We start from the raw sequence: 42,689 nt of genomic DNA, 5'->3' as shown, positions 1-42,689 counted from the left end.
CATCAATCGATCGGATATTGACAAACAGGCGGCGCGACAACGCGCGCCGCAACGGGTGTGGGCATCAACCCCGCCAGAGCTGCACCCGCCATCGCCAGGCCGCGTCGAAAGCGCGGTTGACGGCTTGTTTCGATCGATTTGAAGTCATCTTCGCGGTCATCTCAGGTACCGACGCCATAGCCGTAGTTGTTTGCGAGGGCCTGTTGCCGTTTCGTGCGAGCGCCGCGTTGGAGACCGCAAATCGCGTCCGGCAAGGCGCGAGTCGCCGATCGTGGCGTGCCACGATCAAGGCTAGCAATGCCGCCGGGCGCCCATAGCCAATTTTTTTTGGGCGGCCCAACCCTTCGGGACAAGCGCCCAACGATTGACGACACGACGGCAATCCAGCGTTCTAGCACGCTTGCGCAGAATGATCTGCGCGGCGCGCACTACGCCTCGTCTTGCCGCAAAACAGCGCTTGGCGCGGACTCGAACGAAACGGCAACACGCCCTTGTGTCTTGCCGAAGCTGACTGAAATTTCCCGGCTTGCCAAATCCCGATGGCGGAACAGCGGCGTGCGAGGCCCAGGTAACGAATCATCCGCGTGTTGTGGGTATGCCGGGTTGGCCCTCAACGGAGGCCCGGTGTCGGGGAACCGCGCTCCGGCAATCCTTGCATCGACATGGATAATACTAAAGTCAGATGGAATATCAAATGAAAAAAGCGGCTCAATGGTTGGGCCCTAATCAATGTTTTGATCGCCCTGTAAACATCGGCAAAGCCGAGGTATAGCCTGGATCCGTACCGAGCCCTGGCCTGATGGGAGTGATTGAGATACAGAACACGGATGCAGGGGGCGCATGCCGTTACAGCCGGCCAAGCGCAGTCTGCAACCGGGAGACGGAAAAAGACTCTTGCGTTCGAGTGTGATCGACATCGGATCGATTGAATTCAAAAGCCGCCGAGCGGCTTGAGCGTAAGCCGCGCAGAGGCCGGATCGATAGCTGTTCGAGGTTCGTTCATGGCAGTGGTCAAGCTCGAAAATGTCTGCAAGTACTTCGGCAGCACGCCGGCCGTGCAGGACTTCAATCTCGAATCGTGCGAGGGGGAGTTCGTGGTATTGGTCGGCCCGTCCGGCTGCGGCAAGTCCACCACCCTGCGCATGATCGCCGGCCTCGAGGATATGGACAGCGGGACGCTGAGTTTCGACGGTCGCCCCATGCAGGACGTGCCGGTTCAGGATCGCGAAATCGCCATGGTTTTCCAGAGCTATGCGCTCTATCCCCATCGCAATGTATTCGACAACCTCGCATTCGCCCTCAAATTGCGGCGTTTTCCGAAGACGGAAATCGAGCGGCGAGTCCGGGCCGCCGCGCAGACGCTGGACATCGAACCCTTGTTGGCGCGCAAACCACGGGAGCTGTCCGGCGGACAGCGCCAGCGCGTTGCGCTGGGCCGGGCCATCGTGCGCGAGCCCGAGGTTTTCCTCATGGACGAGCCGTTGTCCAATCTGGATGCCAAGCTGCGGGTGAGCATGCGCGCGGAGATCGCCAAGCTGCATCGCCGCATCGGTGTCACCACTTTCTACGTCACCCACGACCAGGTCGAGGCCATGACCATGGGCGATCGTATCGTGGTCATGAACGGTGGTGTGATCCAGCAGATTGCCACGCCGCTGGCGCTCTACGACGAACCGGTCAACAGTTATGTCGCGGGCTTCATCGGCAACCCGCCCATGAACTTTCTGTCGGCCGAAGTTGGCGAAGACGCGACACGAATTCATGGCCCCGGATTCGATTTCCAGCTCGAGGCCTGTTTGCAGCAGCAACTCGTGTCGCTCGGCGGTCGCGATGTGACGATCGGATTCCGGCCGGAACACCTGAAACCGCAGCCGGTCGATGCACGGTCGGTGATGGGGACCATCCAAGGCACGATCGAGCTGGTGGAGCAGATGGGCTCGACCACAGATATTCGATTCGTGGTCGATGGGCACCCGCTGATCGCGGAATTGCCCCGCGATCAAACGCTCCGGGCCAAGCAACCCATCGAACTCGCTCTGCTGGCCGGGCGACTGCATGTGTTCGATCAAGCGACCGGCAAGCGCCTGAATGCCGCCGGATCACAAAACCAGGCCGACTCGATCCGCTCAATGCAGCCGAACGGCGAGTTGGCCTCTGTCGGATCCGCCGTGGGCGGCCGACCCGACTAACGCAAAGGCTGCTCACGTCCCCTCGGCGTTCAGGCCCGGCCTGACTCGAAGATCGAAACCAGGAGAAGGCGATGAAAAGCGAAAAAACAGCCGGCCTATGGACCCGGCGCCGTTTTGTACAGGGCGGCCTCGCGGGCATGGGCGCGCTGGCGGTCGCGCCGTTGGTCCTGCCCAAATACGCGTTTGCCGACGCGATGCCGGATCCGGACAAGGTGCTGGATTCCATCAAACCCGGCAATTACGTGCCGAAGAAGTACCTCGAGCAGTTCGGGCTGGGCCCCGATTCAGTGCTCTGGGATCCGAAGAAAGACTGGATTCGAACGGCCGACTGGGAGTCGATTCGTTCGAAGTTTTCCGGCCAGACCGTGCGCTTTGCTGTAGGCGCCGCCGACGCGGATTCGGTGCAGGCGACGTTGAAGCCGTTTCAGCAGCTGTCCGGCATCAAGGTCGAGGTCATCTCGATTCCGGACGCATCGTTCTATACCAAGGCGGTATCCGCCTTCGTTTCCGGTTCGGCCCGCTTCGATGCACTGGAGTATTTCTCGCCGTGGCTGGGCGATTTCAGCGCGCCGGGCTTTCTGCATGAACTCGGCGATTATGTCGATAAGTACAAACTGCCGTACCAGGATTTCGCCGATACCTACTGGCAGAACTACGCGCTGTATTCGGACAAGGGCATCTTCGGGATTCCCTACGATTGCGACTTCAAGATGTTCATGGTCCGGAACAAGCAATTCAAGCAATACGTGGGGCATTCGGCGTCGCCCAAGGATACGGTCAAGACCTGGGGCGACGTGGTGCATTTCGCCAAGACCCTCAACAAAGCCGAGGCCCATATGAATGGCATCGGCTACATGGGCGGCCGCGGGTTCTGGAGCACCTACACCTGGGAGCATATCGCGGCTCAGTACGGGCTCGATCTGCTGGATTCCGACTGGAAGCCGCAGATCGTCAGTGATGCCGGGGTCAAGGCGGTGGAAGTGCTCGTCGAGCTGAAAAAATACGCGCCGCAAGGGATCGAGAACTGGGGCTGGGCAGACGATCGCGCGGCCTGGCTCGGTGGCCAGTTGGCGATGAACATGGCATGGCAGGACCAGGCCAACCAGGCCACTCGCCCCGACCAGTCGCGGATCGTCGGCGATGAGCCGGTTGCGTTGTATGAGCCGCGCGGCACCGGGGCCGATGCCCGCTTCGCACCGCCGAATCTGGCCGGATCGACGGCTTCGATCGCGGCCAATGCACGCAATCCAGAAGCTGCGTTCGTGATGCTGGCGTTCTTCACCACGGCCTCGCTGCAGGCCATGAACGGCGCCTCCGCGAACGGCGTGTCGCCGGGATTCATGTCGGTGATCCACAATGAGAACTTCCAGAAGATCATGCCGCCGGCCAAGATCTGGGGCGATTCGCTGCCCTACGCCTGGGCCGAGCCGCGCATCCCGGGCATGTACCAGCTTGAAACCTCGTTGGGCCTTGAACTGAACAAGGCTATTGCCGGCGACGTCAAACCGAAAGAGGCGTTGCAGACAGCGTCCAAGCGCTGGGAAGAAATTCTGCGGCGCAAGGGGTTCTATGGCGGCAAGCCACCGGTCGACTACAGCGTGATACACGACCGGATGTGGCTGGGCCGCGGCAAGCAAGCGCCGGTCTAGGCATGTCGTCCGTGCCGGTATCCACGGCTGCAGTACAGCCAGCCCGCGCCGCTTCCCGGCGGCGCGGGCACGATCCGCGTTGGCTGCCTTATGCGCTGGTCGCCCCGGCGGTGGCGTATCTGCTGGGCATCACGCTCTATCCGTTCATCTACGCGCTGTACAAGAGTTTCTACCAATCGTCGTTCACCATGCCGGGCATGGATACGTTCGTAGGCCTCGGCAACTACGCGGATCTATTCCGAAACGGCGATTTCCTCGCCAGTGTCGTCAATACCGTCATTATTTCCGGCTCGTCGGTGATGGCCGAGTTCGTGCTCGCGCTGGGGCTCGCGGCGCTGGTCTATCGCGATCCGTGGGTCAAGGGCTGGCGGATGATATTTCTCGCCCCGATGCTGTTCATGCCCTCGGCCGTGTCGTTCATGTGGAAGCTGCTGTTCGTGCCCGGGGCCAGCGTGGTCAACGATTTGATCGGCAGCACGGGGGTATTGCCGGATGCATTGAACTGGGTCGGCAATCCCGCCCTGGCGCGGCTGTCGCTGGTGGTGGCCGACGTCTGGGAATGGACGCCGTTTCTGTTTCTCATCTTCGTCGGTGCGCTACAGGCCCAGAACAGCGATCTGGAAGAGGCGGCGAAAGTGGACGGGGCGCGCAGCTGGCAGGTGTTCTGGCAGATCAGCCTGCCGTTGCTGCGGCCGATCATAGCGATCGCGCTCGTGCTGCGCGGCATCGACGCCGTGACGATGTTCACCAAGGTGTATGTGATGACCCAGGGCGCGCCGGCTGGCGATACCGAAACCGTGAGTTATTTCATCTATCGGGTCGGCTTCAACCAGTTCGATGCCGGCACCGCGGCGGCCGCTTCCGTGCTGGTCCTGATGGTCACGATCGGCGCCGCGCAGTATGCCGTGAGCCGGTACTTCCGGCCGGCCATGGAGTAGACGATGGCTTCATCTCGTCGTATGGCACGGCATTCGAGCCGTATCGGCCGCTATCTGCTGCTGGCGTGCTGGGCGTTCTTCTGCCTGCTGCCGATCCTCTGGCTGGTCACGATCAGCCTGCGCGGGCGAACCGAGACCATGGTCAACCCGCCGATCTACTGGCCGCATTTCACGCTCGATGCCTGGCGGGACACCTTCGATAACTGGCCGATGTGGGCGTATCTGCGCAATACCTTCGTGGCCGCGATCGGCAGTGTATTGCTCGATCTGCTGCTGGCGATTCCGGCGGCCTACAGCCTCGCGCGTTTTCAGTACCGGGGCCGGGACCAGATCGGCTTCTATATCCTGAGTACGCGCATGATCGTGCCAGCCGCCGTGGCGCTGCCGATATACATTCTATTCAAGAACATACATCTCCTGGACAACCCTGTGGCGCTGATGCTGATCTATGCCGCGATCAATCTCTCGATCGTGACCTGGGTCATCCGCAGTTACATGATCGAAGTGCCGCGCGAAATCGAGGAAGCGGCGCGCGTCGACGGCGCCCATTCGATCGGCATCCTGCTGCGCATCACGCTGCCGCTGTCCATATCCGGCGTGGTCACCGCGTCCATCCTGGCGCTCATATTCGCCGTCAACGAGTTCCTGTTCACGCTGCTGATTTCGTATACGGAAAAAGCGCAGACGTTGTCGGTCGGGCTGGCCATGTTCACGGGCGGCTCGAAAGGGATCATCTACAACGATATTGCCGTCGTCGCGTTGGTCACGTTTGTGCCGATGTTCATTCTGACACTGCTCATTCAGCGGCATCTGTCACGCGGGCTGACCATGGGGGCATTGAAGAATTAGACATCGCGAAAGCCCCGCTTGCCGGCGGCGTCTCGTGTTTCCGGGGTTGGTTTCGAAAGCGGCCAACTTAGAAACACGGCGGATCGCTGAAAAGAAGTTGACAGCGGAAAAAGCGGCGATGATACTAATGATAATTAGGATATCAAAAGTATATATTCAGTTGGCGGAAAGCATCGTCGTTGTCGCGGATCGAAACCGAAGGGATCGCAGCGCCAAGGCGCGGCGGGGGTCATCGGGCCCCACCGGCGGGCCTGCAGGAGCACGTCAATGAATGACAACCATAGTCTTCTGGCCGATTTGAAGCGTCGGGAGCGTGACGGCAAACCCATTACCATCGGTCTGGTCGGCACCGGCGAAATGGGTACGGATATCGTCACCCAGGTGAGTCTGATGCCCGGCATCCGTATCGGCGCGATCGTCGAACTGGAGCTGGCCGCGGCACGCAAGGCGATCGCGGTCGCGGGATTGGCCGACGGCGTCGGGCGCGAAGCCGACGATACGGCCACGGTGCCGAAGATCATTGCCGCCGGTGGCATTGCGCTGACTTCGAATCATCTCGACGTATGCGATTGCGAGGCGATCGATGTGCTCATCGATGCCACGGGATCGCCTTCATTCGGGGCGCGCCTTGCCATCGACGCGTTCGATCATGGCAAGCATCTGGTCCTCATGAACGTGGAAACCGACGTCACCATCGGCCCGCTGTTGCAGCGCCGGGCCGATGAAGCCGGGGTGGTCTATACGCTCGGTGCCGGTGACGAACCCAGTGCCACGATGGAACTGGTGCGCTTCGTGCAGACCCTGGGCTATCCGATCGTTGCGGCGGGTAAGGGCAAGAACAACAAGTTCGATCGATACGCCGTGCCGCGGGATTACGAAGAAGAGGCGGCGCGCCGCAACATGAACCCGCGCATGCTCGTCGAGTTCGTCGACGGCTCCAAGACCATGATCGAGATGGCCGCGCTGGCCAATGCCACCGGACTCGTGCCCGACGTGCCCGGCATGCATGGCGTCGATGCCGGGCTGGCCGAGTTGCCCAGCCTGCTGTGTCCGCGCGAGGACGGCGGTCTGCTGTCGCAGCGCGGCGTGGTGGATTTCTCGGTTGGCCGGGGTGTGGCGCCCGGTGTGTTCGTGATCGTCGAAACACGGCATCCGCGGATCCGTGAACGCCTCGAGGATCTGCATGTGGGCCAGGGCTGGTATCACCTGTTCCATCGACCCTATCACCTGACCAGCCTCGAAGTGCCGCTGTCGGCGGCCGAAGCGGTGCTTTACCACAAGGCCGCCATGCAGCCGTTACCCCAGCGCCATGCCGAGGCCACCGCGGTGGCCAAGCGCGATCTGGCGCCGGGCGAAACGCTCGATGCGATCGGCGGTTATGCCTATTTCGGCACGATCCTCTCGGCCGCGGACGCCCGCGAGCACCGCGCCGTGCCACTGGGGCTGTGCGAGGGCGCCCGCGTGACGCAACCAATCAAGGCCGATGAATATCTGACCTACGCCAACTGCAGGCCCGATGCCGATCAGCCGATCGTGCGTCTCCGGCACGAGCAGGACGAACTGCTCGCCCCCATCGCGAACTGACGACAGGATTGTTGATCATGGCGACCCGGAAAAAAAACGCGTCCGCAAACACCGCGCCCACGCTGTCGGCGTTGCCGGCCGAGCGTCAACTGGCGCTGCTGGCGCAGATGCAGCTGATTCGTGCCTTCGATGAGAAAGTGGACAAGTTGTATGCCAAGGGAGCCATGCACGGCACGGCGCACTTCTGCGTGGGGCAGGAGGCTTGCGCGGTCGGCACGCTGGCTCACCGCCAGGAGGGCGACGTGATCACCGGCACGCATCGAGGCCACGGTCACGCGATTGCCTTTGGCCTGGATCCGTACCGCATGGCGGCGGAACTGCTGGGCAAGGCCACCGGCTACTGCGGCGGCAAGGGCGGCAGCATGCATATCGCCGACGTCCAGGCCGGCATGCTGGGGGCCAATGGCATCGTGGGCGGCAGCATGGGCATCGCCTGCGGGGCGGCGTTCGCCTTCAAACAGCGGGCCCAGGATCATGTCGCGGTCTGTTTTTTCGGCGACGGCGCGGTCCAGGAAGGCATTTTCAACGAAACACTGAATCTGGCCTCGGTGTGGCAACTGCCGGTGCTGTTCGTGTGCGAGAACAATCAGTACGCCATGTCGCTTTCGGCTGAAAAGGCCACCGCCGGCGGCAGTATCGCGAACCGTGCGGCCAGCTACGGCATGCCGGCCGAAGCCGTGGACGGCATGGACCTGGAAGCGGTGTACACGGCGGGCGCACGCTTGATGAACGGCTGTCGCGGCGCCGGGCCGGCCCTGATCGAGACCATCACCTATCGCTATCTCGGCCATTCCAAAAGCGATGCCAATCGCTATCGCACGCGCGAGGAAATCGCCGAGTGGCGCGCCAACGATCCCATCGAACGCTATATCCGAACGCTGACCGAGCGCGGTCTGCTGGACGACGAGCGCAGCCAGGCCTTGGCGGAGGCCGCCGCGGACCAGGTCGAGCAGGCGTTCGGCCGCGCCGAGCGCGATCCGGAACCCGAGCTGTCGAGCGCGCTGGAGGATGTCTATGCCTGAGGATGTCACCTTCCGCGAAGCGATGACGGCCGTGCTGCGGGAAACGCTGGCCACCAACGACGAAGCGTTTCTGCTCGGCGAGGATGTCGGCGTCTATGGCGGGGCCTTCGGCGTCAGCCGCGGCCTGGTCGAAGAGTTCGGCACCGAGCGCGTGCTCGACACGCCGTTGTCCGAAGCCGGCTTTACCGGTCTGGCGATCGGCGCGGCGGTCATGGGCATGCGGCCGATAGTCGAGATCCAGTTCTCGGATTTCATCACCCACTGCATGGACCAGTTGGTGAATCAGGCCGCCAAACTGCGTTACATGTTCGGCGGGGCGGCGTCGGTACCATTGGTCTTGCGTACGCCCGGCGGGGCGGGCACCGGCGCGGCGGCCCAGCACAGCCAATCGCTGGAAGCCTGGTTCGTGCACGTGCCCGGTCTGCGGGTAGTGATGCCGTCCACCCCGGCGGATGCGCAGGGGCTGTTCCGCGCCGCCATGGCCGATCCCAATCCGGTACTGTTCTATGAACACAAACTGCTCTACAACACCAAGGGCAGCCTGCCGGATCAGCCGGAAACCTATGAAATCGGTCGGGCACGCTGTACCCGCGAAGGCGGCGACGTAACCCTGGTCGCCGCGGGCCTGATGCACAACTACGCCCTCGAGGCGGCCGAAACGCTGGCCGGGCAGAACATCGATGCCGAGGTGATCAATCTGCTGAGCCTGGCGCCGATGGACAGCGATCGCGTATGCGAGTCGGTACGCAAGACCGGGCGTTTAGTGGTGGTCGAGGAAGATGTACGCACCGGCGGCTGGGGCGGCGAACTGGTGACGCGAGTCACCGAGGGCCCGGCGTTCTACGCCCTGGACCGGGCGCCCGCGCGCGTGGCCTGCGCGGATACGCCGATCCCCTACAACAAGCGTCTCGAAGCCTCGATCCGGCCATCGCCGGAGCGCATCGTCGAGGCCGTGACCCAGGTTCTGGCCAGCGACCCGGGACGGTACGTCTGATGGCCGTGCTGGTCGAAGTGCCGCATATCGGCATGGATCTGGCCGAGGTTACCGTGGTCGAATGGCTGGTGGCCGAGGGCGACCATGTCGCTAAGGGCGATCCGATCCTGACGATCGAAACCGATAAGACCAACCACGATCTGGAGGCCGAGGTTGCCGGCATCATCCGCCGCTTGCGCGGCAAAGCGGGCGATGTGATTGCCGTGGGCGAGCCGCTGGCCTGGATCGTGTCGGAAGACGAGCCGGCACCGGCGTTGCCGGATGTGGCGGCCGATAAGGCCGAGCCGCCCGTATCGGTCGAGGCGCCGGTGTCTGTAGATTCAGACTCGCGTGTCGAGCCGATGGGCGATTCGGACGCCGCCGACCGCGAGCCGGCGCCCGAGTCCGCAGCGGCGGGTGTTGGAGCTGGGCGTGGCCTTGCCTCGCCGGCTGCACGACGCGAGGCGGCCGCTCAGGGCCTGGATATCCGCGATGTGGCGGGCAGCGGCCCCGATGGTGTGGTCTACCAGGCGGATGTTCGTGCCGCCGCCGGCCGGCCCGGCGATATGCCGGTTCGCGAGCGTGCATCGGACGAGTCCGCTGCGGGCGAAATTGTGGCCCTGAGCCGCGTCCAGCAACTGACCGGCGAACGCACCCAGCGCAGTTTTCGCGATATCCCGCATTTCTATCTGGAGCGGGAACTGGAGATCGATGCGCTGCTCGACCTGCGCACCGAACTGGCGGCGCGGATCGAGCACAAGCCGAGCCTGGGTTGCCTGCTGTGTTTCGCCATTGCCCGCACGCTGACCGAGCACCCCCGGCTCAACGGTCGCCTGATCGGCACCGATCGACTCGAGCTCCGGCGCCAGGTTCATCTGGGTGTGGCGGTTGCCGGCAAGGACGGGCTGGTCGTTCCCGTGATTCGCGATGCCGGCCGGATAGCGTTCAAGACATTCGCTGAACGCTATCGCGGGCTAACCCGGCGGGCCGTGGCTCGTGAGTTGGCTGGCGACGAGATGACCGGCGGCACGTTCACCGTATCCAATCTCGGCATGTTCGGCATCGACCGTTTCAACGCCATTATCAACGCACCGCAGTCCGCGATCATCGCTATAGGCCGGCGTCGTACCGTGCCGGCGTGGGCGAATGGCGAATGGAAGCCGAAGACGGTGGTTTCGGCCACGCTGTCGGTCGATCATCGGGCCGCGGACGGTGTCGACGGCGCGCGCTTTCTGGCCGATCTGGCCGAGCGCAGCCGGCATTGGTCATTGCTGTTGTAAGCGTGGCCGGAAGCCCGCGCTGTCATCGGCAACGGCCCCTAACGCTCGGGTGACGGCTGGCGCGGGTTATGTCTCCAGCGCCGAGGCGGCGTTGCCATGCGGTTTCTGCAGCGGCCAGCTGTTCATGATCTTGAGCGTGTGCTCGTACGATCGGACGCCGGCCTGAGAGCCCAGGCCGGTGGCGTTGAGGGCCGACGTCGCCTGCGCAAAACGGACCGTGTCCTGGGCGTCGAGACCGTGGCAGAGGCCGGTGGCAAAACCGGCGTTAAATACATCGCCGCAACCACAGGTGCACACCACCTCGACTCCGAATGGCGGCTGATGGAAGCGCGTGCCGTCGGCATGGTGATAATAGGCGCCTTCCGCGCCCATCGTCAGCGTTACGCAGCCGATGCCGCGATCCAGGAAAAACGCAGCGATCTCTTTGTGCTGTTGCTTGCCGGACAGGGCGGCCGCTTCCTCGATCGATGGCAGAAAATAATCCGTGTAGGGCATCAGCCCCTCGATCAAATCCAGATCCTCGGGCCGGCTCGCAAATACGTCCAGCAGGGTGATGCAGCCGCGACGTTTGGCTTCCTTGAGCAGGGCGACATTCGGCGCACCGTCCATGCGATCCATGAGGCCGACCCCGCCGAGCAGCAGCACCCGGCAATCCAGGACCTGGTCGCGCATGGCCGCGGTGACTTCGAAATGGGCGGTGGCCCCTTTCATGTGCAGCGCCGGGCGCTCGCCGTTGGGGCGCGTGGTGACGATCGAAGAGGAGGTGCCGACGCCGGGGCAGCGCTGCATGGTGGCGGTATCGACGCCGAAATGTGCCAGTCGCTGAAGTACCCAGTCGCCCATCAGATCGTTGCCGACCCCACCCACGGCCAGCGTCTTCAAGCCGTAGCGGCTGGCTGCGATGACCGCGCTCCCGGCCGCGCCCGATACGGCCAGGGTGATCTCGTCGATAAAGTAGGTGCCGCCGCCGGGCGGCAACGCCGATACCGGCCGACCCAGGCAATCGAAGGTGATAAACCCCATCGAGGTCAGGTCATATCGCATGATGACGTTACTCCTCAGTCGACACCTCAGGCCTGGATGCGTCGCTTGCACCCGAGCGAAACAATGCCCGGGTTATTCTTTTGTTATTTTGTTTATCAATAGTAAATGAAGTTTCTTCGGGCGTGTCAATACGACGATAATTCCGGCGCGGGTACGTGCAGCGAAAACCATGTGGCATCGCTCGGGCGCGCAACGCGGCCGATGGGCGCCGGCGAAGATTGCGATTCGATGCCTTTCAAGCCTTGCACAGCAGTTCGGCGGTCTCCTCATCGGTGACCAATACGTTCGCATATTGCGCCCGCAGCACCGCGCTGATGATTTCGGTCTTGGCTTGGCCTCCCGAAGCCAGCACCACGCGTTCGATATTGCGCAGATCGGCGGGGTGGGCGGCCACCACGCGCGAATTCAGGTCACAATCGACAACGTTGCCATCGGCATCGAGATAGTGCCCGAGCAGATCACCCACCGCGCGATGGGCCTTCAGATCGGCCAGATCGTCTTCGCTGACCAATTCCAGACGATGCAGCGTGGCTTGCGTATCCATCTGACCGACGCTGCAGAGCGCAATATCGGCGGACCGTACGCGTGAGAACACTTCCTGCAGCACGAGCTGATTCACGAACAGATCGCGCGTCTTGGCGTCATCGGTATAAACCGGCGCCGCCATGTAATAACAATGGGCGGACAGCATATCCGCCAGGCGTGTCGCGGTCTCGTAGGCGCTGATTTCGGCGTAGCGCGTGAGTCCGCCCAACATCGAGGCAATCGATGAATTACGAAGGTTTTGACGCTCAACGCCCTTGAGGCTGTGCCATAACGTCTCGCCCCAGCCAATCGCGATCTGCAGGTCGTGATTGAGCTGATCGCTCAGATAGAAACCCGCTTGCAGACCGATCGTGCGGGCGAGATTTTCGGGGTGGGCAGGCGCGGGCGTGACCACCGCGTCCAGGAGGCCGAATTTGGAGATCAGCTGCCCGGCAAGCCGTGTGCAGCTGCTGATATCCGAGTCCAGCCGGATCTGGATCAGGCCCTCGGCCCGGCAGGTCGCCAGAATCTGGTTAACCAGCGGCCGGCTCAACCCGACCCGCTTGGCCACTTCGTTCTGGGTCAACCCTTCGATGTAGTAGAACCAGGCGACGCGGATGCGTTGATCTTCACGGCTCATTGCGCCAGACCGGCGTCGACCGATCGAAGTGCGGGCGCGGCCTTTGTTGTCTTTCAAAGTGTGTGTCCTCGTCTCGCGGCTTGCAGGCAAACGGCCTCTGCGTCCAGATCGAAAGCCAGGCGGTTGCCTCGCTTACTATCCTTGGCCGATCGCCTGCTTCATCTGGCCGATGACGCGAGCGTAATCGTCCTGACCGAAGATGGCCGAGCCGGCGACGAAGGTATCGGCGCCGGCCTCGGCGATTTCGCCGATATTGTCGATCTTCACGCCGCCATCGACCTCGATGCGGATCTCGCGATCGGTGCCGGCGACCACCGTGTCGATGATATCGCGCGCCTCGGCGATCTTGCCCAGCGATTCGCGGATGAACGATTGGCCGCCGAAACCGGGATTCACCGACATGATCTGGATGATGTCGATCTTGTCGAGCACGTATTTCAGCCATTCCAGTGAGGTGGCCGGGTTGAACACCAGCCCGGTCTTGCAGCCGAGATCGCGCGCGAGTGCGAGGCTGCGATCGACGTGGCGCGTGGCCTCGGGGTGGAAAGTGATCGAGGCCGCCCCGGCGTCGGCGAAACCGCGGATCAGGTCGTCCACCGGTTCGCACATCAGATGCACGTCGATCGGCACATCCGGATGCGAGCGCGCCAGGCGCCTGGCCAGCGCCGCACACACCGGCGGGCCGAAGGTGAGATTCGGCACGTAGTGGTTGTCCATCACGTCGAAGTGGATCCAGTCGGCGCCGGCGGCGATGACGGCTTCGCATTCGTCGCCGAGTGCGGCCATGTCGGCGGACAGGATCGAGGGCGCGATCAGGGGGGAGAAAGGGGATCGAGTCATCGGTATTGCGCGGGAAACCCCGGCATTCATGCCGGGGCGGGATAGCACGCCGCCGTTAGGCGGCCACCCGGCCCGCATCCTCCTGCGTTTTGCGAAATGAATAGCCATACCCGTCGCCGCGCTGGATCAGCGTGCAGTGGCGATGGGACAGGCCCTGTACAACGCCATCGGGCGTTTGGATATTGAAACGGCCCGTGGCTCGGACGGCCACGCGGCCCCGGTGGGTGCCCGCTTTCTTGCCGTGGGGCACCACCGCCTTAACCCGGTCGCCGGTCTGAAAACCGTGGATCTGTTTCCGGCGGGTCAGATAACCGCGCGGGAACCCATGACGATTCAGGCGGGTTCGCTGGTAGCTGCCGCGACCCGCGGCGGTGATGCACAGCACCGGCTGTTGCCAGCCCCGGACGCGGGTGACGGTGCCCACGCACAGCGCATCGAGGCAATGGGCCTTGGGGATGCCCAGCCGGGCCCGGTTGTACTTGGTGCGCCCGCCGCTGGCGACTTCGACATCAAAGCCGAGAGCGATCAGGCGGCTCCGCAGTGCCCAGCGCGTGGCATTGACGGCCGCGGCATCCGCCAGGGGCGCCTTGGCCTGGGACAGTATCCGATCCGCACGGTCCGGATCGGCGGCCAGAAAGTCCTGAATGGGGCAATTGCCCTTGGCGTGGTTGCACGGCCCACAGGCGATGGTCAGATTCGAGACCCGATCGCTGCCGCCGCGGCTTTTGGGCTGGATGTGCTCGACTTGCAGCGGCACGCCGGCGGTATCGCAGTAGGCGCACTGGCGTCCCCACTTCTCCAGCAGGTATTCGCGGACTTCATAGCCGAACAGTTCGCCCTGCTGGTATGCCACGCCGGCCACCTCGGGGTTGTGGAGCTGGTGAGTATCGAAACGCACCAGCTCCTGGCTTAATGCCCTGACCGGCAGCCACCGGGTCAGCCGGTCCACCCAGGCCACCGTCGTATCGACGCGGTGCTGAAGGGAGGGCGGCAGCCACCCGTCCCGGCGCCGGCGATTGTTGAATCGTGCGGGCCGGTACCGCCGATTTGAGCGCCGGCGCCGCCGCTGTGCCCGCCGTTTCGTCAGGTTGTTTCGGATCGTCCGACCGCGGTGCGTTATCTCGGCCAGGAACAGGGGCTGGTCGGGTTTGTTCGCCGGTTCGCGAACGACCGCCACGCCCGTGGTCTTCGAGCCCGGGTCGAGCTTGACCCGCACGTCCTGGAACGCCGAGCCCTCGGCCGTGCGGTCCTTGAGCCGGATCACGAACGGCACGGTGCGGTAGACCACCGCCCGGCCGCGATCCAGCAGCAAACGCGCCCGTTTCTCTGAGCACGGCATGAGCGGCTGCTTTCGTTTGTCCAATACCATGACTGCCATAACAGTCTCCTTGTAAAAGTGCCCTTACGGGCCTTGTCACGCGGCGATGCCAAGCCGGACATCACCGTCTCCCCTCGACCGCTTATCCCGGGGTTGCTTGGATACTCGCACTGGCTTCGACCCCATCGGCCTGTTTAACGCGTACCCCGCAGTGCGTGGGACTGAGGAAGCATCCCACGGTGCCTATATACCGACCGAAGTCGGCTTCCCGGGTAAGGTTTTGTGTTGTTTAACGCATGGCTTGTGCTCCAACACAGGTCTGGTCAACTCCGGAGCATCAAGCTCCGCCCTTCAGGGCGGGGTAGTTGACGACAATAGGCCCGCTTGATAACCGTGGATTGCACCTGCTGGCTTCGGTACGCTCTGTCATGGCGGCTCGCGCGTCAAGACCGCGGCGCCGTCCTCTCCCCCCGCGCTCCGTAGGGTGCCGCCCATGGCGGGCGCCCGGGCGCATGCCGAACAAGGAATCCGAATGGCCTATCTCATCGCGCTGCATTCGCTGGCCGCCACCATCTGGGTGGGCGGGTTGTTCTTTCTGGTCGGTGTGCTGCGGCCGGCGGCCTCGTCGGTGCCGCTGGGCGAGCGGTTGCCATTGTTGTCGATCGCGCTTGGCCGTTTTTTTCTGTGGGTCTGGATCGCGATCTTCACGCTGTTGGTCACCGGCTATGCGATGACGGGGCTGCTCGGCGGCATCGCCGTGGTGCCACCTTATATCAACGTGATGCAGGCGCTGGCCTGGGTCATGATCGCGCTGTATGCGCATATGTTCTTCGCGCCCTGGAAGCGGGTACGGGCGGCACTGGCGGCCGGTGCGCTGGCCGATGCCGGCCGGGCCATGAATCAGTTGCGCCTGCTTGCCACCGCGAGCCTGTGGCTCGGGCTGCTGATCATCGCGATCGCCACCGGCGGCAGCTACGGGTTGCTGTAGCGGGCGCCTCGGGCGCGCGACGCGGCTGTTAAACTACGCGTCCGTGCAGCCCAGCCATCGATCGTCATGCCCGAAACGCTTTTTGAATCCGAACTGCACAGCCTGCCGCTGCTCATGCGCGGCAAGGTGCGCGATGTCTACGCCGTCGGTGTCGATTATCTGTTGATCGTAGCCACCGACCGGTTGTCGGCCTTCGATGTGGTGTTGCCCGATCCGATTCCGGGCAAGGGCGCGGTGCTCACCGAGCTGACCCATTTCTGGTTCGATCGCTTCGCCGGGACGGTGGCCGACCAGCGTGTCGACATGCCGCTCGAGCGGGTTCTCGACGACGCCGAAATCGCCCAGGTCGCCGGCCGGGCGATGCTGGTGCGGCGGCTCGACGCGCTGCCGATCGAAGCGGTCGTGCGCGGTTACGTGATCGGCTCGGGCTGGAAGGATTACCAGGCCACCGGCGCGATCTCCGGCATCGCGCTGCCCGAGGGCCTGGCTCAGGCCGAGAAACTGGCCGAGCCCATCTTCACCCCGGCGACCAAGGCCGAGGCCGGCGATCATGACGAAACCATCTCCTTCGAGCGTACCGCCGAGATCATCGGCCCCGAGCGCGCGGCCGAGATCCGTGATGTCGCGGTCGGGCTGTATCGTTCGGCGGCCGACTATGCCGCCGAGCGCGGCATCATCATTGCCGACACCAAGTTCGAGTTCGGTGTCGATCAGACTGATCAGCTCGTTTTGATCGACGAAGTGCTCACCCCCGATTCCTCGCGCTTCTGGCCGGCCGACCAATATGCCACCGGCATGAGCCCGCCCAGTTTCGACAAGCAGTACGTGCGTGACTATCTGGAAACGCTGGACTGGGACAAGACGGCGCCCGCCCCGCGCCTGCCGGCCGATGTGATTGCCAACACGGCGGCCAAGTACGCCGAAGCGCGCGACCGGCTGATCGGCGGCTGAGCTCCGGCATGACGCTGCGCCGGATGCATCGCGATGATGCACTCGGCGCGTGGCGTGGCTTGGCCGGGTCAGTCTTGGCCCGGTGCCGGACAGGCGTTGCCGCAGTGGGCCAGCGTATGCGCGAGCCACTGGCGAATATCGCGATCCAGCTGTGTATCGGCTTGCGTCAACGCGGCGACGCCGCCGACGGCGTTCGCATTCGACGCCGGTGCGGTGGTCTGGAAGCGCTTCTGCGCGATCACTGCGCCGTTGTCGGCACGCAGCAGCGTGGCGGTGGCGCCGATCCGGCCCTGGCTGGCCGTGCGCGACGAGAAGTGCTGCGAGAAATCCGACAGTTCGACCTGAAGCGCGAGATTGGCCTGGCCCGAAGCGTTGGCGAGCACGGCGGCGAACAGCCCGGACGCCGATAGCGCATCCCCCAGATTGTCACCCACCAGCCGGGCCGGTGTGTCGGCCCACTCGGAACGGGTATAGGCGGCAAGCTGGGCGTTGTTGGCGTAGTCCAGCCGGTACAGCATGCGTTTGGAATTCAGCCAGTCCGGTGCGCTGACCGGGCGCAGGTCCAGCGTATACCCGGTCGATGGCGTGCTGGCGCTCGTCGGTTCCGACGAGCCCGCGTCCAGGGTATAGCTCGTCGGATAGTGGTCGCCGCCACTGAGTACGCTGCAGCCGGTCAGGCCGAGTGCGGCGCCGGCGCCCGCCAGCGCAAGTGCGAGTACGGCCAGACGTTGTGACAAGCGAGTGTGTGACGTCATGTCGGATCCCTTCATTGACCGCCCGGGGCGTTGAAACCGGGCTCACCGGGGCCCGGACGGCGGGCCGGCGGACCGGTGAGTACGCTCTGGGGCTTGGACGACAGTTCGGCGCCGAGTTTCTGGATCTGGCGCGCCGTGTCCTGCATCTGGCGTGTGAGCGCATCGACGTGCGGCAGCACCTGATTGTTCAGGTTACGCATCACGTCCTGGCTCGACTGGCCGACGTTCCGGGCCGACTGAGCGGCCTTGCCCGCTTTCTGGATCGCCGGGATCGCCTTGTGGGTCAGTTGGTCGACGCTGTCGACCGTATGCCGCAGTTGCTCGGTCAGTTGCGGCAACTGGGCCAGCGTCGGCTGCAGGCTCTTTTCGGCTTCGGTGAGCTGGTGTGTCGCCTGATTGAGCTGCGCCAGGGTCTGGCTGATGTGTTTCGCGTTCTTGCCGCCGGTCAGGCTCTGGACCTGGTCGAGGATTTGGGTGACCTTTTTCAGATCGGCCTGGCCCCGGCTCTTGAGCCGGCCGAGCAGCCCCTTGTGCAATGGCAGATGGGGCGGGTTGCCGGACACTGCCGGCGCCGACGGATCCGGTGTGCTCAATGTGAGCGTGGACATCCCGGTAATGCCCTGCGTGGCCAGTTTGGCGTAGCTGGACTGCGTCAGCGGCACCGAATCGCGCACCTTGAACACGATGCGGACCTTGTTGGCGTCGTGTGGATCGAAACCCACGCTTTCGATATGCCCGACCTTGAGCCCTTTGAACTTGACCGGCGATTGGGCGCTGACGCCGCCCACCGACTGGGTGGTCTCGATCACGATCGTGCGGTGTGCGTTGCCACCGGTGGACAGCCAGAAGAAAAAGCCCACCGCGCCGCCCCCGAAAACCAGGATGAAAATCACGGCGGCGACGATATGCGAACGGTATTCCATCTCAGCTCTCGGCTGCCCCGACGGCAGTGTCGTCGGCAAAAAAACGTTCGATGAACGGATGCGAAACGCGACGCACCTCGTCCAGCGTTCCCACGGTCAGGATACGGCCCTGGTCCAGAATCGCCACCCGGTCGGCTACGGAGGCCAGCGTCGATCGGTCGTGGGTGACGATCAGTCCGGACAGGCCCATATCCTTGTGCAGATGTTTGTAGAGTTGATGGAAATCGGTCGCCGAGGCCGGGTCCAGGCCTGCGGTCGGCTCATCGAGAAACAACAGCTCGGGGTCGAGCGCGAGCGCCCGGGCCAGGGCCGCACGCTTGATCATGCCGCCGGAGAGGGCGTCGGGCATCTGGTTGCCGACGTCGGGATCGAGACCGACGGCCGCCAGCTTGAGGCTGACCAGGTCGTTGATCATGGACTCGGGCATGTGCAGTCCGTCGCGGCGCAGCTCCCGCATCGGGAACGCGATATTGGCGAACACCGGCAACGAGCTGAACAGCGCCCCCTGCTGGAACAGCACGCCCCAGTGGCGGGAAAGCTGGCGCATGCGGGACTGATCCAGGCGCCGCAGGGGTACGCCCAGCACGTCGACCCGGCCTTCGTCGGGCTCGTTGAGGCCGATCAGATGCCGCAGCGTCAGCGACTTGCCGCTGCCGCTGCCGCCGATCACGGCCAGCGTCTCGCCCTGTTCCACGCGCAGATCCAGCCCGCGCAGAATCCAGCGCTGGCCGATCTTCGCCCCCAGGCCGGCCACCTCGACCGCGGGCCGTGACTGTGCCTGCCGATCGGCCGTCATATCAGGCCCAGCTTGGCGAGAATGGCGCCGCTCAGGGCGTCGATGATCAAGATCAGCGCCAGGCCGACCACCACCGAGCGCGTGGTCTGGGCGCTCAGGCTGTCGGTATTGGCACGGGCGGTAAGTCCGAAATAGCTGCCCACCAACGCGATGATCAGACCGAACAAGGCGCCTTTGCCCAGTCCCAGCCAGAAGTTGTATATCTGCACCGACTCCGGCAGACGGGCGATGAACAATGCGAACGGCACGCCCAGATCGAACTGCGCCGTGGTGGCACCGCCCATGATCTCGGCGCCGTCGGTCCAGACCACCAGCAACGGCATGGTGATCATCATGGCGATCACGCGCGAGGTGACCAGACGCAGCCGCGGGGAGCCGCCGAATGTCTTGAGCGCGTCGAGTTCCTCGGTCAGGTGCATGCCGGCGATACCGGCGGTGATCGACGAACCGGCGCGGCCGGCCTGGATAAGGGCGGCGATCACCGGGCCGAGCTCGCGCAGCACGGCCAGGCCCATCAGTCCGATGATGCGCTGGTTGGCGCCGAAGCTCGACAGCGTGACGCCGATCTGCAGGCTCATCACCACGCCGATCACATAGCCGGTGACCCCCAGCAGCACGACGGACGAAACCCCGGAGCGGTAGATCGCGGCGCTAATCTCGCGCGCCGGGATCAGGCGCCAGCGCACGGAAATGGTGGCGATATCGGCCATTACGCCGATCAGCAGGGCGATCATGCCGCCCACATGCCGCCCGACGGCGATCAGATCGCCGCCGAGACGATCGAGCAGATCGAGCAGGGACAGACGACTTTCGCGCGGCGGCACCTCGGGTGCGCCGGCCAGCCGCTCGAAGCGCTGCCGGTGCGGATCGCGGCATTTGAGTTCGGCCGGCTCGCGCTTGCCCCAGGCCTGCCAGAGCAGCCAGGCGCCGGCGCTGTCCAGCGCGCTGATCTCGCTCAAATCCCAGGTCATATCCCGGGGCGAATCCAGGGCATCGAGCTCATCGGCCACCCGCCGCCGGTGGTCGCTGGCGGTGAACAGCCGCCAGGACCCGGTCAGGCGCACGCAGCGGCGTTCCGCGTCGTCCTCGACTTGCAGGCTCGGCGTTGATTCGCCGTTGGGCGGCGCCATGCCGCTCATCGCGCGGGGCAGGCCGTACGCGGGTCCGGCGGAACGGCGAACACAATGGGGGCCAGGGGCATGGTGAGGACAGTGGCGACTCGAAACATGGCGACAAAACTAGCGCAGAGTGGGCACGGCTCGCATCCGTATTGCGCCGGGGCTCGCTTCATCGCACGCCGCATTTGCCGATCAGGAACCGCTGGACGCCGCTGGCTGGTCGCCCAGCGCCGAATCCAGAATATTGATCACGGCGTTGTAGTTGGTGCTTTGATGATGCAGCGCCTCGAACACGGCATAGCCGTACGGTTTGATGTGGTGCGGCCCGCCGCGCTGGTGCAGGTCGGCGCCGTGGTCGAGCATGAAATGAACCATCTTGGGATCGTTGCGTTTGATGGCGAACAGCAACGGCGTGAGATGTTTCGAATCGGCCCGCGGATCGACCGCATTCACCTTGCCGCCATGCTTGAGATAGGCCTTGGCGCAACCATAGGCATCGGCCAGCGCGCCCTCGTGCTGAAAGATCTGGACCAGGCCGCCGGCCTGCGTGATGGCGTGGATATCGGCCTTGTCGTGGCCGCTGGCGCAGTAGCGCTCGGCGGGCGATTCGGCCGGCTTTTGCGTCGCGGCCGCGGCTTTTGCGTTCGGTGCCGGCTTGTTCGCCGCGCTGTTGCCTGACGCATTCGCGGCCGGCGCGGAGGTCGATGCCGCCGGGGCCTGGCCGGTCGAGGGCTGGTTTGGCGCCGGAGCGTGCCGCAGCGCGCCGGTGCGGTAAATGGCCGCACCGATGATCGCGATCGCGATGACGACGATCGCCGCGATACCGCCTCTTTTCACCAGGATCTCCTTGTTACCGGGAATCGTGCGGTTGACCGAACAGCGCGTCGAGCTTGTCCTCGAAAGCGTGGTAGCCGAGATGTTCGTAGAGCTCGTCACGGGTCTGCATGCTGTGCAGCGCCGGCTTCTGCGTGCCGTGTTCGCGAATCGTGCGATATACATCGAGGGCGGCATTGGCCATCGCGCGCGAGGCCGAGAGCGGGTACAGAACCATCGCCACGCCCTGAGCCGCCAGTTGGTCGGTGGTGTAGAGCTCGGTGGCACCGAATTCGGTGATATTGGCCAGCACCGGCACGCCCAGCTCGGTGAAGCGGGCATACATCGCCAGATCCGTCATCGCCTCGGCGAAGATATAGTCGGCGCCGGCCTCCACGCAGGCCGCGGCGCGTTCCACCGCGGCATCCAGGCCTTCCACGGCGAGCGCATCGGTACGCGCCATGATCTTCATCTGGTCGCGGGCGTCCACCGCGGCCTTGATGCGATCGACCATTTCGCCCTGCGAGACGATTTCCTTGCCCGGCCGGTGGCCGCAGCGCTTGGCCGCGACCTGGTCCTCGATATGCACGGCCGCCGCCCCGGCACCTTCCATGAGCCTGATCGAGCGCGCGATGTTGAACGCGCTGCCCCAGCCGGTATCGACATCCACCAGCAGCGGCGTGTCGGTCGCATAGGTGATCCGCCGCACATCCTCGAGCACGTCGTTCATCGTGGTCATGCCGAGATCCGGCAGGCCGTACGACCAGTTGGCCACGCCGCCCCCGGACAGATAGATTGCGTTGAAGCCGGAATGCGCGGCGAGCATCGCCGCGTAGGCATTGATCGCGCCCACGATCTGCAGCGGCTGTTCCTTGTCGAGGGCGGCGGCAAAGCGTTGCGGTGCGTTCATGGCGACGATGTCAGTGTGGGATGTCGCCGGTCAGCTTAACGCAGGGGTCGTGTGTTGTGGCCGGGTGAGGCGCATTTCGTTGTCATTTACAGATGGGGGCGCGGTGCGAGACGGCGGCGCGCACCGCGCCCGTTGTGGTGTATGGATTTGATCTGCGAGGCTTGTCAGCGGCTGGTTTCGCGCTGATGTGCGACGCATCAATTTGCGTCCGAGTAGCGGCCTTGCGATTCGCGGTTGTAAGTCTGGATCTCGGGGCTGAGTTTGGATATTGGGGTTGGTTGATTCCCGGTTTCGCACTGATGTGCGAGTCACTTTCGTTTGCTTGTCCAAACGAAAGTAACCAAAGGAAAGGACACCCTACCTTGCGCCGATGCTTCGCATCGGTGCCCTGCGCGGCTCCGGCCGAAAGCGGACCGCCGGAAACTCGCCGCGCTGCGCGCGACTCAGACATCCGGCGGTCTTTTTCGCTTTCGGCCTCCACTGCTCGGCGCTGCGCTCAAGGGCACCCGAATACAGGCACGGTCCGCGAGGTTTGGCGTTCGCGGCTGTATTTCCTCCCGTCTGAGGCGACGGAGACGCACAGCGGCGACGGGTGTCCGGCGCACTGCGCCGGTGCGGCAAGATGTTTGAGGGCCGCCAAAGCGGCCCGAGTTTTTGCCGCATCCCGTCGCCGCGAGCATCGGAGTGAACCGGCGTAGCCGGCGCCGAGGCGGGTGCCTTTTGTTTTGGCTTGTTAACGAGAGCAAGCCGAAAAGTGGCTCGCACATCAGTGCGAAACCGAGGCGAAACAAGCCTTTTGGTCCGGATCGATACGCCAAGCTCAGACGGCGCCCCCCAAAAGACTCAAGCACCAAATCCCGACTGGAATGGAAAGCCCGTTTTACGGATCAATCAGTTGGCGTGTGAGCGGGCGGAGCCCGCTGGCAACGTCTCAGGTCAACCACCGCACCGCAAACCGAATGAACCAACGGGTAAAGGCGTTGTAAGGCGGCCGGAACAGGAACGCCAGCGAGAAGCGGTCGCGCAGTACGCTGCGTTCGTGCGAGAAGGCCAGGTAGCCATAGTGGCCGTGGCTGTTGCCGATGCCGGAGTTGTTCACGCCGCCGAAGGGCAGTTGGCCGTGCAGGAAATGCATCATCGCCTGGTTCACGCAGGAGCCGCCGGCACTGGTGCGCGACAGTACCGTTTCGATGACGTAGTTGTCGGTGGCGTAGATATACAGCGCCAATGGCTTCGGCCGTGCGTTGATGGCCGCGATGGGCTGTTCGATATCGCTGTAGGTGAGAATCGGCAGCAGCGGGCCGAAGATCTCTTCCTGCATGATGCGGGCGTTTTCGTCGACCCGGGTGAGCAGGGTGGGGGCCAGGAAACGATCGTCGTTGGCCGGCACCGTGCCCACCGGCAGCTCGGCGCCGCGTTCGATGGCGTCGTCGAGCAGGCCGCGCACGCGCTCGTAGTGTTTGTCGTTGACGATACGGCAGTAGTCGCCGTTGTCGGCCAGCTTTTCACGCGCGCCGTAGAGCGAATCCAGTGCGTCGCGGCAGGCGGCGATGAATTCGTCGCGGATGGCTTCGTGCACGTAGACATAGTCCGGCGCGATGCAGGTCTGGCCGTTGTTGGCGAACTTGCCCCAGACCAGCGTCGTGGCGGCGGTCTTGATCCTGGCGGAGCGGTCGACGATGACCGGCGACTTGCCGCCCAGTTCGAGCGTGACCGATGTCAGATGCCTGGCCGCCGCGCCCATCACGATGCGGCCGACCGCCGGCGAGCCGGTGAAAAAGATATGGTCGAACGGCAGTTCCAGCAGCCGCTGCGACGTCTCGACCGCGCCCTGGACGACCGCGACTTCATCCTCGTCGAACAGTTCGGCCAGGAACTCGGCCAGAAAAGCCGCACAGTGCGGTGTCATCTCGGAGGGCTTGAGAATCACCGTATTGCCGGCGGCGATCGCCGAGACCAGCGGGCCGAGCGACAGATTGATCGGGTAGTTCCAGGGCGAGATGATCAGGCATACGCCGCGCGGCTCGGTGCGCACCTCGGCCCGGGTGCCGAACATGAGCAGGGTGGGGCGCTTGTGCTTCGGCCGCATCCAGGATTTGAGCTTTTGCATCGCGTGATGCGCTTCGGCCACCACCGGCAGGATCTCGGTGACTTCCACCTCGGCGGCCGGCTTGGCGAAATCCGCATGGCAGGCGGCGTGGATCGCCTCGCGCTTTGCGAACATCAACGCGCGCAGGCGCGCGAGCTTGGCGATGCGCTCGGCAGCGTTGGATGTCCGCAGCACCAGCGCCCTGGCTTGTTGTGCTTCGAACAGCCGCTGGATACGACCGGCATCGGTATCGGCCACGGTGTCGGCAGTCGGGATTGGCTGCGCCGCGCTGTTCATAGGCTCCTCCCGGCGCGATGGCGCCGCTTTCGTATTTTTGTACCCGTCTGCGCGACAACTGTCGAACAGGGCCGCGTTCGTCGATGCGGCCGGCGGCGGCGTGCGGCGAGTTGACGCGGTGACCTCTGCATCATAAATTACATTGAGTGATGTAAATAATACATTGATGAGTGACGTCCGGTTCGTCGGCATGGCTGTCGAGCCGGCGCTTTGTCTGATGCGACGGGGCTTGTCTGCAACGTGGGCCGTACACAAGGCCCCAGGAGGCGCGTCATGAGCGATGCACAGATCAGCCTTGCCGAAGCCCGGGCCTACGACAGAAAACGCTGGCTGTGGCCGATGGGGTTCGGCATCGTCATGCTGGTCGTCGCGGTCACGCTGGCGGGTTGGCTGAGTGGTTTGACGGTGCTGATGTTTGCCGGACCCATCATGGTCTACGGCATCGTGCCGTTGCTCGATTTCACCATCGGCAAGGACAGCACCAATCCGCCCGAGCGCGTGCTGGACGTGCTCGAAAACGATCCGTTCTATCGTTACTCGACGTATATCTACGTGCTGGTGCAGCTGGTGCTGTTTGTCGGCGTGTGCGTCATCGTGGGCACGCAGCCGCTCACGATCGGGCAGTGGCTGGGGTTCGTCTCGACCATCGGCATGCTGTCGGGCATTTCCATCAACACGGCCCATGAACTCGGACACAAAAACACGGTGATCGAGAGCTGGCTGGCCAGGATTGCACTCGCGCCGGTGGCCTACGGCCATTTTTATGTCGAGCACAACTTCGGCCACCACAGCCGCGTGGCCACACCGGAAGACCCGGCCAGTGCGCGCATGGGCGAATCGTTCTGGCGATTCCTGCCGCGCACCGTGCTCGGCAGCGCGCGTTCGGCCTGGCATATCGAGAAGCGCCGGCTGGCGCGCAAGGGGCTTTCGACGTGGTCGCCGCGCAACGAAGTGCTGCAGTCCTGGGGCATGACGGCCGTGCTCTGGATCGCGATGATGGCGGCATTCGGCATTCAGCTGTTGCCGTTTCTGATCGTGCAGGCCGTGCTCGGCGCCTCGCTGCTGGAGGCCGTCAACTACTGCGAGCACTACGGCCTGCTGCGCCAGAAGGACGCCAACGGGCGCTACCAGCGCTGCCGGCCGGAGCATTCCTGGAACAACGACCACATCGTGACCAACATCTTCCTGTTCCATCTGCAGCGGCATTCCGATCATCACGCCCATCCGACCCGGCGCTATCAGTCGTTGCGGCATTTCGACGAGGCCCCTGAGCTGCCCACGGGGTATGCCGGCATGATCGTGCTCGCCTATGTGCCGTGGCTCTGGTATCGCGTCATGGATCCGCGCGTGGCCAGTCATTACGGCGGCGACATTCGGCGGGCCAATCTCGATCCGCGCCATCGCGACCGGCTCCTGGCCCGGTATCCGCCGCCGCTGGCGTCGCCGTGACGACGGCCTGCATCGCCGCCGCGGCGGTGTTTTGGTAGCCTTGAGCGTAGTTTCAAAGGGCGCTGCCTCCCGGCAGCGCCCGTTTTTTGATCACCATGGTCTAGCGAGAGCGAGCAATGAAGAAGTGGCAATGCATCGTCTGCGGATTCGAATACGACGAAGCCGAGGGCATTCCGGACGAGGGAATCGCGCCCGGCACCAAGTGGGAAGACATCCCCGACGACTGGACCTGCCCCGATTGCGGTGCGCCCAAGGACGACTTCGAAATGATGGAAGTCGACTGACGCATCGCGCGATGCGTCGCGTGAGCGCTGCGCGCCGGCCCGCGGCGCCGACGACACACGCGATTCCACGGGCTGTTGGCCCCACCGGGCGCCCGGCGCCTGGCGGGGCGCGCCGGCCCTGAACGTCAAAGAGGCACGAGCGCATGGACCCGATCATCATCATCGGCACCGGACTGGCCGGCTACAGCGTGGCCCGGGAATTCCGCAAGCACGATACCGCCACGCCGGTGGTTCTCATCACCCGCGACGATGGGGCGAGCTACTACAAGCCCGATATCTCCGAGGCCCATGCCAAGGACAAGGGGGCGCCCGAACTGGTGCAGAAGACGGTCGAGGAAATGGCCGCGATGCTCGATGTTACCGTGCGTACCCATGAACAGGTCGAGGCCATCGACCGCGAGGCGCATCAGGTGCAACTGGCCAGCGAGACGCTGACCTATTCCAGGCTGGTGCTGGCCTGGGGCGCCGATCCGATCGTGCTGAACCTGGCCGGCGATGCGGCGGACCGCGTCCACAAGGTCAATAACCTGATGGATTATCGCGCGTTTCGCGACAATCTGGAGGCGGGCTCGCACGTGGCGATTCTCGGCGCCGGGTTGATCGGCTGTGAGTTCGCCAACGACCTCATCCAGTACGGTTACAAGGTCTCGGTGGCCGATCCGGCCGACTGGCCGCTCGCCCAGCTCGTGCCGGAAGCCGCGGGCGAGGCGGTCAGGACCGCGCTGGCCCACGCCGGGGTCGATTGGCATCTGGGGCACGCGGCCACCGGTGTGCATCAGGGGGACGACGATCGCTACCATGTCGTGCTCGACGACGATTCGCAGATCAATGCCGATGTCGTGCTCTCGGCGGTCGGCCTCAGGGCCGGCACCGCGCTGGCCGAGGCGGCCGGGCTCGAGGTCGACCGCGGCATCGTGGTGGATCGCACGCTGGTCACCTCGGATCCCGATATCTACGCGCTCGGCGACTGCGCCGAGGTCGACGGCCACTGGCGGCCTTACGTCGGCCCGCTCATGCAGTGCGCGCGCGTCCTCGGCAAGACGTTGGCCGCGGGCGCGGACGACGAGCCCGGGCGGGTCAAGTATCCGACGTTGCCGATCATCATCAAGACCCACGTCTGCCCGGTGATCGTTTACCCGCCGGTCGACCCGCACGGCGAATGGCAGATCGAGCGTGATGGCACGGCGGTGGAGGGGCGCTTTGTCGACGGCGACGGTCGGCTGCAGGGTTTCGTGCTCACCGGTGAGGCCACGCAAAAACGCCGCGACTACATCAAGGAAGCCCCGTCGCTGCTGGACTGATCGCCGCGCCGCCGTATAGGGCGCACCGTGATCGGGTGGATGGCGCGCCCGCCAGTGCCGGCTCGAAGCAGCGCCTGCCGCCCGGGGTTTGATCTACCGCCGGGCGCGCCGCGCCCCGAGCCAGAACCAGATGACGACGATCAGGAAGGCGGCCGCGCACAGATACGACAACGGCTTGAGATAATGCTCGATCGCGCCCCAGTGCGCGCCGAATTCGTAGCCGGCCACGGCCAGCGCCAGATTCCACGGCAGTGAGCCGAGCAGGGAATACAGCAGGAAGCGGCCCAGCGGCATCTCGCCGATACCGGCCGGCAGCGAGATGAAGGTCCGGAAGGCCGGCAGCAGGCGGGTCACGAACACCGTGACCTCACCGTAGTGCGCGAACCAGTCTTCGGCGCGCTCCAGATGTCGTTCGTTGAGCCATATATAGCGGCCGTAGCGCCGGATCAGCGGCCGGCCGCCCCGGCGGCCCACGACATAGGCGATCCAGCTGCCCGCCACATTGCCGAGGGTGGCCGCCGCGACCACGCCCCACAGCGACAGCGCGCCCTGGAATGCGAGAAATCCCGCGGCCGGCACCACGAGTTCGCTCGGGATCGGGATACAGGCGGATTCCAGCGCGCTCAACACGAAGACGGCCAGCAGACCGTAGTGTTGGACGAAGGCGGTCAGGGCATCAGACACAAATATTCTCCGGGATGAGCGCTCAGGAAACGGCGGCCGCCATCGGGGCAGGGCTCTTCGTGCGCCCTGCCAGCGTAGCCAGAATGCGCCCGGCCAGGCGCGCGCCCTTGATATTGCCGGCCATCGGCCCGAGCTGCAGGCTGGCCGGGCGCCCGGCGACGTGCAGGCCGGGTGCTACCGCCAGCTCGCGGTCGAGATGCAGATGGCCGGCGGCATCGGTGGCCAGATCGAAATCCGCGACCGCCCGGCCCAGCACGCTGTCGGCATCGGGCCGATGGACGAAGCCGGTGGCCAGGATCACGCGCTCGGCATCGATGATGCGGCCGCCGGCCAGCACCACGCCGGCTGCACACAGCCGTGCCGGTTCGCCCTGTCGCCAGGCGAGCGCGCCGCTGGCCAGCGCCGAGGTGATGGCGCTGTAAATATCCGGCGGCAGCGTGCCGGGCTGCCGTGCCTGGGCGAGCAATGCCGTGCGCTGGGCCCACGAGGCCTCGGCGAACGGTGCCAGGCAGCGCGGGCCGGCATAGCACGGGTCGGAATCGAAATCCGCGCGCACCGGCGGCTGGCGCGTGAGCCAGCACACGCGATGCCCGGCGCCGATGGCCCGCAGGGCGAGCTGGGCGCCGGTGATGCCGCCCCCCACGATTACCGTGGCCCGGCCGGGGGCGCCGAGCGCGAAATGCGGATCGAAGACATGTTCGGCCGCTTCGAGCCCGGCCGGGCGATACGGGCGGTTCGGGCCGGTTGCCAGCACGACGCGTCGGGCCGTCGGGGCGGCGTGGTCGAGTTCGACCCGCCAGGCCCCGTGTTCGCGGCTCAGGCGCCGCGCGCGGCGCGGTATATGCCGCGGTGTGCCCAGTTCGGCCCGGGCATGGGCGTCGAACAGGGCCAGTGACGGGCGGCGATAGTAGCCGAGTGCGTGGGCTTCGTCGTAGCCGCGCGCGGCGGCGAAACGCCGCAGGCTGTCGGCTCGCGCGCCGAGATGATGCGCGTTGGAAGAGCGCAGGTAGCGCATGCCACAGGCCGCGGCCCGGGCCCGCCAGGCGGCCATCGCCGGCATCGGATCGACCACGGCGAGCCGGGCCGCGGGGGCGGCCCGGGCGATCGAGGCGGCGATGAAGCGGCCGTGCGGGCCGCCGCCGATGACGAGCCAGTCGTAATCGGTCGGGGCGCGCGGGTGGCCTTGTACGATCGTGGTCATATGTCCGGTTCGACCGGCCTTGCAATGGCCCTGATCCTATCATTCGGCCGCGAACAAAACCGAGATGCTGGCCCCAAGCGATTGCGTGCGCTCGCTTCGGCGCGCTGGCGGGCGCCGGTCCGGCACGGCGGTTTCGCGGGCGGTCGGGGCGGACTGTTAATAAGAATCAGAACGGCTCAAACACCGGTAAAAAAGCTGTGTTAAAACGCCGGCCTGTGGGGCGAGCCGCATCCCGGCTTGCTGTTTGGAACCCGGCGCACGAGAGGGAACATGACGAGTCATCGCCACCAGCGGCATCATGAACATCACAACAGTCATCGGCTGGGATGGCTGCGCGCCTCGGTACTCGGCGCGAACGACGGCATCGTATCGGTGTCCAGTCTGGTGCTTGGCGTGGCCGCCGGCCAGGCGGACGCCAAGAGCGTGATGCTGGCCGGCATTGCCGGGCTGGTGGCCGGTGCGTTGTCGATGGCGGCCGGCGAATATGTCTCGGTCAGTTCGCAGTCCGACACCGAGCGCGCCGACCTGGCGATGGAGCAGCGCGAGATCGAAGCGCATCCGGAGGCCGAGCACGCCGAGCTCAAGGGGATTTACATCGAACGCGGTCTCGACGAGCCACTGGCCGCGCAGGTGGCCAGCGCGCTGATGGCCCACGACGCGCTGGGCGCGCATGCCCGCGACGAACTGGGTCTGTCGGACAATACCGCGGCGCGCCCGCTGCAGGCGGCGCTGGCATCGGCGGCGTCGTTTGTCGTGGGCGCCGCGGTGCCATTGATCGTGGTGCTCGTCGTCAGCCGCGCGGCGGTTCTGCCGGCGGTCTCGATCAGCGTGCTGCTGGCCTTGATGGTGCTGGGCGCATTGTCGGCCCGGGCCGGCGGCGCGCCCATGTTCAAGTCGGTGGCGCGGGTGACGCTCTGGGGCGCGATCGCGATGGGCGTGACCTCGGTCGCGGGTCTGCTGTTCGGGGTGGCCGTATAGGGCGGCAACCCCGATCGACGCAACCCCGCATGGCGCGAAAAAGCGCCGGAATAGGGCGCTGAATCGGCTTGTTAGCCCAGGGCGCGCAACTGCTTCGCCGTCAACAACCAGCGCAGGGTGCCGGTGCCGCCGTCGGGCGCGCCGGGGAATTCCAGCAAGGCTGCGCTGGCCTTCTTGAAGGCCAGCAGCCGGTCGCGCCGGCGCGTCAGGCTCCAGGATACCCAGGTCGCCAGATCCGGCTCGTGGCCCACCAGCATCACGCGGTGCTCGCCGAAATGGGTGTGCAGCCAGTCGTCCAGCGCTTCCATGTCCACCGGCGGGGCGAGCACCTCGGCCTCGTCCACCGGCGGGTCGTCCAGATAGCCGGCCAGGATCTCGGCGGTCTGGCGCGCGCGCAGCAACGGGCTGGTCAGGATGGCGTCGATGGGCATATCGGCCAGCGCCGCGCGCAGGCCGGCGGCGGCCGCGCGCGTGCGCCGCTCGCCATGCGCGGTGAGCGGGCGCTCGTCGTCGGACAATCCCATGCTGTGGGCTTCGTCGCGATCCAGGGCAATGCCGTGGCGAATCACAATCACGTCCATGCCGGTATTGTCGCCTGTCTCGGTGTCGTCGTCATTACGGACCGCGCAAGGCCGCGGGGAATTTGGCCGAAGCTATCGAAAACGGCTTCGATCACAACAAAAACAATCGTCATCTTTTCCGACAGTCGCAAGCGCTTGGCGGTCAAGGCATGCCGTGGCGTGGCGGCTTTCGGGGGGCGGTGCGGGCCGGGCGTGCGCCGGGCCGTGAAGACACAAGGCCGCGCCGAGGCCGGGGCGTGTCGGCGAATCGTTAACCAGCGCGGCAAAGCCTTGTTTACCGGCGCATCGCGGCATTTATCCCACGATTTATCCACAGCGTTGTGCACGGCTTGTTCACCGCAACTACACAACATGTAGTGATTTGGGGCCCCAAAACGGGTTCTTGACCACAGTATCTAGTGGGGTATCTTGTTTGTCCAACGACGCGGTTTCCGGCTGTCCACCGCGTCGAGGGCAAGACTCTTTCACGGCGCGTTGCGGCGCAACGCAGCCAACCAGCGCGGAGACGACATGGCACAGGCAGAGATTTCCGAGCGCGGCGAAGCGCGCCAGCAGCACGGCGAGACCGCGGGCGGGCAGAGCTACGGCGCGGCCATCGAGGCCACCAAGCCCGGCGCTTACAAAGTGATTCGGCGCAATGGCAAGGTCACGCCGTTCGATGCCTCCAAGATCGAGCTCGCCGTGACCAAGGCGTTCATCGACGTGGAAGGCCAGCAGGGCGCGGCCTCCTCGCGCATCCGCCAGACCGTCAAGGACATCACCGAACAGGTGGTCCAGGGGGTGACCCGCAGCCTGCCGGGCGGCGGCGCGGTGCACATCGAGGACATCCAGGATTACGTCGAGCTGGCGCTGATGCGCTTCGGCGAGCACAAGGTGGCGCGTTCCTACGTGCTCTATCGCGAGGAGCGCGCCCGCGAGCGAGCGGCCAAGCAGGCCGAAACGGGCGCGATCGACGCCCCGGCCGCCGCCCGCGAGATCCAGGTCACCTTCAACAACGGGGCCACCGCCGAACTCGATCGCGATCGCCTGACGCGCGTGATCACTGAGGCCTGCGAAGGCATCGACGGCGTCACCGCCGACACCGTGCTGGCCGATACGCTGAAAAACGCCTACGACGGCATCACCGAAGACGAGCTGTCCACCGCGCTGATCCTGTCCGCGCGCCAGCGCCTGGAAGCCGAGCCCAACTATGGCTCGGTGGCCGCGCGCCTGCTGATGGACAAGCTGCGCCACGAAGCGCTGACCTTCCTGGCCGAAGGCGAGGTGGTGTATGCCACCCACGCCGAGATGCGCGAAGGCTATACCGCCTATTTCAAGGACTTCATTGCCCGCGGCGTGCATCACGAACTGCTCGACCCGCGGCTGGGCGAGTACGACCTGGACATGCTCGGCAACGCGCTGATTGCCGATCGCGATCTCGAGTTCACCTATCTCGGCCTGCAGACGCTCTACGACCGCTACTTCATCCATTACGATTCCAAGCGCTTCGAGCTGCCGCAGGCGTTTTTCATGCGCGTGGCGATGGGCCTGGCGATCAACGAGATTGAGCGCGAAGAAAAAGCGATCGAGTTCTACAAGCTGCTGTCGAGCTTCGACTTCATGTCGTCCACGCCGACGCTGTTCAACTCCGGCACCCTGCGCCCGCAGCTGTCCTCCTGCTACCTGACGTCGGTCGACGACGATCTGCACGGCATCTACGAAGCCGTGCAGGACAACGCGCTGCTGTCCAAATTCGCCGGCGGCCTGGGCAACGACTGGACCAACGTCCGCGCCATGGGCGCCCACATCAAGGGCACCAACGGCAAGAGCCAGGGCGTTGTGCCGTTCCTGAAGGTGGTCAACGACACGGCTGTGGCCGTGAATCAGGGCGGGAAACGGAAGGGTGCGGTCTGTGCCTATCTGGAAACCTGGCACAAGGACATCGAGGAATTCCTCGACCTGCGCAAGAACACCGGCGACGATCGCCGCCGCTGCCACGACATGAACACCGCGAACTGGATCCCGGATCTGTTCGTCAAGCGTGTGCTGAACGACCAAAACTGGACGCTGTTCTCGCCCGACGACGTGCCCGAGCTGCACGATCTGACCGGCAAGGCGTTCGAGCAGGCCTACGCCGGCTATGAAGCCAAGGCCGAGGCCGGCGAGATCACCAACACCAAGACGCTTCCGGCCGTCACCCTGTGGCGCAAGATGCTGTCCATGCTGTTCGAAACGGGCCACCCGTGGTTCACCTTCAAGGACCCGTGCAACCTTAGATCCCCGCAGCAGCACAAGGGCGTGGTACACAGCTCCAACCTGTGCACCGAGATCACGCTCAACACCTCGCCGGGCAAGGAAATCGCGGTCTGCAACCTGGGTTCGGTGAACCTGCCGCAGCATATCGAGCCAGATGCAAACGGCAATCCTCAGCTGAATACCGAGAAGCTCGAGCGCACCATCAACACCGCGATGCGCATGCTCGACAACGTCATCGAGTACAACTACTACAGCGTCAAGACCGCGCGCGATTCCAACCTGCGGCATCGCCCGGTCGGCATGGGCCTGATGGGCTTCCAGGACGCGCTGTACAAGCTAAAAGTGCCGTACGAGTCGGAAGAGGCCGTCGAGTTCGCCGATCGCTCCATGGAGCAGATCAGCTACTACGCCATCCAGGCTTCCACCAACCTGGCCGAAGAGCGCGGCGCCTACAGCTCGTTCAAGGGCAGCCTGTGGGATCAGGGCATCCTGCCGATCGATTCCATCCAGCTGCTGCGCGAGAACCGCGGCGAGGCCCCAAGCGGAGAACTATACCTGGACCAGGACGAGAGCCAGACGCTGGATTGGGAAACCCTGCGCACCCGCATCCAGCAGGTCGGCATGCGCAACTCCAACTGCATGGCCATCGCCCCGACGGCGACCATCGCCAACATCACGGGTGTTTCTCAGTCGATCGAGCCGACGTACCAGAACCTGTACGTCAAATCGAACCTGTCGGGCGAGTTCACCGTGGCCAATCCGTACCTGGTCGAAGACCTCAAGAGCCTCGGCCTGTGGGACGCGGTGATGGCCAACGACCTCAAGTACTACGACGGCTCCGTGCAGGCGATCGACCGTATCCCGGACGAGCTCAAGGTGCTCTACAAATGCGCCTTCGAGATCGACCCGCGCTGGCTGGTGGAATCCGGCTCGCGGCGCCAGAAGTGGCTGGATCAGGCCCAGAGCCTGAACCTCTACATGGCCGAACCGTCCGGCCGCAAGCTCGATGAACTGTACAAGCTGGCGTGGAAGAAGGGCCTGAAGACCACTTACTACCTGCGCACCATGGGTGCCACGCATACCGAGAAATCCACCATCAGCGATCATCGGCTGAACGCGGTGGCCAACGCGGGCAAGGGTTCCGGCGGTGGCCATGGCGGCTCCGGCGCCGCAAACGGCGGCTCGGCAGCCAACGGCAGCGGAATTTCGGCCCATGGCAACGGCAGTGCGCGCGCCTCGGCGAGTACCGCGCCAGCCCCGGCCGCTGCACCCACCGCGCCCATGGCTTGTGCCATCGACGATCCGGATTGCGAGGCCTGCCAGTAAAGCCAGAGCAAAGGTAAAGACATTCGTCCGCAGATCAACGCAGATTCACGCAGATGAAAGACAAAGCGACAAGCCGTTCTTGTTATTTGCGTGCTTCGCGTTCATTTGCGGACGTTTTTCTCGCCCGCGCTGACCGCCTGAAACAGAACAACGCTTTTTAACGAAGCAAAGCAACCAGGAACACACCATGCTCGACTTCGAAGACACCCCGCGCCAGGGTATTCCGAACCGCGACGCGCACAAGGCCGGTTCCACGTCCAACCCGAACCCGGCCGGCGCCAGCCCGGATCCGTTCGCGCTCGAGCGTGAAACCGAAGCCCCGCAGCCGGGCCACGCCGATGGCGTCACCGGCCTGGAACAGGTCGAGCTCGGCGGCAACCGCGTGTCCGTCGACGAAAAGCAGATCATCAACTGCCGCGCCGACGTCAATCAGCTCGTGCCCTTCAAGTACACCTGGGCCTGGGACAAATACCTCAACGCCTGCGCCAACCACTGGATGCCGCAGGAAGTGAACATGGCGGCGGACATCGCCACCTGGAACGACCCGAACGGCCTGACCGAAGACGAACGCCTGATCCTCAAGCGCGGCTTCGGCTTCTTCTCGTCTTCCGAGTCGCTGGTGGCCAACAACATCGTGCTGGGCATCTTCCGGCACCTCACCAACCCCGAGTGCCGCCAGTACCTGCTGCGCCAGGCGTTCGAGGAAGCCGTGCACGGCCACTGCTTCCAGTACATCGTGGAAAGCCTCAACCTCGACGAGGGCGAGATCTACAACATGTATCGCGAGCTGCCCAGCGTGCACAACAAGGCCGCCTGGGCCCTGAAGTACACCCAGAGCCTGTCCGACCCGAACTTCAAGACCGGCACCCCCGAGAACGACCAGAAATTCCTGCGCGATCTGATCGCCTTCTACTGCGTGTTCGAAGGCATCTGGTTCTATGCCGGCTTCGTGCAGTTCCTGTCCTTCGGCCGCCGCAACAAGATGACGGGCACCGCCGAGCAGGTGCAATACATCATGCGTGATGAGTCCATGCACCTGAACTTCGGCATCGACGTCATCAACCAGATCAAGATCGAAAACCCGCACCTCTGGTCCGAGGCCTTTCAGGAAGAAGCCCGCACCATGATCGACGAGGCCATGCACCTCGAGATCGAATCCGCCCACGACACCATGCCCCGCGGCGTGCTCGGCCTGAACGCCAGCATGTTCGACGAGTACATGAAGTTCATCGCCAACCGCCGCTGCTCCCAGATCGGTCTGGCTGAGCTGTATCCCGGCGCGGAAAATCCGTTCCCGTGGATGAGCGAGATGATGGATTTGAATAAGGAGAAGAACTTCTTTGAGACTCGGGTGATTGAGTATCAGACGGGTGGGGCGTTGAGCTGGGACTAATAGAGGATCGACGTCGAACAGCACTATATGTATGCTCCCACCCTTAGCCTAAAGGGTGGCGAGTTATGCTTTCTAATCGCCGAAAGGAGATCAATTCACTCGCAACGCATTTACGTGCGGAACTTAACCTATCGACTCCCGTGGATTTGAAAGAGGCTGTCGAAAAGTTAGGAGGAGAGATAGAGAGTTTCGACGAGCGCTTTGGGGGTAATGCTGAAGCCTATGTGCGAAAGCGCGGCGAGTCTTTTGCAATAGCCATTAAAACACCACATGAGAAGCGCGAACGTTTTTCTATTGCTCACGAGCTCGGTCATTTATTTCTTCATCTCGGCTATCTGGTCGACGATGAGCTATGGGAAAGTGCCGCGCAGGGGTATATAGACTCTGTGCATCATCGAATGGGGTACGGCGAAGAAGAGTTTGAAGCTCACGAATTCGCCGGTGCATTTTTAATGCCTGCTTCCGAGTTTAGAGAAGTCGCGGAAAAAAATCGAAACGGGCGAAAATACGATTTGACTAAGATTGCTGGCCATTTTGATGTTTCTAATATGGCAGCAAAAACCCGTGGTAGATGGCTTCGGTTATTTAGTTGGGACTAGATGGCTCCAGAGAAAGAACTAAAAAATAGTCTAGATTTAGAGGATTTTCGGCTAAAAAGCTCTTCAGTTAGCGATCAGAAACCGGTCGCATACTTGTTTTTCTCATTAGATGTGGTCGATTCGACGCGACTTAAAACTGAAGAAAAAAACTGGATCCGATTAATAACTTATTTCTTTGAAGCCGCTACCGATTATGCGTCGGATGGCGGTTTTTTTGTATGGAAGCACCGAGGCGATGAAATATTATTTTTCAAGCCGCTGCATAAGAATATTAATATCATCGACGAGATAGCTTCAGGCGAAGATGTTGCTCGAAGGCTAAATGATGACTTCCGTGCCGAACATCATAGTATAAAACACGACAGGGTTCTTCATGACCCGATTTCTATTAAGGCCACTATGTGGTGTGACTTAATAGAGAATTCCCCGAAGGGCAGCATCGACGAGGCAGAAGGCGCGTTACAGAATATTGCTGACAAAAATAGATCCGTAAAGCTGTATCTTACTCAGCGCAATGACACTTCTGACCATGCCGCAGTTGAATTTTTAGGGCGCGGGATCGACGCGGGCTTTCGAGCGGCTCAATACGCTCACCCTCTTTGCGTCACCCTGACAATTGAGCTTGCCTATTTGGCTTTGCGTGGAGGGCTTGATGCCCAAAAGCTGCGCGTTGTTGGTTTTAAGCATTTAAAAGGGGTATCTGATCAGCCGATGCCGATCATCTGGTATTCAGATGATTGGAGTGTGTTGAGCGATGCGTTTGACGTGAAATCTGATTCTCGGAAAAGTTCGGAAGAGTCCTCGGCGATCAGAATGCCTCATCCTCTTACCGCCGAGCTTTGTCAAAAGCATATTTTCTCTTTCGGTTTAAAAGATAAAGTAGCCGATATTGAAGTTGAAATAGAAGATGCTAATGAGTTTGATCAAGAAGCGTTAGCTGAGGGCCCTGCGGCGAATCAGAAATTAGCGGAAGTTCACTGCGTAGCTGTTTGTTTTAATACGGCTGGTGAGGTTCTGATTGGCAAGAGGCCCAAAAAGAAGAATAGCCCGCTCTCCGAAAAGTGGGAGTTCGGCTGCGCACAATTAAGAGATCATTATTCATTTGAGCAAGCCATCCAGTTTGATTATCTTCATGACTACGGAGTTAAAGTCGAGGAAGTCTATCCAAACCCTGTGACTACCTTTGTAGTTGAAGGCTCCGATTTGAATGGCGTTATTTTCATTGCTCGCGTTAACGGGAGGCCTAAGCCGCACTCTAACAAGCACCAATCTTGCTTCTGGTCGCGTCCCGATTTCATCCAGTTTTCAGCTTCCGACTGCGTGCCGAATTTTTATCAAACTTTGTGTCGAGCAGTCGACATGTACCGGTCTTGGGTAGTATCCGATGAGTAATGAAGACAGATGTCGAGACGATTTATGGGAAATGGTACGTCGTACAGATTCGTACATTCTTGCAAGCAACTGGCGCACAGCGTTTTTTCTCACATATGTATTTGCTTTGCTAACTGTGCTTTATAAGTCCGGTGTTTGGAGTATTGATGCAAATAGCTTGTGCCTTAAGTCGTTGATTTCGGCTTTTACAGCATATTATGTGTTTTGCGTTGCTTTCGTTATTTATTTTTCGCTAAATGCATCTACTCCTAACCTCGGCAATTCCGGTATAAAAAACATCTATAATATGCCTTTGATGGGGGATCTTGATAAAAAAGTTTTTTTAGATCAATACTCGGATTTTAAGGCTCAAGAAAGCTCCGATCAAAATCTAAAGCTCGCTGAGCAATACCATGATCTTGCAGTAGTCGCTGTGCAAAAGTTTAGTAATCACGGCATTGCATCGTTTGGTGCCAAATATTTGATGCCTAGTGCAGCAGCACTGCTATTGGGGCTAAAAATATACGTGCTGTATTTCCACTAAACCGGGAGCCTTCACATCAACGCAAAGAGCACGGTATGAAAAAGCTTAAGAACGAAAAGGAGCTCGTCAAGAAAGCACTCGCGTTAGGCGTGGCGTATGGCGAGGAGCGCGGCGTCGTTGAATTCGAGCCCACCGATTCCGCGACCGATAAGTTGGAATACATCTACCGATTGCTGGTGCACGACGGCGTTATTCAGCCTTTGCCGGAAGAGCAGGTATCGCAGAAAGCGATCCAGCATCGGCTGGCGATGTGGGCGGCCAGGCAATAAGGCGAATACGGGCGGCGAACCCAGTGTTGCCGGATTCGGCGCTATTGCAGAAAAACTTCTGCCCGATGACGCGCGAGGAAAGCGGGGCTCGGCGGGAATCTCTCGGGCCGCGAAATTTCGCGGCCTTCATATGCGGCCACGGCCTGATACCAGAAATCGCCGGCTGCGTGCTCAACCGTCGGCGACACCGCGATGGTCCAATCCGCGCGGATCGTGATCAGGCCGATATCGAATGCACGGTCGTGCAGCGATGATAGGCAAAGTCCGTTGGCTGGGTTGAGTCGTTGGCCGGGCGCCTCGCGCCAGGGCACGATACGGAACTCGGGGTCAGGTCTTGCCTTTTGCCCGAACCCGAGTAGTGTGACCCCATGGCCAGACCCTTAAGACTCGAATTCGCCAGCGCGCTGTATCACGCCACCTCGCGTGGTGATCGCCGGGAAGCTATTTACGAAGACGATGAGGATTGCGTCGCCGTCTTGAACGTGCTGGCAAGCGTAGCGCGGCGCGTCAACTGGCTGCGGGAGCTGTGGGGTCAGGTCTTGCGTTTTGCGTGTAGCTCGGGGTTTAATTCGATTAGAGCGGATCAGGGTCGGGGGATAAATGCTCATCCAACTTGGTGTGGTGTTTTTTGCACTCGCTATCATATCGCCACCGTTTATTATTTTGGCGGCGCAGATTCGATGGGATGAGTTTCGTTCGAGGCGAACCGGCCGCCGCCATCCGGTGACGCGGGGTATGCTTCGCCCGCCCGGTCACGCCCTTTCGGAAAAGCGCCGATATTTAGCAATGGATGCCGTGTACTCCATGGCACTTGGTCCGACGGTCGGGTTTATTGCCTTCGCTTCTGCATTTGGTGTGCCATATTTTAGCGGTAAGTCGGTTTCAAGCTTCTTAGTTGCCCTAGCCGTTGTCGCGACCATTTGCACGTCGGTATGGGCGGGCATTAGATTACGTAGCTTGTTTAATGAGTTGCAGGCCTTGAGGCTTGGTTGGGAAGGCGAAGTCGCGACCGCTGAAGAACTCAATAAGCTCATGACAGACGGTTTCGAAGTTTTTCACGATCTTCCCTGCGAACGATTCAACATTGATCACGTAATTGTGGGGCCTACAGGTGTGTTTGCCGTCGAGACTAAAACGCGCTCTAAGCAAAAACGTTCCGAAGACGCGCAAAACGATTACACCGCGACCTTCGATGGCAAAACTCTTGACTTCGCGGGGTGGCGAGATCGTCGGTGCCTCGAGCAGGCAAAGCGACAGGCCAAGTGGTTAAGCGATTGGCTGACCAAAGCAACGGGCGAACCGACGGTAGCGACTCCTGCCATCGCGATCCCTGGTTGGCAGGTCAACAGATTGAAGGGGTCAAATAAGCAGCCGATCCGTGTATTTAATCCGCGCGAAGCGAAAAGCTTGGTGCGAAATCCTACATCGCAGCCGCTCGATCGCGCGGGCGTGAAGCGAATCGCGTATCAACTTGATCAGAGATGCAGGAAAGACCTTGAGCATAGACAGGTCGAGCACTGATAAGGGGGCGGCTTGTACAGACAGGTCTTCCCCTTTGCCGAGCGAGTGGTTAGTACCCCATGGCCAGACCCTTAAGACTCGAGTTCGCCGGCGCGCTCTATCACGTCACCTCGCGTGGTGATCGCCGGGAAGCTATTTACGAGGACGACGAGGATCGCGTCGCCTTCTTGAACGTGCTGGCGAGCGTAGCGCGGCGCTTCAACTGGCTTGTTCACGCCTATTGCTTGATGAGCAATCACTATCATCTGCTGATCGAAACGCCGGACGGCAACCTCGCCCAAGGCATGCGCCAGCTCAACGGGGTATATACCCAGTACAGCAATCGTCGCCATCGCCGGGTTGGGCATCTGTTCCAAGGCCGCTATAAGGCGATATTGGTGCAGAAGGAGCCGTATCTTCTCGAGGTGGCGCGCTATATCGTCTTGAACCCCGTCCGCGCCGGCATGGTGCGGAGTGCCGGCGACTGGCCCTGGAGCAGTTACCGAGCGACTGCCGGCCGCGAGGCCATCCCGGAATGGCTGACCACGGAATGGGTTCTGTCGGCATTCCGCACGCAGGTGCGCGAGGCGCAGCTGGCGTATCGCCGCTTTGTCAGCGAAGGGCGTGGCCTGCCGCCGCCTTGGGATTCATTGGCGAATCAGGTGTTTTTGGGGGACGATTCGTTCGTCGACGCCATGCGCGCCCGCATCGAGCCCTCGAATCGGCAGCTGGGCGAGGTGCCGAGGGCCCAGCGTGCCGGTCGGGCTCGCCCGATTGGCGACTACGAAAAGGAGGCCGGCTCGCGTGATGCGGCGATCGCCGCCGCTTATGCCTCGGGTGGCTACACCATGCAAGAGATCGGCCAGCATTTCGGGCTGCATTATTCGCGGATCAGCCGCATTATCAAGCGGTTCGAGAACTAGGCATTGATGGGCATAATGCCAGTGTCGATGTGCCGGGAGCCCGTGTCCAGACGATCGGTGCGAAGCATGGGTGGAGCAGGCGGTGCGGCGGTGGTAGGCCGAAATCGACAGCGGGAATTCGGCGACCACCAGGACAACAAGTCGGTCTATTAAATACGGCGGTGCCACACAGTGACGTACGTCGCGTATCGTCGATACATCAACGCAAAGAGCAAGGTATGAAAAAGCTCAAGAACGAAAAGGAACTCGTCAAGAAAGCACTCGCGTTAGGCGTGGCGTATGGCGAGGAGCGCGGCGTCGTTGAATTCGAGCCTACCGATTCCGCGACCGATAAGTTGGAATACATCTACCGATTGCTCGTGCACGACGGCGTTATTCAGCCTTTGCCGGAAGAGCAGGTGTCGCAGAAAGCGATCCAGCATCGGCTGGCGATGTGGGCGGCCAGGCAATAAGGCGAATACGGAGTGATACGGGGTCAAGTCTACTCATTCTCTAAAATGCGACCACGAAACAAATGACGTGTGCATAGACTTGCCCTCTGGCGACCGACCCCAAGCTCTCCCGGGTGCTTCAGGGATGCTCTGTCGTGGATGAAACGGGCGGTATGTCGCGCGCCGCTTAGCCCATCAAGTCGCTCGCATCCTGCCCACTCCAAGTTTGGGGCGATGATTTGTCAATTCTCAGACTTTCCGCCTCTATTGCCGCTTGTACTGCCGGGCGTTTCGCAATTCGCTCCAGATAAGTCGAAAGTCGAGGGTAGGGAGCAAGGTTGATCTCAAACAGGCTCGACCAACGCGCAATCGTGAACAGGTAGATGTCGCATAAGGAGAATTGGTCGCCGACCAGATAGCTGCTTTCCGCGAGATGAGCATCGATGTAATTGAATCGCGCATATATTTTCTGCGTGGCGACCCGTTGGGCATCCGATCCGTATTCAGGATGGAAAAGCCATGGGCTGAACATCTTGTGCAACTCAGAACTAATGAAGGCCAGCCACTCCTCTTGTTTGAAAAAATCAAAACTGGTCAGCGGAGCGATGAGGTTTTGTTCCTCGCTCAGCAAGGCGAGGTATTGCATGATGGCTATGCCTTCCGTGAGTAGCATGCCGTTGTCCAGCTCCAATGCTGGGACATACCCTTTCGGGTTGATTTTCAGGTAGTCGGTGCCGGCTTCGGTCTGGTGATTTTTGATATCAACACGTTGCGATTCCATGTCGATGCCCATTTCATGGGCAACAATTCTGGGACCGAGAGAGCATGTGCCGGGTGCGTAATACAGTTTCATGGTGGCTCCGCGAGTGGGTTAGTGGCGAACGGCTTGGACGTTGCTGAGAAACCGCGATAGCGATCAGAGCAGCAGGTTTCGGAGATCGGTGAGCCGCTGGGCGATATGGTTTGTGATCCGCGCCGCCTTGGCGCCGTCGATCACGCGGTGATCGTAGGAGAACGACAGCGGCAGAATCAGCCGGGGTTCGAACTCGGACCCGTTCCAGACCGGCTGCCAGCTGTGCTTGGACACGCCCAGAATGCCGACCTCGGGCGAGTTGACGATCGGCGTGAA

Annotated in this window: 42 protein-coding genes; 24 read left to right on the top strand and 18 right to left on the bottom strand. The window is 62.7% G+C overall.

Translation table 11 applies throughout. The annotated features are described in order from the left end of the window. The 9 genes from ACS8YF_RS15725 to ACS8YF_RS15685 form a co-directional block, all read left to right on the top strand. Positions 1 to 317 (top strand): hypothetical protein (locus tag ACS8YF_RS15725; protein WP_440851096.1); only part of this gene is annotated, 317 nt, incomplete at its 5' end. 684 nt (positions 318 to 1,001) lie between these two features. Beyond that, complete coding sequence (locus tag ACS8YF_RS15720; protein ID WP_440851095.1) at positions 1,002 to 2,189, top strand: ABC transporter ATP-binding protein; 1,188 nt, start codon at positions 1,002 to 1,004, stop codon at positions 2,187 to 2,189. Positions 2,190 to 2,260: 71 nt separating this feature from the next. After that, complete coding sequence (locus tag ACS8YF_RS15715) at positions 2,261 to 3,838, top strand: ABC transporter substrate-binding protein (protein WP_440851094.1); 1,578 nt, start codon at positions 2,261 to 2,263, stop codon at positions 3,836 to 3,838. A 2-nt stretch (positions 3,839 to 3,840) separates the two neighbouring features. Then, a complete protein-coding gene (locus tag ACS8YF_RS15710; RefSeq protein ID WP_440851093.1) occupies positions 3,841 to 4,776 on the top strand; it encodes a carbohydrate ABC transporter permease in 936 nt (311 codons plus the stop codon). Between the two features lie 3 nt (positions 4,777 to 4,779). Beyond that, complete coding sequence (locus ACS8YF_RS15705) at positions 4,780 to 5,625, top strand: carbohydrate ABC transporter permease (RefSeq protein ID WP_440851092.1); 846 nt, start codon at positions 4,780 to 4,782, stop codon at positions 5,623 to 5,625. 267 nt (positions 5,626 to 5,892) lie between these two features. Continuing rightward, positions 5,893 to 7,209 carry an NAD(P)H-dependent oxidoreductase gene (locus ACS8YF_RS15700; RefSeq protein ID WP_440851091.1) on the top strand — a complete coding sequence of 439 codons (1,317 nt, stop codon included), beginning with the start codon at positions 5,893 to 5,895 and terminating at the stop codon, positions 7,207 to 7,209. A 17-nt stretch (positions 7,210 to 7,226) separates the two neighbouring features. After that, positions 7,227 to 8,231, top strand: a complete 1,005-nt coding sequence (locus ACS8YF_RS15695) for a thiamine pyrophosphate-dependent dehydrogenase E1 component subunit alpha (RefSeq protein WP_440851090.1) — start codon at positions 7,227 to 7,229, stop codon at positions 8,229 to 8,231. Continuing rightward, on the top strand, positions 8,224 to 9,225 hold the full coding sequence (locus tag ACS8YF_RS15690) for an alpha-ketoacid dehydrogenase subunit beta (protein WP_440851089.1): 1,002 nt from the start codon (positions 8,224 to 8,226) through the stop codon (positions 9,223 to 9,225). Before ACS8YF_RS15695 ends, ACS8YF_RS15690 begins: the two co-directional genes overlap by 8 nt. Next, positions 9,225 to 10,484: a dihydrolipoamide acetyltransferase family protein gene (locus ACS8YF_RS15685; RefSeq protein ID WP_440851088.1), complete on the top strand. Its 1,260-nt coding sequence runs from the start codon at positions 9,225 to 9,227 to the stop codon at positions 10,482 to 10,484. Before ACS8YF_RS15690 ends, ACS8YF_RS15685 begins: the two co-directional genes overlap by 1 nt. A 66-nt stretch (positions 10,485 to 10,550) precedes the next feature. On the opposite strand, the gene ACS8YF_RS15680 is transcribed toward ACS8YF_RS15685, so the two are convergent. The 4 genes from ACS8YF_RS15680 to iscB all read right to left on the bottom strand — a co-directional run bounded on the left by ACS8YF_RS15680 (position 10,551) and on the right by iscB (position 14,911). Further along, positions 10,551 to 11,528 carry a carbohydrate kinase family protein gene (locus tag ACS8YF_RS15680; protein ID WP_440851087.1) on the bottom strand — a complete coding sequence of 326 codons (978 nt, stop codon included), beginning with the start codon at positions 11,526 to 11,528 and terminating at the stop codon, positions 10,551 to 10,553. A 235-nt stretch (positions 11,529 to 11,763) separates the two neighbouring features. Next, positions 11,764 to 12,693 carry a sugar-binding transcriptional regulator gene (locus ACS8YF_RS15675; RefSeq protein WP_440851086.1) on the bottom strand — a complete coding sequence of 310 codons (930 nt, stop codon included), beginning with the start codon at positions 12,691 to 12,693 and terminating at the stop codon, positions 11,764 to 11,766. A 135-nt stretch (positions 12,694 to 12,828) separates the two neighbouring features. Further along, positions 12,829 to 13,533: a ribulose-phosphate 3-epimerase gene (gene rpe, locus ACS8YF_RS15670; protein WP_440851085.1), complete on the bottom strand. Its 705-nt coding sequence runs from the start codon at positions 13,531 to 13,533 to the stop codon at positions 12,829 to 12,831. A gap of 55 nt (positions 13,534 to 13,588) precedes the next feature. Continuing rightward, positions 13,589 to 14,911, bottom strand: coding sequence for an RNA-guided endonuclease IscB (gene iscB / locus ACS8YF_RS15665; protein WP_440851084.1), 1,323 nt, complete (start codon positions 14,909 to 14,911; stop codon positions 13,589 to 13,591). 472 nt (positions 14,912 to 15,383) lie between these two features. Here iscB and ACS8YF_RS15660 point away from each other — a divergent pair, with 472 nt between their 5' ends. Beyond that, a complete protein-coding gene (locus ACS8YF_RS15660) occupies positions 15,384 to 15,839 on the top strand; it encodes a CopD family protein (protein WP_440851083.1) in 456 nt (151 codons plus the stop codon). A gap of 66 nt (positions 15,840 to 15,905) precedes the next feature. After that, the gene (locus tag ACS8YF_RS15655; protein WP_440851082.1) at positions 15,906 to 16,790 is read left to right on the top strand and encodes a phosphoribosylaminoimidazolesuccinocarboxamide synthase; all 885 of its coding nucleotides are present in this window, start codon (positions 15,906 to 15,908) and stop codon (positions 16,788 to 16,790) included. Positions 16,791 to 16,858: 68 nt separating this feature from the next. Here ACS8YF_RS15655 and ACS8YF_RS15650 read toward each other — a convergent pair whose 3' ends face one another. From ACS8YF_RS15650 to ACS8YF_RS15620, 7 genes are all read right to left on the bottom strand, one after another. Continuing rightward, entirely contained in the window at positions 16,859 to 17,545 is a 687-nt protein-coding gene (locus tag ACS8YF_RS15650; RefSeq protein ID WP_440851081.1) for an ABC-type transport auxiliary lipoprotein family protein, read from the bottom strand. Positions 17,546 to 17,556: 11 nt separating this feature from the next. Continuing rightward, positions 17,557 to 18,468: an MlaD family protein gene (locus tag ACS8YF_RS15645; RefSeq protein ID WP_440851080.1), complete on the bottom strand. Its 912-nt coding sequence runs from the start codon at positions 18,466 to 18,468 to the stop codon at positions 17,557 to 17,559. A gap of 1 nt (position 18,469) precedes the next feature. Beyond that, a complete protein-coding gene (locus ACS8YF_RS15640) occupies positions 18,470 to 19,264 on the bottom strand; it encodes an ABC transporter ATP-binding protein (protein WP_440851079.1) in 795 nt (264 codons plus the stop codon). Further along, the gene (locus ACS8YF_RS15635; RefSeq protein WP_440851078.1) at positions 19,261 to 20,394 is read right to left on the bottom strand and encodes an ABC transporter permease; all 1,134 of its coding nucleotides are present in this window, start codon (positions 20,392 to 20,394) and stop codon (positions 19,261 to 19,263) included. The genes ACS8YF_RS15640 and ACS8YF_RS15635 overlap by 4 nt, the downstream gene beginning before the upstream one ends. A 180-nt stretch (positions 20,395 to 20,574) precedes the next feature. After that, positions 20,575 to 21,219, bottom strand: a complete 645-nt coding sequence (locus tag ACS8YF_RS15630) for a hypothetical protein (protein WP_440851077.1) — start codon at positions 21,217 to 21,219, stop codon at positions 20,575 to 20,577. A 13-nt stretch (positions 21,220 to 21,232) separates the two neighbouring features. Beyond that, a complete protein-coding gene (gene prpB / locus ACS8YF_RS15625; RefSeq protein WP_440851076.1) occupies positions 21,233 to 22,105 on the bottom strand; it encodes a methylisocitrate lyase in 873 nt (290 codons plus the stop codon). 931 nt (positions 22,106 to 23,036) lie between these two features. After that, entirely contained in the window at positions 23,037 to 24,491 is a 1,455-nt protein-coding gene (locus ACS8YF_RS15620; RefSeq protein ID WP_440851075.1) for an aldehyde dehydrogenase family protein, read from the bottom strand. Positions 24,492 to 24,764: 273 nt separating this feature from the next. Here ACS8YF_RS15620 and ACS8YF_RS15615 point away from each other — a divergent pair, with 273 nt between their 5' ends. From ACS8YF_RS15615 to ACS8YF_RS15605, 3 genes are all read left to right on the top strand, one after another. Then, complete coding sequence (locus ACS8YF_RS15615; protein WP_440851074.1) at positions 24,765 to 25,940, top strand: alkane 1-monooxygenase; 1,176 nt, start codon at positions 24,765 to 24,767, stop codon at positions 25,938 to 25,940. 116 nt (positions 25,941 to 26,056) lie between these two features. Beyond that, complete coding sequence (gene rubA, locus ACS8YF_RS15610) at positions 26,057 to 26,224, top strand: rubredoxin RubA (RefSeq protein WP_109993664.1); 168 nt, start codon at positions 26,057 to 26,059, stop codon at positions 26,222 to 26,224. Positions 26,225 to 26,367: 143 nt separating this feature from the next. Continuing rightward, positions 26,368 to 27,525 carry an NAD(P)/FAD-dependent oxidoreductase gene (locus ACS8YF_RS15605; protein ID WP_440851073.1) on the top strand — a complete coding sequence of 386 codons (1,158 nt, stop codon included), beginning with the start codon at positions 26,368 to 26,370 and terminating at the stop codon, positions 27,523 to 27,525. Positions 27,526 to 27,618: 93 nt separating this feature from the next. Here ACS8YF_RS15605 and ACS8YF_RS15600 read toward each other — a convergent pair whose 3' ends face one another. Continuing rightward, positions 27,619 to 28,209, bottom strand: coding sequence for a DedA family protein (locus ACS8YF_RS15600; protein WP_440851072.1), 591 nt, complete (start codon positions 28,207 to 28,209; stop codon positions 27,619 to 27,621). Positions 28,210 to 28,231: 22 nt separating this feature from the next. Then, positions 28,232 to 29,410 (bottom strand): FAD/NAD(P)-binding protein, encoded by a 1,179-nt coding sequence (locus tag ACS8YF_RS15595; protein WP_440851071.1) that lies wholly within the window; start codon positions 29,408 to 29,410, stop codon positions 28,232 to 28,234. A gap of 270 nt (positions 29,411 to 29,680) precedes the next feature. Between ACS8YF_RS15595 and ACS8YF_RS15590 the strand changes: the two genes are divergently transcribed. Next, complete coding sequence (locus ACS8YF_RS15590; RefSeq protein WP_440851070.1) at positions 29,681 to 30,388, top strand: VIT1/CCC1 transporter family protein; 708 nt, start codon at positions 29,681 to 29,683, stop codon at positions 30,386 to 30,388. Positions 30,389 to 30,459: 71 nt separating this feature from the next. Here the strand turns inward: ACS8YF_RS15590 and sixA are convergent, their stop codons facing one another. Both sixA and ACS8YF_RS15580 read right to left on the bottom strand, forming a co-directional pair. Beyond that, positions 30,460 to 30,969 carry a phosphohistidine phosphatase SixA gene (sixA, locus tag ACS8YF_RS15585; RefSeq protein WP_440851069.1) on the bottom strand — a complete coding sequence of 170 codons (510 nt, stop codon included), beginning with the start codon at positions 30,967 to 30,969 and terminating at the stop codon, positions 30,460 to 30,462. After that, positions 30,960 to 31,295 carry a hypothetical protein gene (locus ACS8YF_RS15580; RefSeq protein WP_440851068.1) on the bottom strand — a complete coding sequence of 112 codons (336 nt, stop codon included), beginning with the start codon at positions 31,293 to 31,295 and terminating at the stop codon, positions 30,960 to 30,962. Before ACS8YF_RS15580 ends, sixA begins: the two co-directional genes overlap by 10 nt. 184 nt (positions 31,296 to 31,479) lie before the next feature. On the opposite strand from ACS8YF_RS15580, the gene ACS8YF_RS15575 reads away from it, so the two are divergent. The 6 genes from ACS8YF_RS15575 (at position 31,480) to ACS8YF_RS15550 (ending at position 38,706) form a co-directional block, all read left to right on the top strand. Beyond that, complete coding sequence (locus ACS8YF_RS15575; protein ID WP_440851067.1) at positions 31,480 to 34,530, top strand: ribonucleoside-diphosphate reductase subunit alpha; 3,051 nt, start codon at positions 31,480 to 31,482, stop codon at positions 34,528 to 34,530. Between the two features lie 187 nt (positions 34,531 to 34,717). Beyond that, positions 34,718 to 35,923 (top strand): ribonucleotide-diphosphate reductase subunit beta, encoded by a 1,206-nt coding sequence (locus ACS8YF_RS15570; RefSeq protein ID WP_440851066.1) that lies wholly within the window; start codon positions 34,718 to 34,720, stop codon positions 35,921 to 35,923. Positions 35,924 to 35,988: 65 nt separating this feature from the next. Next, positions 35,989 to 36,522, top strand: coding sequence for an ImmA/IrrE family metallo-endopeptidase (locus ACS8YF_RS15565; protein ID WP_440851065.1), 534 nt, complete (start codon positions 35,989 to 35,991; stop codon positions 36,520 to 36,522). Next, positions 36,523 to 37,914: a hypothetical protein gene (locus ACS8YF_RS15560; RefSeq protein WP_440851064.1), complete on the top strand. Its 1,392-nt coding sequence runs from the start codon at positions 36,523 to 36,525 to the stop codon at positions 37,912 to 37,914. It begins immediately after the preceding gene. Next, complete coding sequence (locus tag ACS8YF_RS15555) at positions 37,907 to 38,437, top strand: hypothetical protein (protein ID WP_440851063.1); 531 nt, start codon at positions 37,907 to 37,909, stop codon at positions 38,435 to 38,437. The genes ACS8YF_RS15560 and ACS8YF_RS15555 overlap by 8 nt, the downstream gene beginning before the upstream one ends. A 35-nt stretch (positions 38,438 to 38,472) precedes the next feature. Then, positions 38,473 to 38,706 carry a DUF5062 family protein gene (locus ACS8YF_RS15550; RefSeq protein ID WP_440851059.1) on the top strand — a complete coding sequence of 78 codons (234 nt, stop codon included), beginning with the start codon at positions 38,473 to 38,475 and terminating at the stop codon, positions 38,704 to 38,706. A gap of 41 nt (positions 38,707 to 38,747) precedes the next feature. Here ACS8YF_RS15550 and ACS8YF_RS15545 read toward each other — a convergent pair whose 3' ends face one another. Beyond that, positions 38,748 to 39,017: an HNH endonuclease gene (locus ACS8YF_RS15545; RefSeq protein ID WP_440851062.1), complete on the bottom strand. Its 270-nt coding sequence runs from the start codon at positions 39,015 to 39,017 to the stop codon at positions 38,748 to 38,750. Between the two features lie 289 nt (positions 39,018 to 39,306). Here ACS8YF_RS15545 and ACS8YF_RS15540 point away from each other — a divergent pair, with 289 nt between their 5' ends. The 3 genes from ACS8YF_RS15540 (at position 39,307) to ACS8YF_RS15530 (ending at position 41,581) form a co-directional block, all read left to right on the top strand. Further along, positions 39,307 to 40,227, top strand: a complete 921-nt coding sequence (locus ACS8YF_RS15540; RefSeq protein WP_440851061.1) for a nuclease-related domain-containing protein — start codon at positions 39,307 to 39,309, stop codon at positions 40,225 to 40,227. Between the two features lie 59 nt (positions 40,228 to 40,286). Next, on the top strand, positions 40,287 to 41,129 hold the full coding sequence (locus ACS8YF_RS15535; protein ID WP_440851060.1) for an REP-associated tyrosine transposase: 843 nt from the start codon (positions 40,287 to 40,289) through the stop codon (positions 41,127 to 41,129). A 218-nt stretch (positions 41,130 to 41,347) separates the two neighbouring features. Next, positions 41,348 to 41,581 (top strand): DUF5062 family protein, encoded by a 234-nt coding sequence (locus ACS8YF_RS15530; protein WP_440851059.1) that lies wholly within the window; start codon positions 41,348 to 41,350, stop codon positions 41,579 to 41,581. Between the two features lie 166 nt (positions 41,582 to 41,747). Here ACS8YF_RS15530 and gstA read toward each other — a convergent pair whose 3' ends face one another. Both gstA and ACS8YF_RS15520 read right to left on the bottom strand, forming a co-directional pair. Beyond that, positions 41,748 to 42,413, bottom strand: a complete 666-nt coding sequence (gene gstA, locus ACS8YF_RS15525) for a glutathione transferase GstA (protein ID WP_440851058.1) — start codon at positions 42,411 to 42,413, stop codon at positions 41,748 to 41,750. A gap of 63 nt (positions 42,414 to 42,476) precedes the next feature. Continuing rightward, positions 42,477 to 42,689 (bottom strand): 2-oxo acid dehydrogenase subunit E2 (locus ACS8YF_RS15520; protein WP_440851057.1); only part of this gene is annotated, 213 nt, incomplete at its 5' end.

The sequence above is a fragment of the Salinisphaera sp. SWV1 genome, assembly GCF_052044155.1.
Classification (GTDB): domain Bacteria; phylum Pseudomonadota; class Gammaproteobacteria; order Nevskiales; family Salinisphaeraceae; genus Salinisphaera.
Note: the sequence above shows the minus strand (reverse complement) of the source record. Positions and strands in the feature narration are given on the sequence as shown.

Coding starts and splice junctions, on each gene's coding strand:
- ACS8YF_RS15720 (WP_440851095.1), top strand. CDS start 1,002: ATGGCAGTGGTCAAGCTCGAAAATGTCTGCAAGTACTTCGGCAGCACG.
- ACS8YF_RS15715 (WP_440851094.1), top strand. CDS start 2,261: ATGAAAAGCGAAAAAACAGCCGGCCTATGGACCCGGCGCCGTTTTGTA.
- ACS8YF_RS15710 (WP_440851093.1), top strand. CDS start 3,841: ATGTCGTCCGTGCCGGTATCCACGGCTGCAGTACAGCCAGCCCGCGCC.
- ACS8YF_RS15705 (WP_440851092.1), top strand. CDS start 4,780: ATGGCTTCATCTCGTCGTATGGCACGGCATTCGAGCCGTATCGGCCGC.
- ACS8YF_RS15700 (WP_440851091.1), top strand. CDS start 5,893: ATGAATGACAACCATAGTCTTCTGGCCGATTTGAAGCGTCGGGAGCGT.
- ACS8YF_RS15695 (WP_440851090.1), top strand. CDS start 7,227: ATGGCGACCCGGAAAAAAAACGCGTCCGCAAACACCGCGCCCACGCTG.
- ACS8YF_RS15690 (WP_440851089.1), top strand. CDS start 8,224: ATGCCTGAGGATGTCACCTTCCGCGAAGCGATGACGGCCGTGCTGCGG.
- ACS8YF_RS15685 (WP_440851088.1), top strand. CDS start 9,225: ATGGCCGTGCTGGTCGAAGTGCCGCATATCGGCATGGATCTGGCCGAG.
- ACS8YF_RS15680 (WP_440851087.1), bottom strand. CDS start 11,528: ATGCGATATGACCTGACCTCGATGGGGTTTATCACCTTCGATTGCCTG.
- ACS8YF_RS15675 (WP_440851086.1), bottom strand. CDS start 12,693: ATGAGCCGTGAAGATCAACGCATCCGCGTCGCCTGGTTCTACTACATC.
- rpe (WP_440851085.1), bottom strand. CDS start 13,533: ATGACTCGATCCCCTTTCTCCCCCCTGATCGCGCCCTCGATCCTGTCC.
- iscB (WP_440851084.1), bottom strand. CDS start 14,911: ATGGCAGTCATGGTATTGGACAAACGAAAGCAGCCGCTCATGCCGTGC.
- ACS8YF_RS15660 (WP_440851083.1), top strand. CDS start 15,384: ATGGCCTATCTCATCGCGCTGCATTCGCTGGCCGCCACCATCTGGGTG.
- ACS8YF_RS15655 (WP_440851082.1), top strand. CDS start 15,906: ATGCCCGAAACGCTTTTTGAATCCGAACTGCACAGCCTGCCGCTGCTC.
- ACS8YF_RS15650 (WP_440851081.1), bottom strand. CDS start 17,545: ATGACGTCACACACTCGCTTGTCACAACGTCTGGCCGTACTCGCACTT.
- ACS8YF_RS15645 (WP_440851080.1), bottom strand. CDS start 18,468: ATGGAATACCGTTCGCATATCGTCGCCGCCGTGATTTTCATCCTGGTT.
- ACS8YF_RS15640 (WP_440851079.1), bottom strand. CDS start 19,264: ATGACGGCCGATCGGCAGGCACAGTCACGGCCCGCGGTCGAGGTGGCC.
- ACS8YF_RS15635 (WP_440851078.1), bottom strand. CDS start 20,394: ATGGCGCCGCCCAACGGCGAATCAACGCCGAGCCTGCAAGTCGAGGAC.
- prpB (WP_440851076.1), bottom strand. CDS start 22,105: ATGAACGCACCGCAACGCTTTGCCGCCGCCCTCGACAAGGAACAGCCG.
- ACS8YF_RS15620 (WP_440851075.1), bottom strand. CDS start 24,491: ATGAACAGCGCGGCGCAGCCAATCCCGACTGCCGACACCGTGGCCGAT.
- ACS8YF_RS15615 (WP_440851074.1), top strand. CDS start 24,765: ATGAGCGATGCACAGATCAGCCTTGCCGAAGCCCGGGCCTACGACAGA.
- rubA (WP_109993664.1), top strand. CDS start 26,057: ATGAAGAAGTGGCAATGCATCGTCTGCGGATTCGAATACGACGAAGCC.
- ACS8YF_RS15605 (WP_440851073.1), top strand. CDS start 26,368: ATGGACCCGATCATCATCATCGGCACCGGACTGGCCGGCTACAGCGTG.
- ACS8YF_RS15595 (WP_440851071.1), bottom strand. CDS start 29,410: ATGACCACGATCGTACAAGGCCACCCGCGCGCCCCGACCGATTACGAC.
- ACS8YF_RS15590 (WP_440851070.1), top strand. CDS start 29,681: ATGACGAGTCATCGCCACCAGCGGCATCATGAACATCACAACAGTCAT.
- sixA (WP_440851069.1), bottom strand. CDS start 30,969: ATGGACGTGATTGTGATTCGCCACGGCATTGCCCTGGATCGCGACGAA.
- ACS8YF_RS15575 (WP_440851067.1), top strand. CDS start 31,480: ATGGCACAGGCAGAGATTTCCGAGCGCGGCGAAGCGCGCCAGCAGCAC.
- ACS8YF_RS15570 (WP_440851066.1), top strand. CDS start 34,718: ATGCTCGACTTCGAAGACACCCCGCGCCAGGGTATTCCGAACCGCGAC.
- ACS8YF_RS15565 (WP_440851065.1), top strand. CDS start 35,989: ATGCTTTCTAATCGCCGAAAGGAGATCAATTCACTCGCAACGCATTTA.
- ACS8YF_RS15560 (WP_440851064.1), top strand. CDS start 36,523: ATGGCTCCAGAGAAAGAACTAAAAAATAGTCTAGATTTAGAGGATTTT.
- ACS8YF_RS15555 (WP_440851063.1), top strand. CDS start 37,907: ATGAGTAATGAAGACAGATGTCGAGACGATTTATGGGAAATGGTACGT.
- ACS8YF_RS15550 (WP_440851059.1), top strand. CDS start 38,473: ATGAAAAAGCTTAAGAACGAAAAGGAGCTCGTCAAGAAAGCACTCGCG.
- ACS8YF_RS15540 (WP_440851061.1), top strand. CDS start 39,307: ATGCTCATCCAACTTGGTGTGGTGTTTTTTGCACTCGCTATCATATCG.
- ACS8YF_RS15535 (WP_440851060.1), top strand. CDS start 40,287: ATGGCCAGACCCTTAAGACTCGAGTTCGCCGGCGCGCTCTATCACGTC.
- ACS8YF_RS15530 (WP_440851059.1), top strand. CDS start 41,348: ATGAAAAAGCTCAAGAACGAAAAGGAACTCGTCAAGAAAGCACTCGCG.
- gstA (WP_440851058.1), bottom strand. CDS start 42,413: ATGAAACTGTATTACGCACCCGGCACATGCTCTCTCGGTCCCAGAATT.